Source organism: Actinocorallia longicatena, assembly GCF_039534125.1.
Taxonomy (GTDB): domain Bacteria; phylum Actinomycetota; class Actinomycetes; order Streptosporangiales; family Streptosporangiaceae; genus Actinocorallia; species Actinocorallia longicatena.
The window spans coordinates 414348-470215 of record NZ_BAAAUV010000006.1 but is presented as its reverse complement, the minus strand read 5'-3'; the positions used below and the strand labels follow the sequence as shown (position 1 = coordinate 470215).

Here is a 55868-nt window from a genome sequence, read left to right as displayed (position 1 = left end):
GACGAGCAGATCGAGACCGAACCCGAGGGCGCGGGCACCGGCCCCGTCCCCCTCACCCCGATCATGGCGTGGCTGCGGGAACGCGGCGGCTCCTCCAGGGGCTTCCACCAGTCGGTGCTGCTGCGCGTCCCGGCCGGCCAGGACGTCGCCGCCCTGACCGCCGCCTGGCAGAAGGTCCTCGACCACCACGACGTCCTGCGCCTGCGCCTGGACGGCGGGCAGCCGCTCGTGCGCCCCGCCGGAGAGGTCTCAGCGGACGGCCTGGTCACCCGGGTGGACGTCGCGGGCCTCGACGAGGACGCCCGGCTCGCGGCCGTCCACGCCGAGGTCGCCGAGGCCGCTTCCGCCCTCGACCCCGAGGCGGGCGCCACCGGCCGGATCGTCTGGTTCGACGCCGGGGACGCCCAGGGCCGTCTGCTGTTCGTCCTGCACCACCTGGTCGTGGACGGTGTCTCCTGGCGCATCCTGCTGCCCGACTTCGTCAGCGCCCTCGTCGGCCTCGGTCTGGAGCCTGTCCCGACCTCGTTCCGGCGCTGGGCGCAGCGGCTGACCGCCGAGGCCGCCGACCCCCGCCGCGCCGAGGAGCTGGACACCTGGCTCGACCTGGTCGAGGGCACCAACCCCCGGCTGGCCTCGCGTGCCCTCGACCCGTCGGCCGACACCGCCGCCACGGCCCGCCACCTGACCCTGACGCTCCCCGCCGACGTCACCGAGCCGCTGCTGAGCACCGTCCCCGCCGTCTTCCACGGCCGGGTCAACGACGTCCTGCTCACCGGGCTGACCCTCGCGGTCGCGCAGTGGCGCAAGGAGCGCGGCGGTCGCGGCACCGGAGTCCTGGTCGACCTGGAGGGCCACGGCCGCGAGGAGCTGTTCCCCGGCGTCGACCTCTCCCGCACGGTCGGCTGGTTCACCACGCTCTACCCCGTCAGGCTCGACCCGGGCCCGATCGACTGGGCCGAGGTCGGCGCGGGCGGCGAGGCCGCGGGCCAGGCGATCAAGAAGGTCAAGGAGCAGCTCCGGCAGGTGCCCGACAACGGCATCGGCTTCGGCCTGCTGCGCCATCTCAACGAGGAGACCGGCGAGGAGCTCGAGGACCTGCCCCGGGCCCAGATCGCCTTCAACTACCTCGGCCGGGTCGGCCAGGACGACGGCGACTGGAGTCCCGCTCCCGAGCCGCTGCCCTCGGGCGAGGACCCGGCCATGCCGGTCGCGCACCCGCTGGAGATCAGCGCGATCACCCACGACCGGCCCACGGGGCCGGAACTGGCCGTGACCTGGACGTGGCCCGGGGCGCTGTTCACCGAGGACGACGTGCGCGGGCTCGGTGAGGCCTGGTTCGCGGCGCTGCGCGGCCTGGTCGCCCACGCCCAGGACGACAACGCCGGCGGCTTCACGAGTTCGGACCTTCTGGTCGAACTGGAACAATCCGAGATCGATGCCATTCAGGCCGCCTGGCGGAAGGGGAAGAACGCGTGACGCAGGCGAGGGACCTTGAGGACATCCTTCCGCTCTCGCCTCTCCAGCAGGGCTTCTTCTTCCATGCGAAGTTCGTCTCTGGAACGGCCGCCGACCAGGACGTCTACACCGCCCAGCTCGTCCTCGACCTCGAGGGCCCCCTGGACGTCGCGGCGCTGAGGGGCGCCGCCGGGACGCTCCTGCGCCGCCACTCCAACCTGCGCGCCGCCTTCACCGACCAGGACGTCAGCCGCCCGGTCCAGGTGATCCCGCGCGACGTCGAGCTGCCCTGGTTCGAGGTCGAGCTCACCCGGGAGGAGGCCGCCGAGCGGGTCATCGCCGAGCGCGGGCACGCCTTCGACCTGCTCGAACCGCCGCTGCTGCGCTTCGTCCTGGTCAAGATCGCCGAAGACGAGCACAAGCTGATCTTCACCAACCACCACATCCTGCTGGACGGCTGGTCGACCCCGGTCCTGGCGACCGAGCTGTTCGCCCTCTACCTCGCCGGCGGCACCGACGCCGGGCTGCCCAGGCCCACCCCCTACAAGTCCTACCTGGCCTGGCTGGCCAAGCAGGACCGCAAGGCCGCCGAGGCCGCCTGGCAGGAGGCCCTGGCCGGGCTCGAGGAACCGACGATCGTCGCCCCGCACGCCGCCGAGCTGCCCGCCGTGATCCCGCAGCGCGTCCTGCTCGACCTGGACGAGCGCGACACCAAGAAGCTCACCCGGATCGGCCGCCGCCACGGCGTCACGGTCAACACCCTGCTCCAGGCCGCCTGGGGCCTGGTCATCGGCCGTCTCACCGGCCGCGACGACGTGGTGTTCGGCGCGGCGGTCTCCGGCCGTCCCGCGGATCTGCCGGGCGTCGAGGACATGATCGGCCTGTTCATCAACACGCTGCCGATCAGGGTCCGGGTCCTGCCCGGCGACACCATCGCCGACCTGCTGGAACGCCTCCAGGAGGAGCAGGCCGAGCTGCTCCCGCACCATCACCTCGGGCTCACCGACATCCAGCGCGCGGCCGGACATCCGGCCCTGTTCGACACGATCACGGTTCTGGAGAACTACCCGTTCGACCCGTCCACGATGGACGGCACCCTGAACGGCCTGCGCCTGACCGGCTTCGACTCCTACGACGCCACGCACTTCCCCCTCTCCTTCGTGATCATGCCGGGGGAGCGGCTGTCGCTGCGCGTCCACTACCGTCCCGACGTCGTCACCGAGACCGAGGCGGAGGCGCTGCTGGAGCGCGTCCGGCGGTTCCTCGACGCGGTCCTGGAGGACGCCGAGCAGCCCCTGGCCGTCCTCGATCTGCTGTCGGAGGCCGAACACGACGCCCTGGCCGCCTGGACGGGCCCGGTCGCCGAGCCCTCCGCCGGCTCCGTCGCCGCACTCTGGAACGCCCGGGTCGCCGCGACCCCCGGTGAGACCGCCCTCGTGGCGGGCGACACCGAGCTGACCTACGCCGAGCTCGGGGAGCGCGCCGCGAGGCTCGCACACGAGCTGATCGCCCGGGGCGTGGGCCGTGGGCAGCGGGTGGCGCTGCGGCTGCCCCGTGGCGCCGACATGGTCGTGGCGATCCTCGCGGTCCTCCAGACCGGCGCGGCCTACGTCCCGGTCGACCCCGAGTACCCGGCCGACCGCATCGCCTACATGCTCGCCGACGCGGCCCCCGCGCTGGAGATCACCCCCGGCTGGCTCGCGGAGACCGCCACCGCGGGACGTCCCGCGACGCCTCCCGATGTCACGATCCACCCGGACGACGCCGCCTACGTGATCTACACCTCCGGCTCGACGGGACGGCCGAAGGGCGTCGTCGTCGCCCACCGGGGCCTGGTGAACTACCACGACGGCCATGCCGAGGGCTTCTGGGCGCCGGTCGTGGAACGGGCCGGACGCCGGGTGCGGTTCGCGCACACGGCCTCGTTCTCCTTCGACACCTCCTGGCACGGCCTGCTGCTCATGGTCTTCGGCCAGGAGCTCCACATCATCGACGACACGACCCGGCGCGACTCCGAGGCGCTGGTCGCCTACGCCCGCCGCCGCTCCATCGACCTGGTCAACACCACTCCGTCGCACTTCCAGGCGCTGCGCGACCTCGGGATCCTCGAGGCGGGCGTCTCGGGGGTGCTGCTGGGCGGCGAGGCGCTCGGCGAGGCCCTGTGGGAGGAGCTGGCGGCCCTGCCGGGGCTGCACGCGGCCAACTTCTACGGGCCGACCGAGGCCAGTGTCGACTTCTTCAACGGCCCCGTCCTGGCCGGGGCGCGGCCGAACATCGGCCGGGCGTTCCGCAACAGCCGTCCCTACGTGCTGGACGGCGCGCTCCGCCGTGTCCCGGCGGGCGTGCCGGGCGAGCTGTACGTCGCGGGGCCACTGCTGGCGCGCGGCTACCTGAACCGTCCGGACCTGACCGCGGCGGCCTTCGTCGCCTGCCCGTTCGGGGCGCCGGGCGAGCGCATGTACCGGACCGGCGACCTCGTCCGATGGCTGCCGGACGGCACCCTGGAGTACCTCGGCAGGGCCGACGACCAGGTGAAGATCCGCGGCTTCCGGGTGGAGCTCGGCGAGATCGAGACGGCGCTGGAACGGCACCCGTTCGTCAGCCGCGCCGCCGTGCTCGCCCGCGAGGACAAGCCGGGCGACCGGCGCCTCGTCGCCTACGCCGTGGTCCGGGAGAGCGCGACGCCACAGGAGCTGCGGGCGTTCGTCGCCGAGACCCTGCCGGACTACATGGTCCCGGTCGTCGTCCTGCTGCCCGAACTGCCGCTCACCCCCAACGGCAAGCTCGACCGCAAGGCCCTGCCCGCCCCCGATCTGGGCCTCGGCACGGGCCGTGGCCCGCGCACCCCGCAGGAGGAGATCCTCACCGGGATCTTCGGCGAGGTCCTCGGGCTCGGCAGGGTCGGTGTCGAGGACTCCTTCTTCGACCTCGGCGGTGACTCCCTCACCGCCACCCGGCTGATCAGCAAGGTCCGGTCCGTGCTGGGCGTCGAGCTGCCGATCAGGGCGCTGTTCGAGGCCCCGACCGTGGCGGGCATCGCCGAACGGCTCGACCGGGCGCAGGGCGTCGCGGCCAGGCCGGCGCTGGAGCGGCGCGAGCGCCCCGCGGCGATCCCGCTGTCCTACGCCCAGCAGCGGCTGTGGTTCCTCAACCGCTTCGAGGACGCCTCGGCGACGTTCAACCTGCCGATCCCGCTGCGGCTGTCGGGAGCCCTCGACCTCGACGCGATGAGCGCGGCCCTCGCCGACGTCGTCGCCCGGCACGAGTCCCTGCGGACGATCTTCCCCGACGCCTCGGGCACCCCGCGCCAGCTCGTCCTCGACCCGGCCGTCGCCACCCCGCGCCTCCAGGTCGCCGAGACGGCCGAGGCCATGCTCCCGGTCGCGCTGGCGACTCTCGCCGGCACCGGTTTCGACCTGTCCGTCGAGCCGCCCTTCCGGGTCGGTCTGCTCCGGCTGGCCCCCGACGAGCACGTGCTCGTGCTGGTCCTGCACCACATCGCCGGTGACGGCTGGTCGATGGCCCCGCTGGCCAGGGACGTCGTGACGGCCTACGAGAGCCGCCGCCGCGGCGAGGCCCCGGTGTGGGCGCCGCTGCCCGTCCAGTACGCCGACTACACGCTCTGGCAGCAGGACCTGTTCGACGGGATCCTCGACGACCAGATCGGCTACTGGAAGGAGGCGCTCGCCGGGCTGCCCGAGCAGCTGGAGCTGCCCGCCGACCGGCCGCGCCCCGCGCAGTCCTCCTTCCGCGGGGCGACCCTGGCCTTCACCGTCGGCGCCGAGCTCCACCGGGGCCTGCTGACGATCGCCCGCGAGAGCGGCGCGTCCCTGTTCATGGTCATGCAGGCCGCCTACGCCGCGCTGCTGACCCGCCTCGGCGCCGGCACCGACATCCCGGTCGGCTCGCCGATCGCGGGCCGCACCGACGAGGCCCTGGACGACCTGGTCGGCATGTTCGTGAACATGCTGGTCCTGCGCACCGACACCTCGGGCGACCCGTCGTTCCGGGAGCTCGTCGGCCGCGTCCGCGAGAACGACCTGGCCGCCTACGCCCACCAGGAGGCCCCGTTCGAGCGCCTGGTCGACGCGCTGAACCCGGTCCGGCACCTGGGCCGCCACCCGCTGTTCCAGGTGGCGCTGTCGTTCCAGAACAACCCCGAGGCCCGCGCCGAGCTCGACGGCCTCACCGTCGCCACGGTCGACCTGCCGACCGGCGCGGCCAAGTACGACCTGTCGCTCTACCTGGAGGAGACCCACGCCTCCGACGGAAGCCCCGCAGGGATCGAGGCGGGCCTGGAGTACGCGCTCGACCTGTTCGACCCGGCCACCGCCCGGGACATCGCGGACAGGCTGCTCCGCCTGCTGGCCGCCGTCGTCGCCGACCCCGACGCCCCCGTGGGCGCCGTGGACCTGCTCGCCGCCGACGAGCGCTCCACGATCCTCCAGAGCTGGTCGTCCGGGGGAGCGCGGGCCGTCGAGCCGTCCGCGGCCCCCCGGACGATCCAGGCGCTGTTCGAGGAGCGGGTCGCGAGCGACCCCGCGGCCGTCGCCGTCACCTGCGAGGGCGAGCACCTCAGCTACCGGGAGCTGAACGCCCGCGCCAACCGGCTCGCCGCCCACCTCATCGCGCACGGCGCGGGGCCGGGGAAGTTCGCCGCCATCGCCCTGCCGCGCTCCCTCGACCTCGTCGTCGCGGTCCTCGGCGTGCTCAAGTCGGGCGCCGCCTACGTGCCGGTCGACCCGGACTACCCGGCCGACCGCATCGCCTACATGCTGGAGGACTCCCGGCCCGTCCTCACCGTCACCGCCGAGGTCATCGCCGAGAGCGCGGGACGCCCGGACACCGACCCCGGTGTGGTGATGTCGGCGGAGGACCCGGCCTATGTGATCTACACCTCGGGGTCGACCGGGAAGCCGAAGGGCGTGGTGATCCCGCACTCCAACGTCATCCGGCTGATGACCTCGACGGAGCACTGGTTCTCCTTCGGCTCGGACGACGTGTGGACGCTGTTCCACTCCTACGCCTTCGACTTCTCGGTGTGGGAGCTGTGGGGTCCTCTGCTGTACGGCGGCCGTCTCGTGGTGGTCCCCTACGGGGTCTCGCGTTCGCCTGTGGAGTTCCTGAAGCTGCTCGAGGCCGAGCGGGTGACGGTGCTGAACCAGACGCCGTCGGCGTTCTACCAGCTCATGGCCGCCGACGCCGCCGCCCCCGCCGTCCTCTCCCTCCGCTTCGTGATCTTCGGAGGCGAGGCGCTGGAGCTCGGACGGCTCCAGGACTGGTACTCCCGGCACGCTGACGGCGCGCCCGTGCTCGTCAACATGTACGGGATCACCGAGACGACCGTCCACGTGTCCCACCTCGCCCTCGACAGCGCCTCCTGCGCCGAGGCGTCCGGCTCGGTCATCGGCGTCCCGATCCCCGACCTGCGGATCTACGTGCTCGACGACCGGCTCCAGCCCGTCCCGCCCGGGACGGTGGGCGAGCTGTACGTCGCCGGTCCCGGCCTGGCCCGCGGCTACCTCGGACGTCCGGGCCTGACCGCCGAGCGCTTCGTCGCGAACCCCTTCGGGGCCGGGCGCATGTACCGCACCGGCGACCTGGGCCGCTGGCGGCGCGGCGGCGCCCTGGAGTACCTCGGCCGCGCCGACCAGCAGGTCCAGCTCCGCGGCTTCCGGATCGAGCTCGGCGAGATCGAGGCCGCCCTGGTCCGTCACCCCGAGGTCACCGACGCCGCCGTGATCGTCCGTGAGGACCGGCCCGGGGACCGGCGCCTGGTCGCCTACGTGGTCGGCGGCGAGGTCGAGTCCTCGGAACTGCGCCGGTTCGTCAACGCCGACCTGCCCGACTACATGGTCCCGGCCGCGGTCGTCGCCCTCGACGCCCTCCCGCTGACCGCCAACGGCAAGCTCGACCGCAAGGCGCTGCCCGCCCCCGACTTCTCGGTCAAGGTCACCGGCCGCGGCCCCCGCGACGAGCACGAGGAGATCCTCGCCGCCCTCTTCGCCGAGGTCCTCGGGCTCGACCGGGTCGGCATCGACGACGGCTTCTTCGACCTCGGCGGCGACTCCATCATCGCCATCCAGCTCGTGGCCAGGGCCCGCCAGTCCGGGCTCGTCGTCACCCCGCGCGAGATCTTCCAGCACCAGACCGTCGCCGGGCTCGCCGCCGTCGCCCGCACCGAGGAGGCCTTCGAGGCCGAACCGGAGGGCGCCGGCATCGGGCCCGTCCCGGCGACGCCGATCATGCGCTGGTTCGAGGAGCTCCGGGGGCCGAAGGACTCCTACAGCCAGCGGATGCTGCTGCGCGTCCCGCCGCGTCTGGACCCGGCCGCCCTCGCGGCCGCCCACCAGACGGTCGTGGACCACCACGACATGCTGCGGCTGAAGGCGTCCGACGGGGTCTACGAGGTCCTGCCGAAGGGCTCGAGGACCGCCGGCGCGGAGGTCGTCGGCATCGAGGGCCTGGACGAGACGGCCCTCAGGAACGCGCTCGCGACGGCCGGAGCGGCGGCCCGCGCCTCCCTCGCCCCCGCCGACGGCGTGATGACCGCGCTGCACTGGCTGGACGCCGGCGAGGAGTCCGGCCTGCTGCTGTTCACCGCCCACCACCTGGCCGTGGACGGGGTGTCCTGGCGGATCCTGCTGCCCGACCTCGTGACGGCTCTGGGCGGGGCGGAACTCCAGCCCGTCCCGACCTCGTTCCGGCGGTGGGCGCAGCGGCTGGCCGCCGAGGCCTCCGAGCCGTCCCGCCGCGCCGAGGCGCCGTTCTGGGCCGAGATCGCCGCCACCCCCGATCCGCTGCTCGGGACCCGGCCGCTCGACCCCGCCGCCGACACCTTCGCCACGGCGGGGCACCTGACCGTGACGCTCGGCCCCGACGTCACCGAGCCGCTGCTGTCGAGCGTCCCGGCGGCCTTCCACGGCCGGGTCAACGACGTGCTGCTGACCGGGTTCGCGCTGGCGGTCGCCGCCTGGCGGGAGGGCGGCGGGCCCGCCGTGCTGGTCGATCTCGAGGGCCACGGCCGCGAGGAGATCGTGCCCGGCGTCGACCTGTCACGGACCGCCGGCTGGTTCACCACGATCAATCCCGTCCGCCTCGACCCCGGCCAGGTCGGCTGGGACGAGGTCGTCCAGGGCGGTCCCGCCGTCGGCACCGCGATCAAGCTCGTGAAGGAGCAGCTCCGCCAGATCCCGGACAACGGCATCGGCTTCGGGCTGCTCGGGCTCACCGCCCGCCCGCAGCTCGCCTTCAACTACCTCGGCCGGGTCACCGCGCCGAGCAGCGGCGACTGGTCCCCGGCGGCGGAGGAGCTGGCGGAGGCGCTCGGCGGCGGTCACGACGCCGCCCTCGGCCTGCCGCACACGCTCGAGGTCAACGCGCACACCCGCGACACCGAGACGGGACCGCGGCTCAGCGCCACCTGGTCGTGGGCGGGCGGCGTGCTCGCCGAGCCCGACGTCCGGCGCCTGTCCGCGCTGTGGTTCGAGGCCCTCACCGGTCTCGTCCTGCACGCCGCCGGTGACGGCGCGGGCGGCTTCACCCCGTCCGACATCGACCTCGTGTCGATCAGCCAGGACGAACTCGACGACCTCGCCGCCGAACTCGAAGAGTGGGACGACCTGTGAGCACCCCTCCCGCCTCCCCGGCGGCCAAGAAGTCCTCCAACCTGGAAGACGTCCTGCCGCTCGCCCCCCTCCAGCAGGGCCTGTACTTCCACGCCCTCTACGACGGCGACTCCGACGTCTACTCCGCCCAGCTCGTCCTCGACCTGACCGGCCCGCTCGACGCCGCGGCCCTGCGGGCGGCGGCCGAGGCCGTGCTGCGCCGCCACGCCAACCTGAGGACGTCGTTCCGGACGCGCAAGCAGGGCGACCCCGTCCAGGTGGTGCACAAGGAGGTCCGCCTTCCCTGGGAGGAGATCGACCTCACCGGCCGCCCCGAGGGCCTCGACGAGGTCATCGAGCGGGAGAAGAACGTCCGCTGGGACCTCACCAAGCCACCGCTGATCAGGTTCGCGCTCGTCAGGACGGGGCCGGAGAGCCACAAGCTGATCTGCACCAACCACCACCTGCTGCTGGACGGCTGGTCGACCCCGGTCCTCAACACCGAGCTGTTCGCCCTGTACCTGAGCCGGGGCGACGACGCGGTGCTGCCGCGCGTCACGCCGTACAAGAACTACCTGGCCTGGGTCGCGAAGCAGGACCGCGAGGGGGCCGTCGAGGCCTGGGCGAAGGCGCTGGAGGGCGTCGAGGAGGCGACCTTCATCCGGCCGCAGGCCGAGGGGCCCGCCGTGGCCCCCGCCAAGCTCGACCTCGAGCTCGCGCCCGACCTCACCGAGGCGCTCACCGCGCGGGCCCGAGCCGAGGGGGTCACCCTCAACACCGTCCTCCAGCTCGCCTGGGGCCTGGTCCTGGCCTGCGAGACCGGCCGCACCGACGTGCTGTTCGGCGGGGTCGTCTCCGGCCGCCCGCCCGAGCTGCCGGGCGTCGCGGAGATGGTCGGCCTGTTCATCAACACCCTCCCGGTCCGGGTCGCCGCGAAGCCGGGCGACACCCTCCGGGACGCCCTGCGGCGCCTCCAGGCCGAGCAGACCGATCTGATGCCCCACCACCACCTCGCGATCGCCGACATCCAGCGGCTCACCCCCGCCGGAGCCCTGTTCGACACGCTCACCGTGCTGGAGAACTACCCCTACGACCCGGCCGCCGAGGCCACCGATCTGGACGGCCTCAAGGTCAAGGGCGCGGGCGGCTACGACGCCACCCACTACCCGATCGCGCTCGCCGCGATCCCCGGCCGCGGTCTCCTGATCCGGCTCGACTACCGTCCCGACCTGTTCTCCGCCGAGCAGGCCGGGCGGATCGCCCGGCGGCTGGAGCGCGCGTTCACCGCGATCGCCCACGCGCCGGAGACCCCCGCGGGCCGTCTCGACCTGCTCGACCCCGCCGAACGCGAGCGCCTCGTGAACGGCTGGAACGCCACCGGGCGCCCGCGATCCTCCGGCGCCGAGACGATCACCGCCAGGTTCGCCGAGCGGGTGGCCGCCGGTCCGCGGGCCGTCGCGATCCGGTTCGAGGGCCAGTCGATCACCTACGCCGAGCTCGACGCCCGCGCCAACCGCCTCGCCCACCGGCTGATCTCGCTCGGGGTGGGCCGGGAGAGCGCCGTGGCCATGCTCCAGCGGCGCGGCCCCGACGTGCTCGTGTCCTGCCTGGCCATCCTCAAGGCGGGCGGCTGCTACGTCCCGATCCACCACAGCTACCCGGCCGACCGGATGAGCTGGGTGCTGGCGGAGACCGGGGCGACGGTCCTGCTCACCGACCGGGCCATGGCCGACCGGACGTTCGAGCACGACGCGCACGTCGTGGTCGTCGACGGCGATCCGACCCTGGCCTCGCTGCCCGTCACCGACCCCGGGGTGCCCGTCTACCCGGCGCAGCTCGCCTACCAGGTGTTCACCTCGGGCTCGACCGGGATCCCGAAGGGCGTGGGCGTCGCCCACCGCGAGGTCGTCAGGTTCGTCCACGACAGCAAGGTCGCCGCCGACCCCGAGCGGGTGCTGGTCTACGCCCCGCACGCCTTCGACGCCTCGACCTTCGAGATGTTCACCCCGCTGCTGCACGGCACCACCGCCGTGATCGCTCCGCCGGGCGACCTCGAGGCCGCCGACTTCGCCCAGCTTTTCGCCGAGGAGCACGTCACCACGGCGTTCCTCACCACGATGCTGTTCAACCTGCTCGCCGCGGAGCGTCCGGGCTCGCTGGCGGGCCTGCGCTCGCTGCACACCGGCGGCGAGGCCGCCTCGCCCGCCGCGATGCGCGCCGTCCTCGACGCCTGCCCCGACCTGGACCTGCTCAACGTCTACGGCCCGACCGAGACCACGACGTACGCGACCCTGCACGCGGTGCGCGGCCTCCAGGGCCATCCGCCGATCGGGCGGCCGCTCGACAACCGGCAGGCCCACGTGCTGGACTCCGCGCTGCGCCCGGTCCCCGCGGGCACCGTCGGCGAGCTCTACCTGGCGGGTGACGGGCTGGCCCGCGGCTACGCCGGGCGGGCCGCGCTGACCTCCGAACGCTTCGTGGCCAGCCCGTTCGGGCCGCCCGGCGAGCGCATGTACCGCACCGGCGACCTGGTCCGCCGCGACGAGGACGGCCTGATCGAGTACGTCGGCCGGATCGACTTCCAGGTGAAGGTCCGGGGCTTCCGGATCGAGCTCGGCGAGATCGAGACGGTCCACTCCCGGCATCCGGCCGTCGGGCAGACGACCGTGCTGGCCCGCGAGGACCGTCCGGGGGACAAGCGCCTGGTCGCCTACGTGGTCCCGGCGGGCGGCGGGGAGCCGGGACCGGAGTTCGCGGCGGAACTGCGCCGGTTCGCCGCCGAGCACCTGCCCGAGTACATGGTGCCCGCGGCCGTCGTGTTCCTGCCGAGCTTCCCGCTGACCCCCAACGGCAAGCTCGACCGCAACGCCCTGCCCGCCCCCGACTTCGGCGCCGCCGCCGGCCGGGACCCCGAGGGCCCGGAGGAGGAGCGGCTCGCGAGGCTGTTCGCCCAGGCGCTCGGGCTGCCGAAGGTCGCGGCCGACGTCAGCTTCTTCGACCTCGGCGGCGACTCGATCGTCGCGATGCGGCTGGTCGGGCTCGCCCGGCAGGACGGGATCGAGCTGTCGCCGCGCGAGGTCTTCACCCACCAGACGGTCGAGGCCCTGGTCGGAGCCCGCGGCGGCCCCGAGGACCAGGAGCTGGGCCTCGGCGTCCTCCTGCCGATCCGGGCGTCGGGCAGCGGGGCGCCGCTGTTCTGCGTCCATCCCGCGGGCGGCCTGGCCTGGCCCTACTTCGGGCTGCTCCGCCACCTTCCGCCGGGACGCCCGGTCTACGGGCTCCAGGCCCGCGGCTTCCTCGACCCCGACGAGGCCCTGCACGACTCGGTCGAGACGGCCGCCCGCGACCACGTCGCCCAGATCAGGAGCGTCCAGCCGCACGGCCCCTACCACCTGGCCGGGTACTCCCTCGGCGGGCTGATCGCCTTCGAGACCGCCCGGCGGCTCCAGGCGGAGGGGGAGGAGGTCGGGCTGCTGATGCTGATCGACTCCTTCCACTCCCAGGACCTCGAGATCGCCCGCAGGGAGATCGTCCCCGAGCTCCTGGAGGCCGCGGGGATCTCCGAGGAGATCGCCGGGGACACCTCGGCCCCCGACATCGACGCGGTCATGGCGGCCCTGCGGGCCAAGGGCAGCGCCTTCGCCAGCCTCGACGATCACGGCCTCGTCGCGCTCTACCGCAACTACGAGAACGGGATGAAGATCACCGAGGCCTACCGGCCCGGGCCGTTCCGCGGTGACCTGCAGTTCGTCACGGCGCTGCGCGGCAGGACCGAGGACTCGCCGACGGCCCTGGGCAACTGGGGCGCGCTGGTCTCCGGAACCGTCGAGGACCACCCGATCGACGTCGAGCACCACTTCCTGATGGAGCCGGAGCCCCTCGCGGTGATCGCCCGCCTACTGCTCAGTAAGCTCCCCTAGACTTCCGAAGCCATACGAACTCCTTGAAACCACCCGTAATCGGAGGAACGATGTCGAACCCCTTTGACGACGCGGACGGCCGCTTCCTCGTCCTGACCAACGACGAGGGCCAGCACTCCCTGTGGCCGTCGTTCGCGGACGTCCCCGCGGGCTGGACGGTCGCCAAGACCGAGGACACCCGGGAGGCGTGCCTGGAGTTCGTCGAGCGGAACTGGACCGACCTGCGGCCCAAGTCGCTGATCGAGGCCATGTCCGCCGCCACTGCGACGGGTTCCTGACCCTTGCGGATCACGGTCACTGAATGGGCTATGGAGATGCTGGACCGCCGCTCGCTGCGGACCGGTCCGCTCCCCTCGGGAGAGATGTCCTTCAGCCTGGCCGAACTGCCGTCTCCCGACTTCAACCGCGCGATGTACGCGACGGTCGGCGCCCGGGTCTGCTGGACCGACCGGTTCGGCTGGACCCACGACGACTGGGTGAAGTGGGTGGACCGGCCCCAGCTGGCCACCTGGATCGCGCTGGCCGCGGGAACGGTCGCGGGATACTTCGAGCTGGAGGCCCAGCCGGACGGCGACACCGAGATCCACCTCGTCGGGCTCGTCCCGGCGTTCATCGGCCGGGGCTTCGGCGGCTACCTGGTCGAGCAGTGCGTGCGCCGCGCCTGGCAGCGTGATCAGCTCTGGGCGGGTGGTTTCGGGCCGACCCGCCGCGTCCATCTGCGCACCTCCACCCTCGACCACCCCAACGCCAAGGCCAACTACCTGCGCCGCGGCTTCGAGGTCGCCGAGGAGGAGACGTTCGTCAAAGCCGTCCCCGACCCCCGCGTGGCGCCCTGGCCCCTGCCGGGCGACCCCCGCCTCGACCGCCTCGTCCACGACGAGGACTGACGGAGGAAACCCGATGAGCTGGCTCCGCTGCCCCACCCCCCGGCCGTGGGCGACGACCCGGCTGGTGTGCTTCCCGCACGCCGGCGGCTCGGCCGTCGCCTACCGGAGCTGGTCGGTGAGCCCGGCCGTCGAGGTCCACGCCGTGCAGTACCCCGGACGGGCCGACCGGATGGCCGACCCGCTCCCGACCGGCATCATGCAGACCGCCCGGATGGCCGCCGCCTCCCTCGCCCCCCTCCAGGACCGCCCGATGGCCCTGTTCGGCCACAGCATGGGCGCCCTGGTCGCCTTCGAGACGGCCCGGATCCTCACCGAGAAGGGTTCCCCGCCGGTCCACCTGTTCGTGTCGGCCGGGCTGCCCGCCCACAAGTGGGCCGGCCGCAGGACCGTCCCGATCAACGACGACGCGGCGCTGGTCCAGGAGCTGCTCAGCCTCGGCGGCAGCGACGCCGACGCGATGGCCGACCCCGAGCTGCGCGAGCTGGTCCTGCCCTACATCCGCGCCGACTTCCAGATGCTCCAGGACTACCGGCACACCCCGGGCGCCCCCCTGACGTCCCCGGTCACCGCGATGACGGGCGAGGGCGACCCGCACGTCCCGGTCGAGATCGCCGCCCACTGGGCCGAGCTCACCACCGGGCCGTTCGAGCTCCGCTCCTTCTCCGGCGATCACTTCTACCTCGTCGAGCGCCGCGACGAGGTGCTGGCCGAGATCATGAAGGCGCTGAACGTCCCCCTGTGATTGGGCCCTCTCAAGCCGCTGCTCCCGGCGTACGTTCAGGGCGGTCGCGGGCTTAGGAGATGGGCCATGGGCGTCGAGATCCGGGTGGACGGGCTGAAGAAGACCTTCGGCCGGCAGGTGATCTGGGAGGACGTGTCCTTCACGGTTCCGGCCGGGCAGATCTCGGCCCTGCTGGGGCCGTCGGGGACCGGGAAGTCGGTCTTCCTCAAGAACCTCATCGGGCTGCTGCGGCCCGACCGCGGGCATGTCTGGGTGGACGGCGTCGACGTCCCCGAGCTGCGGGAGAAACACCTCTACGAGCTGCGCCGCAGATTCGGCGTGCTGTTCCAGGACGGCGCCCTGTTCGGGTCGATGAGCGTCTACGACAACGTGGCGTTCCCGCTGCGCGAGCACACCAGATACGGCGAGTCCAAGATCCGCGACATCGTCATGTCGAAGATGGAGATGGTCGGCATGGTCGGCGCCGAGGGCAAGCTGCCCGGCGAGATCTCCGGCGGCATGCGGAAGCGGGCGGGGCTGGCGCGGGCGCTGGTCCTCGACCCGGAGATCATCCTGGCGGACGAGCCGGACTCGGGCCTCGACCCGGTCCGCACCTCCTACCTGAACCAGCTCTTCGCCGACATCAACTACGAGACCGGCGCGACGATCCTCATCGTCACCCACGACATCGGCACCGCCCGGGTGCTGCCCGACAACATGGGGCTGCTGTTCCGGCGCGGCCTGGTCATGTTCGGGCACCGGGAGATGATCCTTTCCAGCACGGACTCGGCGGTGAACCAGTTCTTCAACGCCCGCCGCGAGGGCCCGATCGGGATGTCGGAGGAGAAGGACGACGCGACGCTGCGGTCCGAGGGGAACGGCGGGCGGTCCAGGGCCAGGCCCGCGCCGATCCCGCCGCAGATCATGCCGACGAACGGGCGGCCCAGGCCGTACCAGGCGCGTCCCGGCCAGTGGCTCCAGTCGCACGGCGTGCAGGCGCCGCCCGGCTCCTTCGTCGACGACGAGGGCCGCGACTGGCTCATCGACTGGGACCGGCTGGCGGGCCGGTGGCAGGAGCCGCCGCCCCCGCCTCCGGCGCCGCACAAGGCCTGACGCGGCGCCGACCGCCCGACGTCAGGGCCGCTCCTCGCTCTGGACCAGGGCGCGGACCCCGGCCAGGTCGACGATCCCGGCGTCCGAGCCGAGGCCCTGGGCGACCAGGGAGGCGGCGGCCGTCCCCCAGCGGGCGGCGGTCAGGACGTCCTGGTCGTGCAGGAGGCCGCTGATGAACCCGGCGCAGTAGGCGTCGCCGCAGCCGGTGGTGTCGACGACCTCGACCGGCAGGACCGGCAGGACGGTGGAGCCCTCGGGGGTCGCGACCAGGCTGCCCTCGCCGCCGAGGGTCACCAGGACGGCCTTCAGGCCGTGCTCGGCGAGCAGGGACGCCGCCGCCTCCGCGGGGGTGGCGGCGTCGGTCATGGCGAGGGCCTGCTCCTCGTTGGGCAGGAAGAAGTCGACGTAGGGCAGGAACGCCGCGGCGCCCTTCAGCAGGTCGGGCAGGTTCGACAGCAGGTCCATCGTGACGACGGCGCCGGCGTCGCGGGCCGCCGACAGCTTCGCGAAGAACGCCGGGTCGTTGAGCGCCCAGGTGACGTCGGGACCGCCCAGATGGATCACCTGGGCGGCGGCCAGCGCGTCCCCGTCCACATGCTCGGCGACGACCGACAGGTTCGCTCCCGGGACGTGCAGCGAGGGACGCGTGCCCCTGCTGGTGATCGGGAGGATCGAGGCGCTGGTCTGGTCGGCGAGCCTGGCCAGCCGGGAGACGTCCACCCCGTGCCGGGTCATCAGCATGATCAGGAAATCGCCGAGCTCGTCGTCGCCGACCGCGCCCATCGAGACGACGTCCGCGCCGAGCTTGGCGAGGTCCACCGCGGTGCCCGCGGCGGAGCCGGCGGCGGTGAGGCGGATCTGATCGACGAGGACGGTGTCCTGGCCGGTGGGAAGGGTGTCCACGGGGAGGGTGAGCACATCGACGATGTGCACCCCGAGCGTCACAACAGAGGTCATGCGGCGTAGCGTACGGCCGACTGGTGGAAGCACCGCGAATCGGGGGAGGATCAGATCCGTGACGGAGCCCCCGCTCGATCCCCTGGAGAGCGCCGACCCGCCCGGACTGGGCCGTTACCGGCTGGCCGGACGGCTCGGCAGGGGCGGAATGGGCGTCGTCTACCTGGGGGTCGACGCCGACGGCGGCAAGGCGGCCGTCAAGGTGATCAGCCCGGAGCTGGCGCATGATCCGCGGTTCCGTGAGCGCTTCCGCCGCGAGGTCGGCGCGGCGGGACGGGTCCAGCGGTTCTGCACCGCCGCCGTCCTGGACGCTCAGCTCGACCGGCCGCCGCTCTACGTCGTCACCGAGTTCGTGTCCGGGCCGACCCTGGAGCGGGCCGTCCGGGAGGGCGGGCCGCTGCGCGGCTCCGACCTGGAGGGCCTGGCCGTCGGGATGGCCACCGCCCTGTCGGCGATCCACGCCGCGGGGCTGGTGCACCGCGACCTGAAACCGGCGAACGTGCTGCTGTCGCCGCTCGGCCCCCGCGTGATCGACTTCGGCATCGCCCGCAGCGTCGACGGCGAGGGCCAGGTCACCCGCACCGGGACGGTCTTCGGCACCCCCGCGTTCCTGGCCCCCGAGCTGCTGGACGGCGGGCAGATCACCCCGGCGGCCGACGTGTTCTCCTGGGGCTGCGTCGTCGCCTACGCCGCGACCGGCCGCTCGCCGTTCTCCGGGACCACGCTGCACGACGTCATCTACCGGATCGGCAACGCCGAACCCGCCCTCGACGGCCTCGACGGCCGGCTGCGCGCGCTCGTCGAAGGGGCCCTGCACAAGGACCCCCGCCGCAGGCCGACGGTCCCGCAGCTGCTGTCGCATCTGTTCGGCGAGCCGGGGGTCGTCCCCGAACAGGCCGCCCACCGGGTGGAGGACTCCTGGCGGCGCGGGCACGCGCCCCCGGTCCCGCCGCCGTCGCGCCCGGCGGAGCGGCGCGGGCGCGGCAGGGCCGTGCTGTACGGGACCTTCGCGGGCGCGGGCGTGCTCGCCGTCCTGCTGGTCGCGCTTCTTCTGCTGGTGCCGGGCAGCCCGCTGCGGATCGTCGGCGGCGGGGCGGAGGGACCGCCGGAGGCCGCCGCCCGGCTGCTCGGCCCCGACGGGTTCGACGATCCGAAGTCGGGCTGGAGACCCGACCGGGGCGGCCGGTACGAGAAGGGCGAGTGGCGGCAGACGACCTCGGCGGCGTTCACGACCTACTGGAGCTGGCCGGCCGCCTACGACCCGCTGCCCCTGCTGCTGGCAGCCGAGGTCAGGATCGCCGAGGGCGACCCCGACGGCGAGGCCGGCTTCCTCTGCTTCGGCAACGACGCGATCGGCACGGCCGGGACGGGCGGCTACGAGCTGCTCGTCAGCACCAAGGGCAACGCCCGCGTCCGCAAGGCGGTCCGCAACTCCTACACCGACCTCGCCACCGGCGTCGTCGGCCGGCTGGGCACCGCCCGGCACCGTCTCGAGGCCGTCTGCTCCCCGGCGGGGGCGGGCACCCGGCTGGCCCTCTGGGTGGACGGCCGCAAGGCCTTCGACACCGTTGACGCCAAGGCCCCCTGGACGGGCGGCAGGGTCGGCCTCACCGTCAACCGCAACGACCCCACCTGGCCGAACACCGTCGCGTTCTTCGACGACTGGGAGCTCTCCCGCTTCACTCCATAGAGACGATATTGTCTATTTATGGTCTCGCCACTGCTCTCCTCTGATCCTCGCGGGCTCGGTCCCTACTGGCTGGCCGGACGCCTCGGCGCCGGCGGGCAGGGGGTGGTCTACGAGGGCTACGACGCCGGGGGCGCCCGGGTGGCGGTCAAGGCGCTGCACGCCGACCAGATCACCGACGCCTACCGCGACCAGCTCCGCAGGGAGGTGGCGGCCCTCGGCCGGGTCGCGTCCTTCTGCACCGCCCGCATCATCGAGGCCGATCTCGACCATCTGCCGCCCTACCTGGTCAGCGAGTACGTCCCCGGGCCCGACCTCCAGTCGTGGGTGGAGCGCAACGGCGCCTACGGCCCCGGCGAGCTGTTCCGCCTGGCGATCGGCATCGCCACCGCGCTCACCTCGATCCACCAGGCCGGGGTGGTGCACCGCGACCTCAAGCCCGCCAACGTCCTGCTCGGCCCCGACGGCCCCCGCGTGATCGACTTCGGCATCGCCCGCACCGAGGAGATGTCCCGCAGCGCGACGGGGATGAAGGGGACGCCCCGCTGGATGGCGCCCGAGGTCTTCCAGGGGGAGCGGGCCACGGCCGCCGTCGACGTCTGGGCCTGGGGCGCGGTCGTCCTGTACGCGGCGACGGGAAAGTTCCCGTTCGACGGCGAGAGCCTCCCCTCGCTGATCTACCAGATCGTCAACACCGAACCCGACCTCGACGCGCTGCCCTCCTCCCTGCTGCCGCTGGTCGAACGGGCGCTCTCCCGCGACCCCGCCGCGCGTCCCACGGCCCGCGGCCTCCTGGACGCCCTCATCGGCGACGCCCCGCTCGAGGAGGGCAAGCGCGCCGCCGCGGCCTTGCCCGCCGCGGCCCTGGCGCCGTCGCCCGCCGAGGCCGCGGAGGCCGCCTACACCGGGCTCGACCCCGAGGCGCGCGAGGCCGTGCCTCGGGTCCTGCTCCGCATGGTCGCCACCACCCCCGAGGACTTCCGCACGGTCGTCTTCCCCGAGCTCCTGGACGGCGAGACCACCGAGCCTGCCGTCCGCCGCGTCGTCGCGGCCCTGGCCGGGGCGGGGATCCTGCGCCAGGAGGAGGAGCGCGTCTCCCTCGCTGCCCCCGCCCTGCTGCGCGCCTGGCCCCGCCTGCGCGACTGGGCCGAGACCGACCGCCCGGTCCTCGACGCCCACCGGGCCCTCGCCGACGCCGCCCGCCGCTGGGACGGCCACGGCCGCAAGAACGCCGACCTGCTGCACGGCAGCTCCCTCGACGAGGCCATCACCGGCGCCGTCGCGGGCCGCCGCCACCTCACCCTGAACCTCCTCGAACGCTCCTTCCTCGACGGCTCCGTCCTGGCCTCCCGCCGCCGCACCCGCAACCGCGGCTTCCTGGCGACCGCGCTGGCCGTCCTCCTCGTGGTCGCGAGCGGGACCGCCGCGACCTCCCTCAAACAGGGCAGGACGCTCGCCGCCAAGAACGAGACCGTCACCCGCCAGCGCGACGACGCCATCGGCGCCCAGGTCGCGAACCTCGCGATCAGCCTGCGGCGCATCGACCCCGTCAAGGCCCGGCGGCTCGCGGTCGCGGCGGGGGACATCGCCCCGGGCTCGGCCGACACCCGCAACGCCCTGGTCACCCTGAACGGCCAGTGGGAGGAGGACATCTACCGGCCGCCGGGCGTCGAGGACGCGCTGAGCTGGACCACCGACGGCCCCGCCCGCCTCCTCGCCTACGCCTGGGCCGACCGGGTCAAGATCTTCGACGTCGACACCCGCGCGCAGGTCGGCGAGTTCGCCGTCCCCGGCTCGCCGGTCAAGCGCCCGCTGCTCGGCGGGAGCCTCACCCTCAGCGGCGACGGCAAGCGCCTCGGCGTCTACCACGAGGACGGGACGGTCACCTTCCACGACGTCGCGACCGGCACTCCCGCCCCGGTCACGATCCGCCTGCCCGAGCCCTACCTCCAGCTCGACCAGGACGGCACCCGCCTGCTCACCATCGAGGCGAAGCACACCAGGGTCCACGACGTCGCGACCGGAGCCGTCCTGCTCGACGTGCCCTACGCCTTCGACGTCGTCGACCTCAGCCGCCGCGGCTACCTCGTGGGGACGCGGGGCCCGTCACTGGAGGTCTGGGAGGTGAAGAGCCGCTCCCGCGTCAAGCTGCCGAAGTTCGAGATCCCCAAGAAGAAGATCGACAATCTGGCGATCAGCCCGGCGGGCAACGCCCTGGCGCTCGTCCAGGGCGACCAGGTGCGTCACCTCCGGCTCGACAAGGGGCTCACCACCGTCCGCACGGTCCCGAAGACGCCGTTCACCAGCGCCCCCGTCTACAGCTCGGACGGCCGCTACCTGCTGCTCAACGGCATGATCTGGGACATCGAGCACTACCAGCAGCACCCGGTCTTCCGGTACGGCATCGGGCAGTGCACCCGCCAGACCTTCGGCCCCGGCGACCGCTCCGTGCGCTGCGTCGACGGAGAGCGCAGGATCAACGTGATCTCCCTGGCAACGATCCAGGACACCGTCCGGCTCGACGACACGGCCTTCTCCAGCAGCACCGTCACGCTGCTCAGCGCCGACGGCTCCACCCTGGTCACCCAGTCCCGCCACACTCTCGACGTCTTCGACCCGCTGACCAGGAAGAAGCGCGGCTCGCTCCCCTTCGACCTGCTCCGGGAGGGCGGCGGGAACCTCGTGCTCTCGCCCGACGGCGCGACCCTCGCCGAGACCCACCAGGACGGCCGGATCGACCTGTGGGATGTCCGGTCGGCGGCGAAGAGGTCCACCCTGGCGACCGGCAGGACGCTGGTGAAGGAGACGCCGATGGCCTTCTCGCCCGACGCCCGCACCCTGGCCTTCCTGACCGGGGACACCGACCAGACCTCGCTCCTGGACCTGTGGGATGTGCCCTCGGGCAGGCTGCGCGCCACCTCGAAGGGCGAGCCGCCGGCCGGAGGCTCACGGCCGATCGCGGGCAACCTCTACGACCACCCGAAGGTGCTGTTCAGCCCCGACGGACGCACGGTGGTCTCGGCCCAGGACCAGGGGGTCGTCGAGGTCGCCACCGGAAAGCGGCTCGTGCCCGCCGCGCACGGGCTGGAGTCGGCCCAGGCGCTCAGCGCCCAGGGAGTGGTCGCCGAGCCGAACACCGAGAACGTCCGCTTCTGGGACGCCGCCACCCTGAGGCAGCGGTCGGAGATCCGGCCCGGCGGCACGCCCGGTCCCTCGATGGCCTTCTCCCGGGACGGCTCCCTGCTGGCGATCTCCGACACGACCGCCCAGATCCGGCTGTGGGACATGAAGGGCAACCGGCTCCTCGGCCTCCCCCTGACCGGACGCCACGTCCCCAAGAGCACGACCCCCAACGACACGGCGTCCTCCATCGCCTTCGCCCCCGACGGCTCGGCGGTCTTCAGCATCGACCGCGAGGGCCTGCTGCGCACCCACCTCATCGACCCCGTGAAGATCAGCGCGTCCTTCTGCGCCCGGCTGGGCCCGCTGTCCCGCGAGGACTGGAAGACCTACGTGCCCGCCTCGATCGGCTACCGCTCCACCTGCTGAGACGGGCCTCAGGCGTCGGCGGCGCAGCGGAAACCGGTGTTGCCGGTGCTGGAGTCGGGGGTGTTGGCGGTGCGGGCGGCGACGCGGTAGCGGTTGCAGTAGGAGTCGTGGCAGAGGTAGGAGCCGCCGCGCATGGGGCGGGATCCGGGATCGCCGGCGAAGGTGCCGGCGGTCCACTCCCAGACGTTGCCGACCGTGTTGTAGAGGCCGTAGGCGTTGGGGCGGTAGGAGTCCGCGGCGACCGGTCCGGGACGGCCGGTGTGGTGGCCGGGGAAGGAGCCCTGCCAGATGTTGCAGCGCCGCTGCCCGCGCGGGCTCAGCTCGTCGCCCCACGGGTAGGTGGCCTGCTCCAGGCCGCCGCGCGCCGCGTACTCCCACTCGGCCTCGGTCGGCAGGCGCTTGCCCGCCCAGGCGGCGTAGGCGGCGGCGTCGTTCCAGGAGACATGGACCACGGGATGCTTCTGGCGCCTGCGGACGTCGCTCCCCGGCCCCTCGGGGCGGTTCCAGGCCGCTCCCTCGATCGCCCGCCACCACGGGGTGCCCTGGGGGGCCTGGGCGGCGTCGGCGACCTCGGGCGCGAGCAGGCCGTAGAAGACGAACGACCAGCCGAACCGCTCGGCCTCGGTCGCGTAGCCCGTCTCCTTGGCGAAGCGAGCGAACTGCGCGTTGGTGACCGTCATCGGGTCGATCCGGAACGGCTCGACCGTCACCTCGCGGACGGGGCCCTCCCCGTCGTGCGGGTTGGCCAGCGCGTCCTCGTTGCCCATCAGGAAGGTCCCGCCGGGCAGCGTGATCATCCCCTTCGGCGCGGCCGCGGCCACCGGCGTGATCCGGTGGACGGGCCCGGCGGCGGCCGTCCCGGCGGGCCGGGAGGCGGCGCAGCAGGCCGGAACGTCGTGCGAGCTCATCCGCCCAGGCTATCCACGCCCGCCGCCTCCCCGGTCCGGCCTGGATCACGCGGCGGCGGGCGGGCTAGTTTGGCCGGGTGGAGTACGTCATCGCCGGAATCGTCGCGGTCGTCGCGGTCGTGGTGCTGGTCAGGCTGCGGCGGCGTGATCTCGGCGGGCCGGTCGAGCGGGCGGCGTTCGAGACCCTGCACAAGGCCGCTCTCGCCGCACCCGCCCTGCGCGGGGGGCTGACCAGGACGGGGGCGGAGAAGGCGGGCCGGCATCTGCGCGAGCTGCTCGGCACGGACGAACTGGCGATCACCAGCCGCGAGGAGGTCCTCTGCGGCGCCCGCAAGGACGCCCTGGAGCTGGCCGCCGAGACCCTCTCCACCGGCAGGACCCGGGTCGCCGACACCCTCGACGGGATGGCCGTCGTGGTCCCGCTGACCACCGACGGACGGGTGGTGGGCGCCCTCATCGCCTACGGCGCCCAGGCGTCGGCGGCGCTGGTGCGGGCCACGGAGGAGGTCGCCCGGTGGGTCGACACCCAGCTCGAACTGGCCGACCTCGACCGCTCCCGGAACCTGCTGGTCGAGGCGGAGGTGCGGGCGCTGCGCGCGCAGATCTCGCCGCACTTCGTCTACAACGCCCTCACCACCATCGCCTCGTTCGTCCGCACCGACCCCGAGCGGGCCCGGGAGCTGCTGCTGGAGTTCGCCGACTTCACCCGCTACTCCTTCCGGCGGCACGGGGAGTTCACCACCCTCGCCGAGGAGCTCCACAACATCGACAGGTTCCTGCTGCTGGCCCGCGCCCGCTTCGGTGAGGACCGGCTGCGGGTCACGCTCCGGATCGCGCCCGAGGTGCTGCCCGTCGCGGTGCCGTTCCTGTGCCTCCAGCCGCTGGTGGAGAACGCCGTCAGGCACGGCCTGGAGGGCAAGCCCGGCCCCGGCCGGATCACCCTGCTCGCCCAGGACGCGGGGGCCGACTGCCTGATCAGCGTCGAGGACGACGGGGTCGGCATGGACCCCGAGGCCATGCGCGGCGTCCTGGCGGGGGAGGGGCACCAGGACAGCGGGATAGGGCTCGCGAACGTCGACTCGCGGCTGCGGCAGGTCTACGGCGACGCCAGCGGCCTCGTCGTCGAGACGGCCGTCGACGCGGGGATGAAGGTCAGCTTCCGGGTTCCGAAGTACCGGCCGGGAGTATCGGTTGATTGACACGGTTTGTGGTGGCCATCACTCTTTGGTGATGCGTGTACTGGCCGTCGACGACGAGGGACCGGCCCTCGACGACCTCGTGTTCCTGCTGCGGGCGGACTCCCGGGTCGGCGAGGTGAACGGAGCCCGCGACGGAGCCGCCGCCCTGCGCGCCCTCGACCGGGCCCTGGCCGAGGACCGGCCGTTCGACGCGGTCTTCCTCGACGTCCGGATGCCCGGCATCGACGGGATCGTCCTCGGCCGGCTGCTGGCCCAGTTCGCCACCCCGCCCCGGCTGGTCTACGTGACGGCCCACGAGGAGCACGCCGTCCACGCCTTCGAGGTCCACGCGGCCGACTACCTGCTGAAGCCCGTCCGGCCCGAACGGCTGTCCCAGGCGCTCGGCCGGATCGCCTCACCCGGTGAGCCGCCCCCCGCCCAGGAGGCGGAGGCCGTCGCGGTCGAGCTGTCGGGCGTCACCCGGTTCGTGCAGCCGGGCGAGGTCCACTACATCGAGGCCCAGGGCGACTACGCCCGCCTGCACACCCCGGGCGGCAGCCATCTCGTCCGGATCCCTCTGGCCGTGCTGGAGGAGCGCTGGCGCGGTGCCGGGCTGGTCCGCATCCACCGCAGCCATCTCGTGGCCGTCCCGCACATCACCGAGCTTCGCCTGGACTCCGGGCGCTGCACGGTGCTCGTGGCGGGCGTCGAGCTGCCCGTCAGCCGCAGGCACGTCAGGGAGCTGCGCGACCTGCTGCTCAGGCGGCGGCCGTGACCGACCGCAGGCCGTCGCGGGTGACGGTGACCAGCCCGAAGACCCGGGCCGTCGCCCGGTGGGGCGGCCGGGGGACGCGCGAGATCGACGAGCAGACCGCGCTCGGCGAGGTCTACATGCGGTCCCTGATCCGCGCCCAGCTCAGGCTGTCGCTGTTCGTCTGCACCCTGCTCGTCCTCGTGGTCGGCGGGCTGCCGCTGCTGTTCTGGCTGTCGGGCTCGGTCCGCCAGGGCAGGCTGGCCGGGCTGCCCGTCCCGTGGCTGCTGCTCGCCGTGCTGCTGTACCCGCTGTTCGCGCTCTGCGGCTGGTGGTACGTGCGCCAGGCCGAGGCCAACGAGCGGGACTTCGCCGACCTCGTGGACCGCCGGTGAACCTGGCCGCCATCGTCGCGGTGTCGGCGGCGACGCTGCTGGCCGGGTTCTACGGGCTGCGCCTCGCCAGGACCACCTCGGACTTCTACGTGGCGTCCCGGGCGGTCTCCCCGGTCGCCAACGCCTCGGCCATCGGCGGGGAGTACCTGTCGGCCGCGTCCTTCCTCGGTGTCGCCGGGCTGGTGCTCACCAACGGCGCGGACATGCTGTGGCTGCCCGTCGGCTGGACCGGCGGCTACCTGGTGCTGCTGGTGCTGGTCTCGGCGCCGCTGCGCCGCTCGGGCGCCTACACGCTGCCCGACTTCGCCGAGGCCAGGCTGGAGTCGATGGCCGTGCGGCGGGCCTCCGCGCTCCTCGTGGTCCTCATCGGCTGGCTCTACCTGCTGCCCCAGCTCCAGACCGCTGGACGGGTGCTGGCGGCCGTCACGGGAGGCCCCCGCTGGACGGGCGGCGCCCTCGTCGCCGCGATCGTCATCATCGGCGTGTGGTCGGGCGGGATGCGCAGCATCACCCTGGTGCAGGCGTTCCAGTACTGGCTGAAGCTGACGGCGCTGGCCGTCCCGCTGGTCTTCCTGCTGATCGCCTGGCGCGGTGACGGATCGCCCGGGGTCTCGGACCCGACCTGGCTGCTGCCGCTCCAGCAGGAGCACCAGCTCTACGCCACCTACTCCCTGATCCTCGCGACCTTCCTCGGCACCATGGGCCTGCCGCACGTGCTCGTGCGCTTCTACACCAACCCCGAGGGCAGGGCCGCGCGCAGGACCACGGCCGTCGTGCTGGGCCTGCTCGGGCTGTTCTACCTGCTGCCGGCCGCCTACGGCGCGCTCGGCAGGGTCTACGCCTCCGACCTCGCCGACCCCGACTTCGTGGTCCTCGAACTGCCGCACCGCCTGGTCGGCGGGCTCGGCGGCGACCTGCTCGGCGCGCTGCTCACCGCCGGGGCGTTCGCGGCGTTCCTGTCGACCTCCTCGGGCCTGACGGTCTCGGTCGCGGGGGTGATCGGCCAGGACCTGTTCCACGGCGGCGTGCGCTCCTTCCGGGCGGCGACGCTGCTGGCGATCGGGGTGCCCCTGTCGGTCGCGCTGGCCGTCCCCTCGTCCCTGCCGGTCGCGACCATGGTCGGTCTGGCGTTCGCGCTCGCCGCCTCGACCTTCTGCCCGCTGCTGGTGCTCGGGATCTGGTGGCGCGGGCTCACGGCGGCGGGCGCGCTGGCCGGGCTGGTGGCCGGGGGAGTACTGGCCGGGGGAGCGGTCGTGTTCACCGTGGCCCTCGGCGCGGGCAGGGGCTGGGGCGCGACACTTCTCGCGCAACCCGGCGCTTGGACCGTCCCGGTCACTTTTCTGGTTATGATCTTGGTGTCGCGGCGTACCGCCGCACCGGCCGGAGTGGCCAGGACGATGGTCCGGCTGCACACTCCCGAGGCCCTCGCCCTGGATCGGGGCGACTGGCGCCCGCGCCGCGTTTGACGGATTCCTCCGACCGTTCGTCGTGCCAGAACGACCGCTCGTCGCACGTGGCGTGTCGTCGCCGACCCGGCCCCGCACCTCGCCGATAAACATCTCCACTTGGCCGGGACCCGGCCTTACGTTGTGGGCCAACCCGCCCCGTGATCCCCATCACAAACCCCTTCGAGGAGGTCCACTTGAGCGCTGCTCCTGAGGACGTCGACATGTACGAGAGGGTCCGGCAGAGTCCGGATTTTCTCGAGCTGAGGCGTAAGTTCCGCTCGTTCGTCTTCCCGCTGACCGCCGGCTTCCTGTTCTGGTACCTGCTGTACGTCGTCATGTCCGCGTGGGCGCGCGGCTTCATGGGCCACGTGCTGTTCGGCAAGGTCAACGTCGCCCTGGTCTTCGGCCTGCTCCAGTTCGTCTCGACCTTCGTCATCGCCTGGTGGTACGAGCGCTACTCCAGCAGCAAGCTCGACCCCCTGTCGGAGAAGGTGCGCGAGGAGGCGACCGGACTGTGAGCCACGAGACCCTAGCGATCACGCTGTTCGTCATCTTCGTCGGGTTCACCCTCTTCCTGACGCTGCGCGCCTCGCGTCAGACCAAGGACGCCACCGACTACTACGCCGGCGGCCGCAACTTCTCTCCCATCCAGAACGGCCTGGCGATCGGCGGCGACTACATGTCGGCCGCCTCCTTCCTCGGGATCGCCGGGATCATCGCCCTGTCGGGCTACGACGGGTTCCTGTACTCGATCGGCTTCCTCGTCGCCTGGCTGGTGGCGCTGCTGCTGGTCGCCGAGCTGCTGCGCAACTCGGGCCGCTTCACCATGGCCGACGTGCTCGCCTTCCGGATGAGCCCGCGGCCGGTCCGCACGGCCGCCGGTGTGTCGACGATCGTCGTCTCGGTCTTCTACCTGCTGGCCCAGATGGTCGGCGCCGGTGCGCTCGTCGCCCTGCTGTTCGGCCTCACCAGTGACGCCGCCAAGGCCCTGACGATCGTCGCCGTGGGCGCGCTGATGATCATCTACGTCGTGGTCGGCGGCATGAAGGGCACGACCTGGGTGCAGATCGTCAAGGCCGTCCTGCTGATGACCGGCGCGGCCCTGATCACCCTGCTGGTGCTCGGCCACTACGGGTTCAACTTCTCCGAGATGCTGGGCAAGGCCGCCGAGCAGTCCGGCAAGGGCGACAAGTTCCTCGAGCCCGGCCTCAAGTACGGCACGGACGCCCAGGGCCTCGAGGGCAAGCTCGACCTGATCAGCCTCGGCCTCGCGCTGGTGCTGGGCACGGCCGGCCTGCCGCACATCCTCATCCGCTTCTACACCGTTCCCACCGCCAAGGACGCCCGCAAGTCCGTCCTGTGGGGCATCGGCATCATCGGCGTGTTCTACCTGCTGACCCTGGTGCTGGGCTTCGGCGCGGCGGCCCTGGTCGGGTCGAAGGAGATCGCGAAGTCCAACGCCGCGGGCAACACGGCGGCGCCACTGCTGGCGGAGAAGATCGGCGACATCGTCTTCGGGAGCACCGGCGGGACGATCCTGCTGGCGTTCATCGCGGCCGTCGCCTTCGCCACGATCCTCGCGGTCGTCGCGGGCCTGACGCTCGCGTCGTCCTCGTCGGTGGCGCACGACCTGTACGCCCACGTGATCCGCAAGGGTCAGGCGACGGAGAAGGAGGAGGTCAGGGTCGCGAAGATCTCCGCGTTCGTCATCGGCGCGATCGCGATCGTCCTGGGCATCTTCGCGCAGAAGCTCAACGTGGCGTTCCTGGTGGCGCTGGCCTTCGCGGTGGCCGCCTCCGGCAACCTCCCGGCCATCCTCTACAGCCTGTTCTGGAAGAGGTTCAACACCCAGGGCGCCGTCTCCGCGATCTACGGCGGTCTCGGTTCGGCGATGCTGCTGGTCTTCTTCTCGCCGGTCGTGTCGGGCAAGGGCGCCGGCGCCGACGGCAAGAGCCTCAGCCTCTTCCCGGCCGACGTCGACTTCCACTGGTTCCCGCTGGACAACCCGGGTCTGGTCTCGATCCCGATCGGCTTCCTCTGCGGCTATCTCGGCACCATCCTGAGCAAGGAGTACAACGCTCAGAAGTACGCCGAGATGGAGGTCAGATCCCTGACCGGCATCGGCGCCGAGAAGGCGACCCCGCACTAGCCCGTAAGGCCCCGGCGTCCTCCAGGAGGACACCGGGGCCCCCTTTTCCCTTTATTTCCTACTTGTTTGGTTGATATTGTGGAGTTGTGGAACGCGAAGGTGGACCCAGCCGCAGACATGTCCTCGGAACGGCGGTGCTCGGCGCCGCGGGAGCGGTGCTCGGCGCACCGTCCGCGAACGCCCGCGCGGCGGGCCCGAGGCCGAACCTCGTGGTCGTCCTCGCCGACGACCTCGGGTACGGGGAACTCGGCTGCTACGGCCAGAAGCTCATCAGGACGCCCGTCGTCGACGAGCTGGCCCGCCAGGGGCTGCGGTTCACCCAGGCCTACGCCGCGGCGGCCGTGTGCGCGCCGTCGCGCTGCTCACTGCTGACCGGGCTGGACTCCGGGCACGCACGGGTCAGGCAGAACCCGCGGGCGGGGCTGCCCGGCGGCCTGCGCGCGGCCGACACCACCGTCGCCGAGGTGCTCAGATGGGCGGGCTACCGGACCGGGCTGTTCGGCAAGTGGGGCTTCGGGCCCGACCGTCCCGACCAGGCCAGCCATCCCAACGCCCACGGGTTCCAGGAGTTCTACGGCTACCTCACCCACCATGCCGCCCACGACTACCGGCCCGACCATCTCTGGCACGACGACCGGCGGGTCGCCCTGCACGGCGCGTACGCCCCCGATCTGCTGCGCGACCAGGCCGTGCGGTTCGCCCGGCGCAAGAGCGACGACCCGTTCCTGCTCTTCTTCAGCCCGAACCTGCCGCACGCGCCCAGCACCGTGCCGTCCCAGGGGCGCTACGCGCACCGGAACTGGCCGAAGGCCGACCGCGGGCACGCCGCCCAGGTGACCCGGCTGGACTCCCACATCGGCGACCTCGTCGCCGCCGTCAAGGACGCGGATCGTCCGACGGTGGTGCTGGTGACCAGCGACAACGGACCGCACGAGGAGGGCGGAGTGAACCCCGACCGCTTCAACGCCAACGGCCCGCTGCGCGGCTACAAGCGCAACATCTACGAGGGCGGCATCAGGGTCCCGTTCGTCGCCTGGTCGCCGGGGTTGGTCAGGCGTGGCACGAGCGGGCGGCTCACCCAGCACACCGACCTGCTGCCCACGCTCGCCGAACTCGGCGGGGCGGCCGTTCCCGGCGGGCTGGACGGCGCCTCGCTGGCGGGCGTCCTGACCGGCAGAGGAGGGGCACCGGCGCCCGGGCACCGCTACTGGTACCGCAGCGAGACCCACGAGACCCGCAGGGCCAACGCCACCGAGCACGGGAGCGTCACCCGGCTGGCCGAGGCCGTCCGCAGGGGCCGCTGGAAGCTGGTCCGCTTCGCCCCCGGCGAGCGGCGTCCGGCCCGCAGGTCGGGCTGGCGCAACGAGCTCTACGACCTGACCGCCGACCCGGGGGAGAAGCGCGACGTCGCCTCCCGCCACCCGCGCCTGGTCGCCGAGCTCGCCGACCTGGCCGACGCGTCCTGGTCGTAGTGCTGGCGCACGCCAGGTCAAGCCGTCGCACGGTCCGGGACGGTCTCCTCCCCGGGCTCGGTGAGGAACAGCCCGAGCGCGAGCGCCGTGAGGGGCAGGAAGCACAGCACGGTGAGGACGCCCTGCGGCCCTCGGGCGTCGGCGACGAGCCCGAGGACGGGTGACAGCAGACCGCCGACGCTCACGGCCAGCCCCAGCGTCACGCCCGCCGCCGTGCCCGGACGGCCCGGCAGATAGTCCTGGCCGAGCTTGACCAGGACCGCGAACGGCAGGTTGAGCGCGACGCCCGCGGCCACCGCGAACAGCAGCGGAGCGTAGGCTCCGGGCGCGGCCCGCAGCGCGATCAGCGCGGGAACGGCCAGCAGCCCGCCGAGCTGGACGGTCCTGACCATCCCGATCCGGTCGGCGAGCCGGCCGCCGAGCAGGGTTCCGGCGACCCCGCCGACGAGGAACCCGGCCAGCGCGACCCCGGCGACGGCCCGCCCGGCGTGCAGGTGCCGGATCCAGTACAGCTCGACGAAGGTCAGCACCCCGAAGAAGATCACCGATCGGACGATCTCGACGGCCGTCAGGACCAGGAACGGACGCCACCGGTCGGCCCCGGCGCGGACCGCGGTCCGGACCGAGGAGGGACCCGGGCGGTTGCGGTGGAGGACGAAGGCCATCAGCACGGCCGGCGGGATGAACAGCGCGGTCGCGCCGACCCCCAGGGCCATGAGCGCCGGGGTCGCGAGCACCGGGGCGAGGAAGAAGCCGACGCTGCCGCCCGCGGCGAAGACGCTCATCGCCGCGGCGCTGTCGCCCGCCGCCTCCCGCGCCGCCCGGCCCGCCGCCGGATGGAACATCGCCACGCCGAGGCCCGACAGGAGGATCAGCGACCAGACGGCGGCGTAGGAGGAGAACAGGCCCGACAGGCCGAGGCCGATCCCGGCGGTGGCGACCCCGGCGGCGGCGAGCCATCCCAGCCGCCACCGGTCGACGGCCAGGCCGATGAACGGCTGGGGGATCGAACTGCCGAGGGTCGCGGCGAGGGTGAGGCCGGAGGCCGCGACGTAGCCGTAGTGCCGGTCGAGCACGAAGTAGGGGACGGCCGCGGGGACCAGCCCCTGGTACAGGTCGTCGACGGCGTGGGCCGTGCCCCACATCCGCATCCGCCGCAGCGGCGAACGCGTCTCCTTGCGTTCGAGTGTTTCGGTCATGGCACGAGCATTCACGGCGGCGCCCGGCGCGGGCTAGCGATACTCTGCCGACTCATGTCGATGAACCGCCATCCTCGGTCGCGCGTCCCGCTGGCCCACCGCGAGCGCGTCGACTGGCACCACCACGCCGACCACCAGCTGATCTATCCGCGCCGGGGCGTCCTGCGGGTCTCCACCGCCGAGGCCGTCTGGGCCGTCCCGCCGCAGCGGGCCGTCTGGCTGCCCGCCCTGGTCCCGCACGCCCACGAGGCCCACGGGCCGACCGACCTGCGCTGCGTGATCTTCGCCGAGAATCCGCTGGCCCTCCGCCGTCCCACGGTCATGGCCGTCAGCCCGCTGCTCGCCGAGGTCGTCGCCGCGCTGACGGCGGAGGACGCTCCCGGTCCCGAGCGGCGGCGCAACCTCCAGCGGGTGGCCCTGGACGAGCTGCGGCCCGTCGAGGGGCTGACGGTCCGGCTGCCCACCCCCGCCGACGCCCGGCTGCGCGACGTCGCGGCCCTGCTGGAGGCCGACCCGGCCACGCCGCGCACCCTCGCCGAGCTCGGCGCGGAGGTCGGTGCCTCCGAACGGACCCTGAGCCGGCTGTTCCGCGCCGAGACCGGCATGTCCTTCCCGCAGTGGCGCACCCAGCTGCGCCTGCACCACTCACTGACCCTCCTGGCCAGGGGATCGTCGGTGACGGCCGTCGCCGCGGACTGCGGCTACAACGGCCCCAGCGCCTTCATCCACGCCTTCCGGACGGCCTTCGGCACCACCCCGGGAGCCCATCTCGTCAACGACTAGCCGACCGGAGGAAACGCGGCGTGGCGTTTTCCGTCACCCACCGTGGTTACGTTGGGGAGTATGAGCGATGCGCGCAGTGTGGAACTGCCGGGGGACGCGGAACTCGCCTACACGGGCGCCTGGACGGGCGGCCTGCGCGGGGAGCGGGCCTTCCGGGAACTCGACCTGACCGGGGTCACCGACGAGATCCTGGGGGAGGTCGGCGCGATGCCCTGGCTGAAGGTGCTCAACGTCGAGGGCCCCTTCACCGACCGTGGGGCCGCCGCGTTGACCGGCCTCGGCGGCCTGGCAGAGCTGGGGCTGGCCTCGGACCTGATGACCGACGATGCGTTCCGCGGTCTCGACCGGCTCACCGGCCTCGAGGTCGTCCGGCTGAAGGGGGCCGCCGCCACGGGGCACGGCTTCGGCGGGCTGCCGGAGTCCGTCCGGGTGCTGTGCCTGCGGCTGCCCCGGCTCGACCTGGCCGCGCTCGCCGGGCTGCGGCGGCTCCCGCTCCTCGGCACCCTCGTCTTCGCCGGGGTCGAGCCGGGCCGGGACCTCGCGCACGCGGTCGCCGCGCTCGGCGGCCCGCTCACCCGCGTCGAGTTCCTCGGCGTGAACCCGCCGGACCCCGAGATCCTGCGCCCCTTCGCCGCCGCGGGCATCCGTGTGAACGCCGCCGAACCCGTTTAGGTCGGAGCCCGTCTAGACAGGCTGGGGCCGGGCGGCCGCCATGCGGACGGCGGCGATGCCGACCGGGACCGGGGCCCAGAACGTGACGGCGCGGAAGATCAGCACCGCCTGGAGGGCGGGGACGGCGGCGATGCCCACGGCGACCAGGGCGCCGGTGAAGGCGGCCTCGGCCGTCCCGATCCCGCCGGGGACGGGCACCGCGGACCCCGCCGCGCTCCCGACGATGTAGGCGCCGAACAGGACGCCGAGATGGTCGGGCGAGACCTGGGTCCCGGGCACGGCCAGCACGCTCAGCCCGAACGCCAGCCCCAGCACCGCGGCGACGGCCAGCGACGAGGCCATCAGCACGCACAGGTCGCGCGGACGGTGGGCCAGATCGCGCAGCGCGTCGAACCAGGCGAGGACCGCGCGCTTGCCGGTGCGCCTGGCCATCAGCACGAGCGCCGTGACGATCAGGACCACGGCCGCCGCGAAGCAGACGGCCACGCCCGGATGGGTGATGCCCTGCCAGAGCGCCGCGGCCTGGTCGGTGACCAGGCGGAAGGCCTGCACGTCATGGGTGAAGGCGATCGCGATCAGCAGGACCAGTACCTCGGCCGCCCAGAGCGCGGCGTGCTGGGCGGAGACCGCCATGACCGCCGTCGGCAGCGAGCAGCCGTGGACGTTCAGGTACCTGATGTTGACCGCGGTCCCGCCGAGCCCGCCCGGGGTGAACCGGCTCGCGGCGGCGGCGGTGAACTGGGTCAGCATGGTTCTGCGCAGGGGCAGGGTCGTTCCCGCGGCGGCCCTCAGGGCGATCGCCGCGAACAGGTAGTGCAGTACCGCCAGACCCCCCAGCACCGGCAGCAGCCTCCAGTGCATGGCGCTCAGCGCACCGATTACCGCCTCCACGAGGGGAGTATTCCCGCAGGCGGATGGCCGGATTCCCGGCACAGGGCAACAAAAGGACGAACAGCACCCCAAAGATCGTCGTCGCGGGCCCGCTCGCCGCGGAACGCCCCGCCGGGCGGTGCTCTGTCGGGGAACGTCCTGTGCCGCCCGGCCCGCCCCGCTAGGCTGCCGTGCATGCGCCGAGCCATGTGGGGCGGTACGTTGCTCGGTTCCGTGGCCGGAGCCGCCGTCGCCCTTCTCGCCGTCGCCGCCTTCACCAGACCCACCCCTGCCTGCGCCCTGTCTCCGTCGTTGGAGCTTGTTCCCGTAAAGGGGCGATCCATCCCCTCCCCCTCCACGGGCTGGGCCACCCACTACGCGGCCAGCGGCGGGAACTGCACCTATCCGGCCCTGCCCGCCGACCGGTACGTCGCCGCGCTCAGCCCCGCCGAGTACCGGGGCGCCGCCGCCTGCGGCACCTATCTCGACCTTCGCGGCCCGCACGGGACCGTCCGGGTCGAGGTCGTCGACCAGTGCGTCAAGTGCAAGCCGGGAGAGCTGGACCTGAGCGACGAGGCCTTCGCCCGGCTCGCCCCGATGAAGTCCGGCCGGGTCCCGATCACCTACACGCCCGTCACCGACCCGGCCGTGCCGCCGCTCGCGGTGCGGGTGCGCGGCGGCTCCAACCCCTACTGGCTCTCGCTGCTGGTGATGAACCACGGCAACGCGCTGGCCGGGGTCCGGGCCCGAGCCAAGGGCCGTCCCTGGACGTCCCTGCGGCTGAGTACCTACAACGCCTGGCAGGCGCCCGAGGGGCTCGGCCCCGGCCCGTTCACCGTCGAGGTCACCGACGTCCGCGGCCACAAGGCGACCGTCCGGGGCATCCGGCTGGTCATCGATCTGGTCCAGAAGACCGAGGTCAGCCTCTACCGCAGGGGCGGGACGCCCCCGGCGGCCCCGACCCCGCAGAGCGGCCCGGCGGAGACCGTCCTCCCGCGGGCGGCCGGGGGCACGCCCTGTGAGTAGCCACTTCGAGCTCGTGCCGGCCTGCGCGCTGCGCCGCGACACCCCCGCCGACCGGCTCAACCTCCTGCGCTGGTACCTGGGGCTCGTTCCCGGACCTCCCGCGGGTGCCCTGGACGGCGAGCGGCTGCTGATGCCGCAGCGGGACACCTACCTGCCCGGCGGGGAGTTCGCCGCGCTCACCGACAACGGCGGCTCCTGGGGCCTGTTCTACCGCGGGTTCTGGACCGCCCCCGCCCGCCACCGGGTTCCGGATCCGCACCGCGGGCGAGCTGGACGACCCGGCCCGCGTCTCCGCCCTGCTGCGCCATCTCGCCCCGGACGCCGGGCCGCCGGGCCCCGCCCGGCTCGCCGAGATCTGGCTGCAGATCATCTCGGCCCCGGGCCGTTCCCTCCTGCTCGCCGTGGGCGATGACGACCCGATCGGCACGGTCGACCTCGTGCTCGTCCCGAACCTCACCCACGGCGCCCGTCCCCGCCTGCTGGCCGGGAACCTGGTCGTGGCGCCCGAGCACCGCCGCCGCGGCGTCGCCACGGCTCTGCTGGCCGCCGCCGTCTCCCACGCCGAGGCGAACGCCTGCTACGAGATCCAGCTCCTCTCGGACGGCCGCCGCACCACCGCCCACCCCCTCTTCGAGGCGGCCGGCTTCACCGCGAACGCGACGGGCCACACCCGCCGTCTTTAGTGGTCGGCGACCGAGCCGCAGGTGATGTTGAGGGCGGCGGCGGTGATGGAGGAGGCGAGGTCGGAGGCGGCGAACGCGGCGACGTTGCCGACGTCGGCGAGGGTCGCGGCGCGGCCCAGCAGGGTCGCCCCGTCGATCGCCTCGGTGACGGCGGCGGCGTGCTCGAAGTCCGCCGGGAGGGTCTCGGTGATCCCGCCGGTCTGGAGGGTGACGACCCGGATGCCGTGCGGGCCGAGCTCGGCCGCGAGGACGCTCCGGAGGCTGTCCTGGGTCTGGAAGGCGACCTGGAGGCCGCCGAGGCCCGCGGTCGGCGGGCCGTAGCCGCCGAAGGTGAGGATGACGCCCGACCCCTGCCCGATCATGAGCCGGGCCGCCGCGGTCGCCGTGACGAAGGTGGAGCGCAGGGCGTTGACGACGGGAGCGGAGAAGTCCTCCCACGCCATCTCCGTCAGCGGGGTGCCCTGGACGTCGTCGATCCCGACGACGCTCATGGAGATGTCGAGCCGCCCGTCGGCCTCGAAGACGCTCCGGGCGTGCTCTCCGACCCGCGCCGGGTCCATCGCGTCGACCAGCGCGGTCTCGGCCGCCCCGCCCGCCTCGCGGATCTCCGCCGCGAGCCGGTCGAGCGGTTCCCGGGTGCGCCCGGTGAGATGGACCTTCGCACCCTCGCGGGCGAAGGCCCTGGCGACGGCCCCGCCGATCGAACCGCCCGCACCGTAGATGATCGCGTTCTTGCCGGTGAGCATCATGTCCCCTCCCCTTCCCCGTCAGCCCGGCGGAATGCCTCCGGTCGCCCCCGGCACGGGATTGAAACGTGTTCTAGCTCACCCCTACAGTGGGCGGATGATCCTGGATCGATTCAAGGTGACCGGACAGGTCGCCGTGGTGACCGGAGCGGGCCGGGGCATCGGCGCCGCGAGCGCCGTGGCACTCGCCCAGGCGGGCGCCGACGTCGTCATCTCGGCCCGCACCGAAGACCAGCTGCACAAGGTGGCCGCGGAGATCGAGGCCGCGGGCCGCAGGGCCCTCATCGTTCCCGCGAACCTCAACGACCTCGACGCCGCCGCCGCGCTCGCGGCCGCCGCGGCGGAGGAGTTCGGGCGGCTCGACATCGTCGTCAACAACGTCGGCGGCGCCATGCCCGACGCCTACCTCAACACCGACGCGCGGACTCTCAAGAACGCGTTCCACTTCAATGTGGCCGTCGCGCACGCCCTCACCCAGGCGGCCCTCCCGCATCTGCTGGAGACCCGCGGCTCCATCGTCAACATCTCCTCGGTGATGGGCCGGGTCGCCGGTCGCGGCTACCTCGCCTACGGCACCGCCAAGGCCGCCTTCGCCCACTACACCCGGCTGGCCGCCCTCGACCTCGCCCCCAGGGTCCGGATGAACGCGATCGCGGTCGGCTCGACCGCGACCTCCGCCCTCGACATCGTCATGTCCAGCGACGAGCTGCGCACCACGATGGAGAAGAACACGCCCCTCGGGCGGATCGGCGACCCCGAGGACATCGCGGCCGCCGTCCTCTACCTGGCCTCCCCGGCCGGTTCCTACCTCACCGGCAAGATCCTCGAGGTCGACGGAGGCATCGACGCCCCCAACCTCGAGCTCGGGCTCCCCGACCTTTAGGAGTTTCTCGTGGTGTACAGAGTCGTGCAGTGGAGCACGGGCAACGTCGGACGGCACACCCTGGCCGGTATCGACGCCCGTCCCGACCTGGAGCTGGTCGGGGTCTGGGTCTCCAATCCCGCCAAGGCGGGCAGGGACGCGGGAGAGCTGGCGGGCCTCGGCCGCGACCTCGGCGTCATCGCCACCGACGACGCGCAGGCCGTCCTGGCGCTGGAACCCGACGTGGTCGTCTACACCGCGATGGCCGACAACCGCCTGTTCGAGGCCCTGGAAGAACTCCAGATGATCCTGCGGTCGGGCACCAACGTGGTCTCGAGCAGCCCGGTCTTCCTCCAGTTCCCCGAGGGCGTCGTCCCGGACGAGATGGCCGACCCGGTCCGGAACGCCGCCCTGGACGCCGGAAAGTCGATCTTCGTGAACGGGGTGGACCCGGGCTTCGCCAACGACGCCCTCCCGCTCACCCTGACGGGCATCAGCGAGCGGATCGAGGAGGTCCGCTGCATGGAGCTCCTCAACTACGCCACCTACGACAACCACCTGGTGATGTTCGACATCATGGGGTTCGGGCGTCCCGTCGACGAACTCCCGTTCCTGCTCAACCCCGGCGTCCTCACCATGGCCTGGGGGAGCGTGGTCCGGCAGCTGGCGGCCGGGCTCGGCGTCGAGCTCGACGCGGTGGAGGAGGAGCACACCCGCCTGCCCGCGCCGGAGACCTTCGAGATCGCCTCCGGCACCATCGAGAAGGGGACGACCGCCGCCCTCCGCTTCGAGGTCAGGGGCGTCAAGGACGGCCGTTCCGTCGTCGTCCTCGAGCACGTCACCCGGCTGCGCGACGACCTCGCCCCCGACTGGCCGCAGCCCGCCGGCCAGGGCTGCTACCGCGTGATCGTCACCGGCGAGCCGAACTACACCCTCGACCTCCAGCTCCTGGGCACCGACGGCGACCACAACACCGCGGGCCTCAAGGCCACCGCGATGCGCCTGGTCAACGCCATTCCCGCCGTGGTGGAGGCGGCCCCCGGCCTGGTCACCGCCCTGGACCTCCCCCTCATCACCGGCAAGGGCCTGGTCCGCTAGGTCTGCTAGGTCCGCTGGCCCAGCGCGACGGCCAGCGTCTGGCCGGCGATCTCCAGCTCCTCGTTCGTGGGGACGACCATGACGCGCACGGCCGAGCCCGGGGTGGAGATCGTCCTGGGCTCGGCGGAGCGGACGGCGTTGGCGGCCGGGTCGAGTTCGATGCCGAGGGGGTGGAGCCCGGCCAGGGAAAGGGCTCGGGTGCGGTGGTCGTTCTCGCCCACCCCCGCGGTGAAGGCGATGCAGTCGAGACGGCCGAGCAGCGCGTAGTAGGCGCCGACGTACTTCTTGACGCGCTGCGTCGCGACCTCGACGGCCTCGGCCGCGTCGGCGTCGCCCGCGTCCACGCGCCGCCAGACCTCGCGCATGTCGTTGGCGCCGCACAGGCCGAGCAGCCCCGACCTCGTGTTGAGCGCGTCGTCGATCTCGTCGACGCTCATCTTCCTGGTGCGCACCAGGTACGGGATCAGCGCCGGGTCGAGGTCGCCCGAGCGGGTGCCCATGACCAGGCCCTCCAGCGGGGTGAGCCCCATCGAGGTGTCGACGCACACCCCGCCCCTGACCGCCGACGCCGAGGCGCCGTTCCCCAGGTGCAGGACGATCGTGTTGGTCTCGGCCAGGGACCTGCCCGCGAGACCGGCCGCCGCCCGGGAGACGTAGGCGTGCGAGGTGCCGTGGAAGCCGTAGCGGCGCACGCCCTCGTCCGTCCACTCCCTCGGAACCGCGTACAGGTAGGAGGCGGGCGGCATCGTCTGGTGGAAGGCGGTGTCGAACACCGCGACGTGCGGCGGCCCGGGGAAGGCCTCGCGGGCGACCCGGATCCCGGTGAGGTTGGCCGGGTTGTGCAGCGGAGCGAGCGGGGACAGCTCCTCGATGGCCTGCTCCACGCCGTCGTCGATGAGCACGGGCGTGGAGTACCGCGACCCGCCGTGGACGACCCGGTGCCCGACCGCCGTGATGCCCTCGAGGGAGGGGCCCGCCTCGGCGAAGGCGTCCAGGACGGCCCGCATCCCCTCGGCGTGCGTGGCGCACGAGCCCGGCCGCTCGATCCGGGACGTCCCCCGGTGGACCAGGAGGGAGGACTCCTCGCCGATCCGCTCGACCAGCCCGGAGGCCAGGACCTCGCCGTCGCCCATGTCCAGCAGCCGGTACTTGATCGACGACGAACCGCAGTTCAGCACGAGGACCCGCGCGGTCATGCTCTCTCTCCCTGTGCCTGGATGGCGGTGATGGCGACGGTGTTGACGATGTCCTGCACGGTCGCTCCGCGGGACAGATCGTTGACCGGCTTGCGGAGCCCCTGGAGGACGGGGCCGACGGCCACGGCCCCCGCACTGCGCTGGACGGCCTTGTAGAGGTTGTTGCCGGTGTTGAGGTCGGGGACGATGAACACCGTGGCCCGTCCGGCGACGGGGCTCTCGGGCATCTTGGCCCTGGCGACGGTCGGGTCGGCGGCGGCGTCATACTGGATCGGCCCCTCGACCGGCAGGTCGGGGCGCAGGCGCCGGACCAGCTCGGTCGCGGCCCGCACCTTGTCGACCTCGGCGCCCGTCCCCGAGGTGCCGGTCGAGTAGGACAGCATCGCGATCCGCGGCTCCACCCCGAAAGCGGCGGCGGTCGTGGCGGACTGAATCGCGATGTCGGCGAGCTGCTCGGCGGTCGGGTCGGGGTTGACCGCGCAGTCGCCGTAGACCAGCACCCGGTCCTCCAGGCACATGAAGAACACCGAGGAGACGACCTTGGCGCCCGGCGCGGTCCTGATGACCTCGAAGGACGGCCGGATGGTGTGGGCGGTGGTGTGGTTCGCGCCGGACACCATGCCGTCGGCCAGGCCGAGCCGGACCATGAGCGTCCCGAAGTAGGACACGTCGGTCACGGTGTCGCGGGCCAGGGCCACCGAGACCCCCTTGTGCGCCCGCTGCTCGGCGTACTCGGCGGCGAACCGCTCCCGCAGCTCGGGGTCGAACGGGCTGAGGATCCGCGCGGCCGACAGGTCGAGCCCCAGGGACGCGGCCTGGGCGGTGACGGCGTCCCGCTCGCCGAGCAGCGTCAGATCGGCGACGCCGCGGCGCAGCAGGATGTCGGCGGCCCGCAGGATCCGCGGGTCGTCGCCCTCGGGCAGCACGATGGTGCGCCGGTCGGATCGCGCCCGCTCGATGAGGTCGTACTCGAACATCAGCGGGGTGACCGCCGCCGACTTGGTGACGTGCAGCCGGTCGAGGAGCTCCTCGCCCCTGACGTGCTCGGCGAACAGCCGCAGCGCGGTGTCGATCTTGCCGGTGGCCTCGGGGGAGAAGCGGCCCTCGATGGCGGCCAGCTCGGTCGCGACCTCGAAGGTGTCGTCCCCGGTGAGGATCACCGGGAGGGTGGGCTCCATCCCGTCGACCAGCCGGACGACGGGTTCGGGCAGATCCATCCCGCCCGTCATGATGATCGCCGACAGGGCGGGGAAGGTCGCCGCGGTGTGCGCGGCCAGCAGGGCCGGCAGCAGGCCCGCGGCCCGGTCGGAAGGGATGATCACCGCGACGCCCTCGGTGAGGCGTTCGAGGATGTGGGGGAGCGACATGGCGCCGACCATGAGCCCGCTGACCTCCCGGCCGAGCTGGGCCCCGTCACCGAGGAACAGGGTGCCCGAGCAGCCGGTCATCAGGTCGCTGACGGTCGGCGCGGACAGCCGTGCCAGCTCCGGCAGCACCGCGATGCCGGTGTCGCCGAGCCGGGCGCGGACCGCGTCTGCCCGGTCGGGGGCGACCCGGGTGACCAGGGTGCCGAGCAGCGTGGCGTGCTCGTTCGCCAGCTCCTTGTGGGCGACCGCGATGGCCGCCGCGATCTCCCCGGGGGAGCGGTTCTGCCCGTTGGCCAGCAGCAGCACCGGAGCGCCCAGATGGGAGGCCAGGACGGCGTTGAACTCGAACTCGGTGGCCGCCCCGACGTCGGTGTAGTCGGTGCCGACGATGATCACCGCGTCGCAGCGCGCCGCGAGCTGCCGGTAGGCCGCGACGATGTCGTTCGTGGCCCGTACGGGGTCGGCGTGCACGTCGTCGTAGGTGACGCCGGTCGCCCCCACCGCGTTGAAGCGGGCGGACAGCGTGGAGATGGTCGAGTCGGTGCGGCCCTCGATGACGACCGGGCGGAAGACCCCGATCGTGCCGACCCGGCGCGAGAGCAGCTCGGCGATGCCGAGCGCGATCGTCACCTTGCGGGTGGCGGCGTCGGTGGCCGCGATGTAGACGGCGCGCGTCAAAGTCGCTCCTAGGCGGCGGTAAGGAAAGGTATATGGCTTATTTCCGTGACTATCTTCTGAAGAGTGATCGAGATACGCCAGCTCCGCGTCTTCAGGGCCGTCGCCAGCACCGGCTCGTTCTCCGGCGCCGCCAGGGAGCTCGGTATCACGCAACCGGCCATCAGCCAGCAGATCAAGGCGCTGGAGAAGACGGTCGGCACCCCTCTCATTCTCCGTTCCGGACGCCAGATGCGGCTCACCGAGGCCGGTGAGGCGCTCTGCCGCCACGCCGCGACCGTCCTCGGCGCCGTGAACGCAGCCGAGGAGGAGATCGCCGCTCTCGCGGATCTGCGGACGGGCCGCGTCAGGGTGGCCTCCTTCCCGGCCGGCTGCTCGGCTCTGGTACCCAGGGCGCTGGCCGCGATGCGCGAACTGCACCCCGACGTCGGCACCGAACTGGTCGAGGCCGACCCGGACGAGGTCGTGACCATGCTACGGGCCGGTGAGTGCGAGGTCGCGGTGACCTACGCCTACGAGGACGCCCCCGCCCCGCACTGGACGGACCTGGTCAGCCGGGTCCTGATGACCGATCCGATGGTCGGGCTGCTGCCGGCCGGGCATCCGCTGGCGTCCGCGGGCAGGCCCGTGGAGATCACCGAGCTGACGGACGATCCGTGGATCGCGGGCTGCGCCCGGTGCCGCGCCCATCTCGTCGACGTCTGCCGCCGGATGGGCTTCCATCCCTCCGTCGCCTACGCCACCGACGATCCCCGCGGCGTGGTGGGCCTGGTCGGCGCCGGGCTCGGGGTCTCCCTGCTGTCGGAGCTGGCCCTGCGCGGGCTGGCCGAAGGCGGGGTCACGAGGGTTCCGGTCGTCCCGGACGCTCCGCGCAGGATCGTCGCGATGACCCTTCCGGACCTCGTCAAGGTCGCCTCCGTCAACGCCATGGTCGACCGGCTGGAGGAGGCGGCCGAGTCCCTGGCCGCCCCGCCGCTGACCACGGTCTGAGTCCTAGACCGAGCCGACGAGCCAGTTCTCGTCGGCGCCCAGCCAGGTGCCCGGCAGCTCCCTGATGGTCCAGGAGCGTCCGTCGAAGGAGGCGGCCTCGCCCGCTCCCGCCGCGGTGAGGCCGCCGGCGGTCGTGGTGAGGGCGTTGACGGGGAACGGGGCGTCCGAGGGGGACCAGCGGCGGCCGGTCCAGCGCAGGAGGGTGGCGCCGCTCGCGCCCCACAGCCCGGCGGCGGAGGCGGTCAGCACGGTGACGGCGCCCGTCCCGGTCCTGAACTCCTTCCAGGAACGGCCGTCGAACCGCACGATGAGGCCGTCGCGGTCGCGGGCCCCGGAGATCCACAGATCGGTGCCGTGCACGGCGACGGCGAGGGGCCGCAGCGGGCGTCCCGGCACCGGGACGCGGCGCCAGTGCGGCCCGTCGCGCCGCAGCAGGACGGTCGCGGGGAAGCCGTGGCCCACCGCCCAGCCCGCGCGGACGGCGGTGAGGACGTAGCCGAAGCCGAGGTCGGGCGGTCCGGCGTCGATCCAGCCGGTGTCCGTCCGGTGCAGGAGCAGCGGTTCCTCCGAGCCGCCGGCCGGGTCGAACCAGCCGCCGACCGCGACCCCGTCGGGGCCGACGCCGGTCAGGGTGGCCCCCCTGCCGCCCGGCGGCAGCACCGGGACGGTCTCGTTCCGCCATTCGATGCCGGTCCAGCGCTGGACCAGCGGCCCGTCGGACGTCGCGCCGACGGCATAGGGCGCGGCCACGGCCGACAGCAGGAACGCCGCGCCCGGATCGGGCAGCGGGGTGCGTTCCCAGCCGTCGGCGGAGGCCAGCACCGCCGCGCCGCGGACGGCACGGGCGTGCTCCGCCTGGAGCGATCCCCCGACGTTCATGTCTCACCGTCCAGAAACAAGGACCCGACCTTCTTCTTACCCCTGCACGGCGGCGGGAACGCCGGAGGAGTCCTTTTCGGCATCGCGCCGCGCCCGCACGAGCCGCTCCCGGGAGCGTCCGGCCCCGAGATGGCCCAGCGCGGCGGCCACGCCGATCATCCCGCAGATGATCCAGTTCCCGTTTCCGAGGTGTTCGAGACCGAACCCGCCGAGCGCGGGGGAGATGAAGGCCGCCAACGGGAAGACGATATAGAAGACCGCCTGGTAGCGGGCGCGCAACGCGGCCGGGGACAGCTCGGCGATCACCTCGGCGTTGGGCGGGGCCGCCAGCATCGAGCCGATCGTCCAGACGAACGCGGCCACCAGGTAGACCGCCAGGCCGTCGGCGAGGGCGATGATCGAGAAGCCGAGGCCGAGGAAGGCGGCGGCGCAGGCCAGGACCCGGCCCTTCTCCCGCCCGCCGATCAGCGCGGGCACGAACAGCTGCCCGACGACGATCAGGGCGCCCGCGAAGGCCGTGACGACGCCGTAGGCGGATCCGCTCAGCCCGTCGTCCTTCATGGCCAGCGGCAGGATCGTCGAGGCCTGGGTGAAGACGGTCGCGACCAGCAGGGTCAGGCCCACGAACGTCATGAAGGAGCGGTCGCGCAGGGCCGTTCCGAGGCCGCTCCGGTCCGCGGGCGCAGGCCCGTCGCGGTGGGTGAGGGTCTCAGGGACCTTGATCGCCAGGACCAGGAAGGCGAGGAGGGTCGCGACGGCGTCCAGGGAGAACAGGAGGGCGAAGCCGATCTCGGCGAGCAGCCCCGCGAGCAGGGAGGCTGCGGCCATGCCGAGGTTGAAGGCCCAGAACTGGAGATTGAAGGCGCGCTGCCGGTCGGCGACGGGGACCACGTCGATGATCGCCGCGACCATCGCGGGCCCGGCCATGCTCTGGAAGACGCCGATCAGGCAGGTCAGCACCGCGATCGCGGGCAGCCAGGGGGTGAAGGCCAGCGCCGCCATGGAGGCCGCGAGCAGCAGATGGCCCGTGAGCAGCGTCCTGCGGCGGCCCCACCGGTCGGCGAGGACCCCACCGGCCAGCGATCCCGCCGCTCCGCCGATGCCGGCGAGACCGACGATCAGCCCGGCGCCCGAGGCGCCGAGCCCCCGCTCGTTCACCAGGTACAGGGAGAGGAACAGGACGCCGAACCCGCCGACCCTGTTGATCAACATCCCGGACCACAGATACCAGTACGTGCCCGGCAACCCGCCGACGTTCGCGCGCCACCAGCCCCGCACCGTGCACCCCCGAAAACTGTAAGGAAACCTCACAGATCCTAGGGGTGCCGTCCCGAAGGGACAAAGTCGAAGAGATCAGGCGGCGGGGAGGGGGAAGGAGGCCCAGACGGCCTTGCCGCCGGTCGCCAGCGGGGCCCACCCCCAGGCCTCGGAGACGGCGGCCACGACCTGGAGGCCGCGTCCGTTCTCGGCGAAGTCGTCGGGCTCGCCGGGCGAGGGGGCCTCGCCGCTGGGGTCGGTGACGATCGCCAGCACCCTCTTCTCCTGCTGCATGAGGATGAGCTGGATCGGGGCGCGGGCGAGCCGGTGACGGCCGGGCAGACCGTAACGCAGCGCGTTGGTGACCAGTTCGGAGACGACGACCGAGGCCTCGCAGTAGACGTCGGGCACCGACCATTCGTCGAGCGTGCCGCGGGTGAAGTCGCGGGCGACCCGGGGCGAGCCGAGATCGCTGTTGAGGGGGCATCGGGCGAGCCTGGTGGTCCCCGTCGCGGGCGGGGTGGGCCAGTGGCTCGACTCCAGGGTGGGAAGCAGTGCGGGCCACCGGGTCTCCTCAGGGCAGGAGGCGGCCTGGCGGTGGTGCACGCGTGGAGCCCGCTGAAGAGTCATGGGAGTCCTGTCGCGGTCCAGTGTTACGGCGGGTGGGTGTCCGCTATCTTTCCCCTCAAAGGCGTGCAGGTGCAAGGGCTCCTGCACGTGCATCGGTCCTTGCAGCAAAGAAAATCACGCTTGGAACGGAGCAACAGGTGGGGGATCACCGAAAGGGGGCGCTCGTGTACGGAGCGCGGCAGATGTGGATGAAGGCGGCTCGGAGCAACCCGAGCGGCAACTGTGTCGAACTCAGCGAGCTGCCCAGTGGGGACATCGCCATGCGGAACTCGCGGCACCCGGAAGGTCCGGTGCTCGTGTACACCCGGGCGGAGATCGAGGCTTTCATCGGAGGCGCGAAGGACGGTGACTTCGATCATCTGGTGGCGTAGTCAGGAACGGCTCCCCGTGGGATACTGATCCGTCCGTCGGACCCCAGGCCCCACAGGGAGCCCTTGATGGCCAACACGGAACCAGCGTCCGTGCTCGACTTCTCCGCCCACCCGGGCGGAGGTCCCACCGTGCTGCGCATCCTTCTGGGCGCGCAGCTGCGGCGGCTGCGCGAAGCCAGGAACATCACCCGCGAACGCGCGGGATATGAGATCCGCGCGTCCGATTCCAAGATCTCTCGGATGGAACTCGGACGGGTCTCCTTCAAGGAGCGCGACATCTCCGATCTCCTGACGCTCTACGGCGTCACGACGGCGGAGGAGCGCGAGAAGGCCCTCGGGCTGGCCCGGCGGGCCAGCGCCAACGGCTGGTGGCACAACTACAGCGACGTGCTGCCCAAGTGGTTCGAGGACTACATCGGGCTGGAGGAGGCGGCGAGCCGCATCCGTGCCTATGAGGTGCAGTTCGTGCCGGGCCTGCTGCAGAACGAGCAGTACGCCCGCGCGGTGACCCTTCTCGGCCACGCGGCCGCGCCCGAACCCGAGATCGAGCGCCGGGTGGAGATGCGGATGACGCGGCAGGACCTGCTCAACGCCGACCACGCGCCGCATCTGTGGGCGGTGGTGGACGAGGCCGTCGTGCGCCGGCCCATCGGCTCGCGGGAGGTCATGCGCTCCCAGCTGGAGTTCCTGATCGAGGCGTGCTCCCGGCCGAACGTCACGCTGCAGGTCGTCCCGTTCTCCCGGGGCGGGCACGCCGCAGCGGGCGGGCCGTTCAGCATCCTGCGGTTCGCCGAGCCGGATCTGCCGGACGTCGTCTACCTGGAGCAGCTCACGAGCGCGCTGTACCTGGACAAGCGGGACGACATCGAGCGCTACCTCGCGGTGATGGAGCAGCTCTGTGTGGAGGCGGACCCCGCCGCCGACACCCCCAAGATCCTGAAACGCATCCTCGCGGAAATGTGAGTTCTGCTCGCGTCCGGTCGCGGGTCCTTGACCTGCGGCCGGACGTTTTTTGTGCCCGGAATCGGCCACAATTCGCTGCGCAACCTCTTATTCACGGCAGTCCGGATTGTGGTCGAAATTACAGTCGGCGCCCTCATTGCCGCTCCGTGCGCCCCGGCGGGGCAAGTGCTGCCGAGTCGGCTGTGACCTGCGGCACTCGTCCGCAGACGCGCCTGTTAATGGTGCGTGAACGGTTTGTACCGGCCGTGTGTTGATTTGACAATCAAAGATCGATTCGTCTTCGATGGCCCATACTCCAGTGACAAAAGGGATGGCTCCGTGGGCGGATCTCGGCAGGGTGAACCATGACGGCCTTGGCGGAACTCAAGCGGACTCTGTTCGCGGTCGACGGCTACTTCAGGGACGGCTGGGACGACCTCCTCGAGGCCGTCGCGGAACCGGCCGGGATCCTGCACCGGCACGCGACCCTGCTCCTCAAGCCCGAGGCCGTCACCGGGCGGCGGCTGGACGAGGCCATGGACTGGCTCCTCGAGCAGGACGCGGTGATCGTCGCTGCTGAGCCCGTCGCCCTCGACCGGCACGGCGCCCGCGCCCTGTGGGGGTATCGGTGGAACGCCGCGACCCGCGAGCGCAGATGCCTGGCCGAGGCCCTGGCCACGGCGGGGGAGAGCCTCCTGGTGGTGGTGCGGATGCCCGCCGGGCCCGTCCCGGCGACCGCACGGCTCAGCGACCTCACGGGCCCGGCCGACCCGTCGTGCCGCGAGCCGTGGCAGCTGCGCCACCGGCTCGGTGACGTCCTCCCCGGCGAGGACCTCCTGATCGACTTCGTGCACACCGCGGACGAGCCCGACGACCTCGTCCGCGAGTTCGGCATCCTCCTGGACGGCGGCGACCGGCGCCGCGTCTACGCCGAGATGGCCGACGGCCTCGACCGCGAGGGACGGGCCAGGGAGCTGGCCGAGGAGCTGTACCGCCGCCGGCCCGCGCACGACCTGACCTACGAGGCGGCGCTGGCCCGCCGGGACGCTCCGGCCGAGCCCTGGGACACGGTGATCCTCGGCACGGCCGCGGAGAGGCCCCCGGCCCCCGGCGGGGCGGCCCCGCCCACCGGGGTCCCCACCGGCCGGTGGGAGCACCGGCCGCTGCGCTACGAACGGACCCTCCCGCACCCCCTGGTCCACAAGTCGGGCAACGGCGAGGTCTTCCTCACCGACCACGCCCCCGGTCCCGGCGGCGGGATCCTGCTGGCCGGGGAGCTCCCGGTGGCGCACCGCTACTTCAACGACCTGCCCGTGCCGCGCCTCGACCTGATGCCGCTGCTGGAGCTCTGCCGCCAGGGCTGCTACGTCGTCGCCCACGCCTATCACGGCGTCCCAGGGGACCATCGGTTCCTGCTGCGGAACCTGTCGGCCCGGCTGGCCGGTCCCGGGCCCGCCGTCCGCAGGGCCGTGATCGAGGTGACGGTCGCGGGCGCCTTCACCCGGGGGCTGGCCCTGGACTACATCGTCCGCGCCGAGGACGGCACCGAGCTGGCCACCGCCTCCTCCTCCTTCTCGTGGATGGACGGACCGGCCTGGGAGCGGCTGCGCGCCGCCGGACGGGCCAGGCACGGTCTCGGCCCCGAGATCGGGGCGCCGCCCCGGGCGGGCACCTTTCCCGCGGCACGCGGCGTCGGCAGGACCGGCGACGCCAACGTGATCGTCGCCGATCTGGCCTGGCGGCGGGGCTCGGCGGACGCCCGGCTGGCGCTCGATCCCGCCAACCCGGCGATGTTCGAGCAGGCGCAGGGCCATATTCCCGGCATGACCCTGGCCGAGGCGGCCCGGCAGAGCGCCCTGTGGACGCTGTCACGGCATCTCGCGGTGCCCGCCGGCCAGCTCACGGTGGTCGCGCTGGAGACCGGGTTCTCCGCGGTCGGCGAGCTCGACGCCGCCGTGGACTGCGCGGCGAAGGTCGTCTGCGACCGCGGCGGCCGGTACGCCGTCGGTGTCGGATTCACCCAGACCGGCCTCGACCTGGCCGGAGCCACCGTGGAGGCGGTCCGCTCATGATCCTCGGAGGCAACATGATCCTCGGAGGCAAGGGGACCAACCTGCGGCGGCTCTCGGAGGCGGGCCTGGTGGTCCCCCGCTGGTCGGCCGTCGGCCTGGACGCCCTGAGCGGATTCCGCGCCCGCACCGGCCTGGACGGTGAGATCGCGGACCTGCTGGCGGGCCTGTCGCCGGAGACCGCGGACGACATCGCCGAGAGGATCGCGAAGGCCTTCGCCGCGACCCCGCTGGACGCCCCCGCGCTGGAGGCGGTCGGGGCGGCCTACGCCGAGGTCGGCGGCCTCGTCGCCGTCCGCTCCTCCGGGGCGGGCGAGGACCTGCCCAACCTGTCGTTCGCCGGCCGGTACTCCTCCTACCTGGGGATCGAGGGCGTGGAGGAGGTCGCTGAGCACGTGAAGCTGTGCTGGGCGTCGGCCTATTCGGCGCGTTCCCTGGTGTACCGGCGGCTGCACGACCTGCCCGTGGACCGGATCGAGATGGCCGTGGTGCTCCAGCGGATCGTCCCGGCCGAGGTCAGCGGGGTGCTGTTCACGGTGAACCCCGTCTCGGGCGACCGGAACCAGGCGCTGATCAGCTGCGTGTACGGGCTCGGCGAGACGCTCGTCTCGGGCGCGGTCGACGCCGACACCCTCTCCCTCGACCGGGTTACCGGCATCGTCGGGGACGCGGTCATCGGCGAGAAGGCCGAGCGGCTGGACTGCGGCAGCGGGCTGACCGAGGTGCCGCCGCACGACCGGGAGCGGTTCGCGCTCACCAACGACCAGGTCGTGGAACTCGGCGCGCTGGCGGCGGCCGTCGAGGCGCTGTTCGGCTGCCCGCAGGACGTCGAGTGGGCGCTGCACAAGGGCGTCTTCCACGTGCTGCAGAGCCGCCCGGTCACCACGCTGACGGAGACGCCCGCGGATCCCCCCGCCTGGGACGACCCCGCCGTCATCGAGCCCGCCGTCATCGAGCCGTTCGAGACCGTCCTCGGCACCGGCGGACGCGTCTGCCCGACCTTCCTCGACTGGTCCAGGGTCCTGTGGACGTCCTGCCCGGTCCGCGGGATCGCCGACGACCTCCACGAGGCCTACGCCGAGTTCGACGCGGTCGACTACGAGGACATGCCGGGCGAGGAGGTGAACCGGGAGCTGTACCGGCTGGAGGAGCGGCTGCGGTCGAAGCGGGCCGGTGCCGCCGTCCTCGACAACGTGGTCATGCTCTCCTGCGGGATCCTCTACGGCCTCACCTCCCGATGGCTGCCCGGCGCCCCCGAGGGGTTCCTGTTCCAGGCCGTCGGGGAGGGCGACGACGCCGAGCCCGGCCGCCATGACGCCGACGCCTACCTGGAGGAGCACCTCGGCGGGCTGAAGCTGTTCGTCTACGACCGGGTCAGGGGCAAGGTCGGGCAGGTCCTGCGCGAGCGCGAACGGGTCGGGTCCGCCCGCACCAGGGTGTCCGGGACGGCCCGCCGCATGCTGACGGCGATCGGCGGCGACCTCGAGCGGGCCGGTGCGCTCGGCGACCGCGGCGACGTGTTCCTCCTCGAGCTGGAGGAGATCCGCGCGGCCTACGCCGGCACGCTCGACCACCGCGAGCTGCGTCCGCTGTCGGACCTCCGCAGGCGGCAGCGGACCGGGCGGAGGCTGCGCCCCGCTCCCCGGGCGGGCGCGCACCGGCGTCCGCCCGCCTACGGCCCGCCCCAGGCGGCCCCCGGCGGGGAGGAGGTGCTGCGCGGCACCCCCTGCGGTTCCGGCGTCGTCACCGCGCCCGCCCGGATCGTGGACACCCCGCACGAGGCGTCCGGCGGGGTGCTCGTCGCCTATCGCACCGATCCCGGCTGGGCCGGCGCCCTGCCCTCCGCCGCGGCGCTGCTCGTCGAGCGCGGCAGCCCGCTCACGCATGTCGCGATCGTCGCGCGGGAGCTGGGCGTGCCCGCGGTCGTGCAGATCCCCTGCCTGACCGCCCGGGTCCGCGACGGCATGAGCCTCACCGTCGACGGCGGCACCGGGACCGTCACGATCGGAGCCTCCCGCTGACGGTCGCGTGGACCCACGCCGAGATCCGGGCGATCAGGTCCTCCGAGGCGGCGATCTCAGCATGGCCGAAACCGGGTTCGATCCAGAGCTCCCGGGGCTCGCCCGCGGCCTCGTAGAGGGTCAGGCCGTGATCGACGGGGAAGAAGCCGTCGGCATCGCCGTGGACGACCAGGACCGGGCAGGAGATCCGGCCGATGACCTCGTTCGGAGCCTCGGGCACCGGATCCCATCCCGAGGCCGCGATGCGGGTGCGCCGGCCGATCCGGACCGCCGCCCGGCCCAGCCTGCTCTCCACGGCCCAGTGGACGCGCCGCATCGGCACCGTGTCCCGGTAGTACCAGCGGGCGGGGGAGCTGACCGACACCACCGCGTCCACCCCGCCCATGAGGGCCGCGTGGCGGATCGCGGCCGAGGCGCCCATGGAGAAGCCGACGACGGCGACGCCCCGGTAGCGGGAGCCGGCCCACTCCACCGCGGCCTGGAGATCGTGGATCTCGAGGTCGCCGACCGTGGACAGGCCGCCGGATCCGCCGTGGCCCCGGAAGTCGAGCGCGAGCACGGCCGCGTCCCGGCCGAGGATCCCGGCGATGTGCCGCAGCTCCTTCATCCGCTGGCTGCACGTGAAGCCGTGCCCGACGATCACGCACGGGCCGTCGGCGGGGCCGGGATGGTGGCGGGCGGCCAGGCGGACGCCGTCTGATGTGAGCAAGGACACGGGTTCTTCGGGCATGGCATACATGATCGCAGGCGTTTTGGCTACGTCCGAAATATGTACGTAACATGGAAGAGCTGACCGCAAGGCGGCCGCCGTTCCCCGGCGGTATCTACCCCGGTCCGACGCCAATCCCTGACGGGCGTCCCGGGAACTGTTCACTCCGGGCCCTGTCACGAGCCGACGACGGAGCCCCGGAACACCGTGAAGTCCTATTTTTCCGTGCTGAGCGCCCCCGGCGCCTGGCGCTTCCTGCTGCCCGCCCTGGCGGCCCGCCTTCCCTTCGCGATGCTGCAGATCGGCATCCTGATGCTCGTCCAGTGGGCGACCGGCTCCTACGGCTGGGGCGGTATCGCCTCGGCCGCCGCCGCGGTCGCCCAGGCGGTCACCGGGCCCCGGATGGGCCGCCTCGCCGACCGGTACGGCCAGGCCAGGGTCCTGGTGCCCCAGGTCGCCGCGCACGCGGTCCTGCTCGGCGGGCTCCTCGTCCTCGCGCGGGCGGAGGCCGCACCTCTCGCGCTGATCGTGATGGCCGGTCTCGCCGGTGCGACGATGCCGCTGGTCGGCTCCATGGTCAGGGCCCGTTGGGCGCACATGCTGCCCGCCGAGAAGGTCGGGACGGCCTTCGCCGTCGAGTCCATCACCGACGAGCTGACGTTCACCGTCGCGCCGATCATCCTCATCGCCGTCGCCACCGGCTTCAGCCCCGTGTGGGCGCTGCTCGTCGCTCTGGTGCTCGTGGTCGCCGGAACCCTGGCCTTCGCCGCCGTCCGCACCGGGGCCCCGACCCCGACCGGGGCCACGGCCAAGGGCGGCGGGGGAGTGCTCCGCAGGCGGGGCGTGGGCGTCCTCGCCGGGGCGCTGCTGTCGATCGGCACGGTCTTCGGCTCCCTCCAGGTCGGCATCACCTCCCTGACCGAGGAGCTCGGCAGGGCCGGAGCCGCGGGACCGATCTACGGCACCTTCTCCGCGGGCAGCATGGCCGGCGGTCTCGCCTACGGCGCCCTGCGCTGGCGGACCGCGCTCACCCGCCGCATGGCGGTCCTGCTCGTGCTGCTGTCCGGCGCGCTGGTCGTGCCCGCGCTCGCCCACGGCATCGGGCTCATGTACGCCGCCGCGGCCCTGGCCGGGATCGTCATCGCCCCCTGCGTGATCACCGGCTACACCCTCCTCGACGGCCTGGTGCCCGCCGGGGTCAGGACCGAGGCCTACGCCTGGCTGAACGGGGCCATCGGCCTGGGCATCGCGACGGGAGCGGCGGTGGCGGGCCAGCTCGTGGACGCCTTCGGGCCTTCGGCCGCCTTCCTCTTCCCTCCGCTCACGACCGCGTTCGCCGCCGTCCTCGTGATCGTGAGAAGGCACAACCTGGAGCCCGTTCCTGTCGTCGTACCTGAGCGGGAACTGGTCGCCGCCTGAGCTGTCGTCTAGACCATGGTCTAGACCACTCTGGGAAGTTCCCGGTGAACAGTCAGTGATGACTGCCTGCAGAAATACCAGTACCAGTCAGTAACTACCTAGGGTGTCATTCGTGAGTCGTCGCGCGAAAATCGTCAGCACCATCGGACCGGCCTGCTCGAGCCGGGAGCAGATCCTCGCTCTCGTCGAGGCCGGGATCGATGTGGCCCGTCTGAACATGAGCCATGGATCCTATGAGCAGCACGAGGCGGTCTATCGCCACCTCCGTGAGGCGGCGGACGCCACCGGCAGGGGAGTCGGCATCCTCGCCGACCTGCAGGGGCCGAAGATCCGGCTCGGCCGCTTCCCGGAGGGCCCCGTCCGCCTGAACGTGGGCGACGAGTTCACGATCACGATCGACGACATCCCCGGCAACCGCCGCGAGGTCTCCACGACCTACAAGGGCCTGCCCGGCGACGTCGCCGCCGGCGACAGCGTCCTCATCGACGACGGCAAGGTCTCCCTCAAGGTCCTCGCCGTCGACGGGCCCCGGGTGCGCACCGAGGTCGTCGTCGGCGGCATGGTCTCCGACAACAAGGGGCTGAACCTGCCCGGCGTCGCGGTGAGCGTCCCGGCCCTGACCGAGAAGGACGAGGCCGACCTCCGCTGGGCCCTGCGCATCGGCGTCGACATGGTCGCCCTGTCGTTCGTCCGCAACGCCGCCGACGCCCAAGAGTGCTACCGGATCATGGACGAGGAGGGCGTCCGCGTCCCCCTCATCGCCAAGATCGAGAAGCCGCAGGCCGTCGCCGCGCTGCCCGAGATCGTCGACGCCTTCGACAGCATCATGGTCGCCCGCGGCGACCTCGGCGTCGAGCTCCCGCTCGAGCAGGTCCCGATCGTGCAGAAGCGCGCCATCGAGCTGGCCCGCGACAAGGCCCACCCGGTCATCGTCGCCACCCAGATGCTCGAGAGCATGATCAGCGCGCCCCGCCCGACCCGCGCGGAGGCCTCGGACGTCGCCAACGCGATCTTCGACGGAGCCGACGCCGTCATGCTCTCCGGCGAGACCGCCGTCGGCCAGTATCCGATCGAGGCCGTCCAGACCATGGGCCGCATCGCCCAGGCCGCCGAGGGCAGCTCGCTCACCCTCGACACGTCCGTGGACCGCGTCCCCGAGACGGTCGGCGGCGCCATCGCCCGCGCGGCCGCCGAGGTCGGCGCGATCGTGGGCGCCAAGGCGCTGGTCGCCTTCACGATGTCGGGCGAGACCGCCCGCCGCCTGTCGCGCTACCGCAGCCCGATCCCCCTGCTGGCCTTCACGAGCGTCCAGCGCACGCGCAGCCAGCTCGCCCTCACCTGGGGCGTCGAGACCTTCATCGTCGACCACGTCAACCACACCGACGAGATGGTCCGCCAGGTCGAGCAGGCCCTGCTCGAGATCGGCCGCTGCCAGAAGGGCGACCGCGTCGTCATCGTCGCCGGCTCCCCTCCCGGCACCGTCGGCTCCACCAACGCCCTCCGCGTCCACCGCATCGGCGACGCCATCGCCCACCTGAACGCCTGACGAACTCCCCCGGAACGCCCCCTTCAACCAAGGGGGCGTTTCGCGCATGATGGACCCATGGACGCCCCAGAGCCCCGCTGGACCTCTCTTCCGGCCCCGATCCGCCTGGCCGACACCGTGGCCACCCACCCGACCCTGGAGCACTCCGAGGGCCTCCCGGACCCCCAAGACCTCGACAAGGAATGGGCGGTCCGCTGGTACGGCTAGGGCCTGTCTCGAAGTCAGCTGCCCTGCGGCACGCGAAAATGCTCTTCACCGGCCGGTGAAGAGCATTTTTCATGGGCCCGGGCGCACGGACCGGGAGGCCGCTCTAGCAGGGGCCGCCGTTGAAGTAGCACGTTCCGAGGTAGGACCCGTTGGTGCAGTCCTCGCAGTACCAGAGCTCGTCCCAGTGGCTGAAGGCCCCTCCCGAGCACGTCCTGCGAATGAACTTCCGCCGGCAGACGCCGATGGCCGACGCCTCGACGCCGGGGACGAACATCGACAGCATCCTCTGGCCCAGGTCCTCGATGACCCGCATTCGAATCCTCCCTGTTTTCCGGTGGTCCTGACCGTTCGAAGAAATCACAAAGAACAAGGGCGATCAAGGTCTGAACGGTCTCCGGGGCGTCTTTCTTTTTCTTACAGGGAGATCCCGGATTTTTTTTGTGTTCTACATCACAAGCGAAATCACTTTAATGGCGCGGCGCGGTTCAACTAACTTCCTGGCGAGTCGATGAATGGGCCATATGCCCACTGCCTCAGGGGAGTCGCATGGAGTTTCTTGTTGCCGCCGTCGTGCTCGTGGGCGCGATTTCCGTGGTGAACATCCTGCTCACGGTGGGTGTGGTCGCACGGCTCAAGGAGCACACGGCTCTGCTGGCGCGGTCCGGTCATGGGGCCGCGGCCGTTCTGGGCGTCGGGGAAATGGTGCCCGAATTCACCACCACGACCGTGCGGGGCGAGACGCTCACGACCGGCTCACTGGGCGAGGAGACCCTGGTCGGATTCTTCTCCCCCTCCTGTGATCCCTGTAAGGAACTGGTGCCGGAATTCCTTGTGCACGCCCAGGTCGCGGGCGATCGTCAGGGCCGTCCCGTGGCCGTGGTCGTCGGAAAGGACGAGGGCGCGGCGGAATTCGCCGCCCGGCTGTCCGAAGTGGCCACGGTGGTCGTCGAGGACCTCAGGGGCCCGGTCAGCGGGGCGTTCGGCGTCAGCGCCTTCCCCTCCCTCGTGCTGGTGGCGCCCGAGGGCGGCGGCGTCGCCGTCAGGGAGCTCGAGCCGAAGCTGCTGACGCCGCAGGGAAGCTGATCCCCGCCCATGCCGAAGCGCCTGATCCGGCAGACGGCCGACGCGTTCTCCTACCCGGCCGAGGCGGCCCCGGCCGGTCTCGTCCTGTACGTGGTCCTCACGGTTGTCGGTTCCGCCGCCCCCGTGGTGATCGCGTGGTTCACCAAGGCCGTCATCGACGGCCTGACCGAGGGAGGGGACGCCGGCTCGCTCCTCGGATACGCCCTCGGCCTCGGCGTCGCGGGCCTGGTCGCGGCGGCACTGCCGCTCGGAACCGAGTACCTCGCCGTCCATCTGGAGCGTGAGGTCGGGGTCCTCACCCAGGACCGTCTCTTCACCGCCGTGGGGGAGTTCGTCGGGCTCGGCCGGTTCGAGGACCCGAGCTTCCTCGA

At 72.6% G+C, this 55868-nt stretch carries 45 protein-coding genes (1 of these 45 only partly in view); 33 read left to right on the top strand and 12 right to left on the bottom strand.

Translation table 11 applies throughout. The features are described from left to right. The 7 genes from ABD785_RS15630 to ABD785_RS15600 all read left to right on the top strand — a co-directional run. A partial coding sequence (locus tag ABD785_RS15630; RefSeq protein WP_344828506.1) for a condensation domain-containing protein occupies positions 1-1476 on the top strand: 1476 nt, incomplete at its 5' end. Continuing rightward, positions 1473-9083 carry an amino acid adenylation domain-containing protein gene (locus ABD785_RS15625; RefSeq protein WP_344828503.1) on the top strand — a complete coding sequence of 2537 codons (7611 nt, stop codon included), beginning with the start codon at positions 1473-1475 and terminating at the stop codon, positions 9081-9083. The genes ABD785_RS15630 and ABD785_RS15625, both read left to right, overlap by 4 nt. Continuing rightward, positions 9080-12982, top strand: a complete 3903-nt coding sequence (locus ABD785_RS15620) for an amino acid adenylation domain-containing protein (RefSeq protein WP_344828500.1) — start codon at positions 9080-9082, stop codon at positions 12980-12982. Before ABD785_RS15625 ends, ABD785_RS15620 begins: the two co-directional genes overlap by 4 nt. A gap of 50 nt (positions 12983-13032) precedes the next feature. Beyond that, positions 13033-13260 (top strand): MbtH family protein, encoded by a 228-nt coding sequence (locus tag ABD785_RS15615; protein ID WP_344828497.1) that lies wholly within the window; start codon positions 13033-13035, stop codon positions 13258-13260. 30 nt (positions 13261-13290) lie between these two features. Continuing rightward, positions 13291-13869, top strand: coding sequence for a GNAT family N-acetyltransferase (locus ABD785_RS15610; protein WP_344828494.1), 579 nt, complete (start codon positions 13291-13293; stop codon positions 13867-13869). A 13-nt stretch (positions 13870-13882) separates the two neighbouring features. Continuing rightward, positions 13883-14611, top strand: coding sequence for a thioesterase II family protein (locus tag ABD785_RS15605; protein WP_344828491.1), 729 nt, complete (start codon positions 13883-13885; stop codon positions 14609-14611). Between the two features lie 66 nt (positions 14612-14677). Beyond that, entirely contained in the window at positions 14678-15703 is a 1026-nt protein-coding gene (locus tag ABD785_RS15600; protein ID WP_344828488.1) for an ABC transporter ATP-binding protein, read from the top strand. A gap of 21 nt (positions 15704-15724) precedes the next feature. On the opposite strand, the gene ABD785_RS15595 is transcribed toward ABD785_RS15600, so the two are convergent. After that, on the bottom strand, positions 15725-16660 hold the full coding sequence (locus ABD785_RS15595) for a carbohydrate kinase family protein (protein ID WP_344828486.1): 936 nt from the start codon (positions 16658-16660) through the stop codon (positions 15725-15727). Positions 16661-16718: 58 nt separating this feature from the next. Here ABD785_RS15595 and ABD785_RS15590 point away from each other — a divergent pair, with 58 nt between their 5' ends. Further along, positions 16719-18350, top strand: coding sequence for a serine/threonine-protein kinase (locus ABD785_RS15590; protein ID WP_344828483.1), 1632 nt, complete (start codon positions 16719-16721; stop codon positions 18348-18350). Between the two features lie 18 nt (positions 18351-18368). Further along, positions 18369-21896 (top strand): protein kinase domain-containing protein, encoded by a 3528-nt coding sequence (locus ABD785_RS15585; RefSeq protein ID WP_344828480.1) that lies wholly within the window; start codon positions 18369-18371, stop codon positions 21894-21896. A gap of 8 nt (positions 21897-21904) precedes the next feature. Here ABD785_RS15585 and ABD785_RS15580 read toward each other — a convergent pair whose 3' ends face one another. Further along, complete coding sequence (locus tag ABD785_RS15580) at positions 21905-22804, bottom strand: formylglycine-generating enzyme family protein (protein WP_344828477.1); 900 nt, start codon at positions 22802-22804, stop codon at positions 21905-21907. Between the two features lie 77 nt (positions 22805-22881). On the opposite strand from ABD785_RS15580, the gene ABD785_RS15575 reads away from it, so the two are divergent. The 7 genes from ABD785_RS15575 to ABD785_RS15545 all read left to right on the top strand — a co-directional run bounded on the left by ABD785_RS15575 (position 22882) and on the right by ABD785_RS15545 (position 30197). Next, positions 22882-24003: a sensor histidine kinase gene (locus tag ABD785_RS15575; RefSeq protein WP_344828474.1), complete on the top strand. Its 1122-nt coding sequence runs from the start codon at positions 22882-22884 to the stop codon at positions 24001-24003. Positions 24004-24034: 31 nt separating this feature from the next. Next, entirely contained in the window at positions 24035-24757 is a 723-nt protein-coding gene (locus tag ABD785_RS15570) for a LytR/AlgR family response regulator transcription factor (protein ID WP_344828471.1), read from the top strand. After that, positions 24754-25128: a hypothetical protein gene (locus ABD785_RS15565; RefSeq protein WP_344828468.1), complete on the top strand. Its 375-nt coding sequence runs from the start codon at positions 24754-24756 to the stop codon at positions 25126-25128. The genes ABD785_RS15570 and ABD785_RS15565 overlap by 4 nt, the downstream gene beginning before the upstream one ends. Continuing rightward, entirely contained in the window at positions 25125-26594 is a 1470-nt protein-coding gene (locus tag ABD785_RS15560; RefSeq protein ID WP_344828465.1) for a sodium/solute symporter, read from the top strand. Before ABD785_RS15565 ends, ABD785_RS15560 begins: the two co-directional genes overlap by 4 nt. Before the next feature lie 176 nt (positions 26595-26770). After that, on the top strand, positions 26771-27094 hold the full coding sequence (locus ABD785_RS15555; protein ID WP_344828462.1) for a DUF485 domain-containing protein: 324 nt from the start codon (positions 26771-26773) through the stop codon (positions 27092-27094). Beyond that, a complete protein-coding gene (locus tag ABD785_RS15550; protein WP_344828459.1) occupies positions 27091-28725 on the top strand; it encodes a solute symporter family protein in 1635 nt (544 codons plus the stop codon). Before ABD785_RS15555 ends, ABD785_RS15550 begins: the two co-directional genes overlap by 4 nt. Before the next feature lie 86 nt (positions 28726-28811). Next, the gene (locus ABD785_RS15545; RefSeq protein ID WP_344828455.1) at positions 28812-30197 is read left to right on the top strand and encodes a sulfatase-like hydrolase/transferase; all 1386 of its coding nucleotides are present in this window, start codon (positions 28812-28814) and stop codon (positions 30195-30197) included. A 17-nt stretch (positions 30198-30214) separates the two neighbouring features. Here ABD785_RS15545 and ABD785_RS15540 read toward each other — a convergent pair whose 3' ends face one another. Then, the gene (locus ABD785_RS15540; protein ID WP_344828452.1) at positions 30215-31396 is read right to left on the bottom strand and encodes an MFS transporter; all 1182 of its coding nucleotides are present in this window, start codon (positions 31394-31396) and stop codon (positions 30215-30217) included. A 60-nt stretch (positions 31397-31456) separates the two neighbouring features. Here ABD785_RS15540 and ABD785_RS15535 point away from each other — a divergent pair, with 60 nt between their 5' ends. Then, positions 31457-32179 carry a helix-turn-helix transcriptional regulator gene (locus ABD785_RS15535; RefSeq protein WP_344828449.1) on the top strand — a complete coding sequence of 241 codons (723 nt, stop codon included), beginning with the start codon at positions 31457-31459 and terminating at the stop codon, positions 32177-32179. Positions 32180-32239: 60 nt separating this feature from the next. Next, positions 32240-32851 (top strand): hypothetical protein, encoded by a 612-nt coding sequence (locus ABD785_RS15530; protein WP_344828446.1) that lies wholly within the window; start codon positions 32240-32242, stop codon positions 32849-32851. A gap of 12 nt (positions 32852-32863) precedes the next feature. Here the strand turns inward: ABD785_RS15530 and ABD785_RS15525 are convergent, their stop codons facing one another. Continuing rightward, positions 32864-33742, bottom strand: a complete 879-nt coding sequence (locus tag ABD785_RS15525; protein WP_344828443.1) for a lysylphosphatidylglycerol synthase transmembrane domain-containing protein — start codon at positions 33740-33742, stop codon at positions 32864-32866. A 174-nt stretch (positions 33743-33916) separates the two neighbouring features. On the opposite strand from ABD785_RS15525, the gene ABD785_RS15520 reads away from it, so the two are divergent. Genes ABD785_RS15520 through ABD785_RS15510 form a run of 3 tightly spaced genes read left to right on the top strand, consistent with a single transcriptional unit; the run spans position 33917 to position 35430 of the window. Continuing rightward, complete coding sequence (locus ABD785_RS15520; protein WP_344828440.1) at positions 33917-34747, top strand: expansin EXLX1 family cellulose-binding protein; 831 nt, start codon at positions 33917-33919, stop codon at positions 34745-34747. Beyond that, complete coding sequence (locus ABD785_RS15515; protein WP_344828437.1) at positions 34740-35159, top strand: hypothetical protein; 420 nt, start codon at positions 34740-34742, stop codon at positions 35157-35159. The genes ABD785_RS15520 and ABD785_RS15515 overlap by 8 nt, the downstream gene beginning before the upstream one ends. After that, positions 35044-35430 carry a GNAT family N-acetyltransferase gene (locus ABD785_RS15510; protein WP_344828548.1) on the top strand — a complete coding sequence of 129 codons (387 nt, stop codon included), beginning with the start codon at positions 35044-35046 and terminating at the stop codon, positions 35428-35430. The genes ABD785_RS15515 and ABD785_RS15510 overlap by 116 nt, the downstream gene beginning before the upstream one ends. Here ABD785_RS15510 and ABD785_RS15505 read toward each other — a convergent pair. Next, entirely contained in the window at positions 35427-36179 is a 753-nt protein-coding gene (locus ABD785_RS15505; RefSeq protein ID WP_344828434.1) for an SDR family NAD(P)-dependent oxidoreductase, read from the bottom strand. The two genes, ABD785_RS15510 and ABD785_RS15505, sit on opposite strands and share 4 nt — an antisense overlap. 94 nt (positions 36180-36273) lie before the next feature. Between ABD785_RS15505 and ABD785_RS15500 the strand changes: the two genes are divergently transcribed. Both ABD785_RS15500 and ABD785_RS15495 read left to right on the top strand, forming a co-directional pair. Continuing rightward, the gene (locus tag ABD785_RS15500) at positions 36274-37059 is read left to right on the top strand and encodes an SDR family oxidoreductase (protein ID WP_344828431.1); all 786 of its coding nucleotides are present in this window, start codon (positions 36274-36276) and stop codon (positions 37057-37059) included. Between the two features lie 9 nt (positions 37060-37068). Then, positions 37069-38136 carry an NAD(P)H-dependent amine dehydrogenase family protein gene (locus ABD785_RS15495; RefSeq protein ID WP_344828428.1) on the top strand — a complete coding sequence of 356 codons (1068 nt, stop codon included), beginning with the start codon at positions 37069-37071 and terminating at the stop codon, positions 38134-38136. A gap of 5 nt (positions 38137-38141) precedes the next feature. Here ABD785_RS15495 and ABD785_RS15490 read toward each other — a convergent pair whose 3' ends face one another. Beyond that, positions 38142-39332, bottom strand: a complete 1191-nt coding sequence (locus ABD785_RS15490) for an acetate/propionate family kinase (RefSeq protein ID WP_344828425.1) — start codon at positions 39330-39332, stop codon at positions 38142-38144. Then, the gene (gene pta / locus ABD785_RS15485) at positions 39329-41377 is read right to left on the bottom strand and encodes a phosphate acetyltransferase (protein ID WP_344828422.1); all 2049 of its coding nucleotides are present in this window, start codon (positions 41375-41377) and stop codon (positions 39329-39331) included. The genes ABD785_RS15490 and pta overlap by 4 nt, the downstream gene beginning before the upstream one ends. Before the next feature lie 63 nt (positions 41378-41440). Here pta and ABD785_RS15480 point away from each other — a divergent pair, with 63 nt between their 5' ends. Beyond that, a complete protein-coding gene (locus tag ABD785_RS15480) occupies positions 41441-42364 on the top strand; it encodes a LysR family transcriptional regulator (protein WP_344828419.1) in 924 nt (307 codons plus the stop codon). 3 nt (positions 42365-42367) lie between these two features. Here the strand turns inward: ABD785_RS15480 and ABD785_RS15475 are convergent, their stop codons facing one another. The 3 genes from ABD785_RS15475 to ABD785_RS15465 all read right to left on the bottom strand — a co-directional run bounded on the left by ABD785_RS15475 (position 42368) and on the right by ABD785_RS15465 (position 45130). Further along, positions 42368-43243, bottom strand: a complete 876-nt coding sequence (locus ABD785_RS15475) for a hypothetical protein (RefSeq protein ID WP_344828416.1) — start codon at positions 43241-43243, stop codon at positions 42368-42370. Positions 43244-43279: 36 nt separating this feature from the next. Next, the gene (locus ABD785_RS15470) at positions 43280-44455 is read right to left on the bottom strand and encodes an MFS transporter (protein ID WP_344828414.1); all 1176 of its coding nucleotides are present in this window, start codon (positions 44453-44455) and stop codon (positions 43280-43282) included. Between the two features lie 141 nt (positions 44456-44596). Continuing rightward, positions 44597-45130 carry an ATP-binding protein gene (locus ABD785_RS15465; protein ID WP_344828411.1) on the bottom strand — a complete coding sequence of 178 codons (534 nt, stop codon included), beginning with the start codon at positions 45128-45130 and terminating at the stop codon, positions 44597-44599. Positions 45131-45312: 182 nt separating this feature from the next. Here ABD785_RS15465 and ABD785_RS15460 point away from each other — a divergent pair, with 182 nt between their 5' ends. The 4 genes from ABD785_RS15460 to ABD785_RS15445 all read left to right on the top strand — a co-directional run bounded on the left by ABD785_RS15460 (position 45313) and on the right by ABD785_RS15445 (position 50533). Beyond that, entirely contained in the window at positions 45313-45501 is a 189-nt protein-coding gene (locus ABD785_RS15460) for a DUF397 domain-containing protein (RefSeq protein WP_344828545.1), read from the top strand. Positions 45502-45567: 66 nt separating this feature from the next. Then, a complete protein-coding gene (locus ABD785_RS15455) occupies positions 45568-46464 on the top strand; it encodes a helix-turn-helix domain-containing protein (protein WP_344828410.1) in 897 nt (298 codons plus the stop codon). 344 nt (positions 46465-46808) lie between these two features. Continuing rightward, the gene (locus ABD785_RS15450) at positions 46809-48515 is read left to right on the top strand and encodes an AfsA-related hotdog domain-containing protein (RefSeq protein ID WP_344828407.1); all 1707 of its coding nucleotides are present in this window, start codon (positions 46809-46811) and stop codon (positions 48513-48515) included. Beyond that, positions 48512-50533, top strand: coding sequence for a PEP/pyruvate-binding domain-containing protein (locus tag ABD785_RS15445; RefSeq protein WP_344828404.1), 2022 nt, complete (start codon positions 48512-48514; stop codon positions 50531-50533). Before ABD785_RS15450 ends, ABD785_RS15445 begins: the two co-directional genes overlap by 4 nt. Here ABD785_RS15445 and ABD785_RS15440 read toward each other — a convergent pair. Beyond that, a complete protein-coding gene (locus tag ABD785_RS15440) occupies positions 50511-51263 on the bottom strand; it encodes an alpha/beta hydrolase (RefSeq protein WP_344828401.1) in 753 nt (250 codons plus the stop codon). The genes ABD785_RS15445 and ABD785_RS15440 overlap by 23 nt on opposite strands. 186 nt (positions 51264-51449) lie before the next feature. Here ABD785_RS15440 and ABD785_RS15435 point away from each other — a divergent pair, with 186 nt between their 5' ends. The 3 genes from ABD785_RS15435 (at position 51450) to ABD785_RS15425 (ending at position 54414) form a co-directional block, all read left to right on the top strand. Further along, on the top strand, positions 51450-52661 hold the full coding sequence (locus tag ABD785_RS15435; protein ID WP_344828399.1) for an MFS transporter: 1212 nt from the start codon (positions 51450-51452) through the stop codon (positions 52659-52661). A gap of 112 nt (positions 52662-52773) precedes the next feature. Beyond that, a complete protein-coding gene (gene pyk, locus ABD785_RS15430; RefSeq protein ID WP_344828396.1) occupies positions 52774-54207 on the top strand; it encodes a pyruvate kinase in 1434 nt (477 codons plus the stop codon). Between the two features lie 57 nt (positions 54208-54264). Then, positions 54265-54414, top strand: coding sequence for a hypothetical protein (locus tag ABD785_RS15425; protein ID WP_344828393.1), 150 nt, complete (start codon positions 54265-54267; stop codon positions 54412-54414). Positions 54415-54517: 103 nt separating this feature from the next. Here ABD785_RS15425 and ABD785_RS15420 read toward each other — a convergent pair whose 3' ends face one another. Continuing rightward, on the bottom strand, positions 54518-54727 hold the full coding sequence (locus ABD785_RS15420; protein WP_344828390.1) for a hypothetical protein: 210 nt from the start codon (positions 54725-54727) through the stop codon (positions 54518-54520). Positions 54728-54960: 233 nt separating this feature from the next. On the opposite strand from ABD785_RS15420, the gene ABD785_RS15415 reads away from it, so the two are divergent. Further along, positions 54961-55497, top strand: a complete 537-nt coding sequence (locus tag ABD785_RS15415; protein ID WP_344828387.1) for a TlpA family protein disulfide reductase — start codon at positions 54961-54963, stop codon at positions 55495-55497. Between the two features lie 9 nt (positions 55498-55506). Further along, on the top strand, positions 55507-55868 hold the 5' end (the start) of the coding sequence (locus ABD785_RS15410) for an ABC transporter ATP-binding protein (protein ID WP_344828384.1). Its footprint extends 1456 nt past the window's final position; 362 of the gene's 1818 nt are visible here — the first part of the coding sequence; its start codon is at positions 55507-55509; its stop codon lies off the right edge, out of view.

What these genes read in the sequence shown, in the direction of transcription:
- ABD785_RS15500 (WP_344828431.1), top strand. Translation starts at nt 36,274, where the DNA reads ATGATCCTGGATCGATTCAAGGTGACCGGACAGGTCGCCGTGGTGACC.
- ABD785_RS15600 (WP_344828488.1), top strand. Translation starts at nt 14,678, where the DNA reads ATGGGCGTCGAGATCCGGGTGGACGGGCTGAAGAAGACCTTCGGCCGG.
- ABD785_RS15420 (WP_344828390.1), bottom strand. Translation starts at nt 54,727, where the DNA reads ATGCGGGTCATCGAGGACCTGGGCCAGAGGATGCTGTCGATGTTCGTC.
- ABD785_RS15450 (WP_344828407.1), top strand. Translation starts at nt 46,809, where the DNA reads ATGACGGCCTTGGCGGAACTCAAGCGGACTCTGTTCGCGGTCGACGGC.
- ABD785_RS15520 (WP_344828440.1), top strand. Translation starts at nt 33,917, where the DNA reads ATGCGCCGAGCCATGTGGGGCGGTACGTTGCTCGGTTCCGTGGCCGGA.
- ABD785_RS15415 (WP_344828387.1), top strand. Translation starts at nt 54,961, where the DNA reads ATGGAGTTTCTTGTTGCCGCCGTCGTGCTCGTGGGCGCGATTTCCGTG.
- ABD785_RS15530 (WP_344828446.1), top strand. Translation starts at nt 32,240, where the DNA reads ATGAGCGATGCGCGCAGTGTGGAACTGCCGGGGGACGCGGAACTCGCC.
- ABD785_RS15470 (WP_344828414.1), bottom strand. Translation starts at nt 44,455, where the DNA reads ATGTTGATCAACAGGGTCGGCGGGTTCGGCGTCCTGTTCCTCTCCCTG.
- ABD785_RS15540 (WP_344828452.1), bottom strand. Translation starts at nt 31,396, where the DNA reads ATGACCGAAACACTCGAACGCAAGGAGACGCGTTCGCCGCTGCGGCGG.
- ABD785_RS15490 (WP_344828425.1), bottom strand. Translation starts at nt 39,332, where the DNA reads ATGACCGCGCGGGTCCTCGTGCTGAACTGCGGTTCGTCGTCGATCAAG.
- ABD785_RS15475 (WP_344828416.1), bottom strand. Translation starts at nt 43,243, where the DNA reads ATGAACGTCGGGGGATCGCTCCAGGCGGAGCACGCCCGTGCCGTCCGC.
- ABD785_RS15455 (WP_344828410.1), top strand. Translation starts at nt 45,568, where the DNA reads ATGGCCAACACGGAACCAGCGTCCGTGCTCGACTTCTCCGCCCACCCG.
- ABD785_RS15580 (WP_344828477.1), bottom strand. Translation starts at nt 22,804, where the DNA reads ATGAGCTCGCACGACGTTCCGGCCTGCTGCGCCGCCTCCCGGCCCGCC.
- ABD785_RS15570 (WP_344828471.1), top strand. Translation starts at nt 24,035, where the DNA reads ATGCGTGTACTGGCCGTCGACGACGAGGGACCGGCCCTCGACGACCTC.
- ABD785_RS15465 (WP_344828411.1), bottom strand. Translation starts at nt 45,130, where the DNA reads ATGACTCTTCAGCGGGCTCCACGCGTGCACCACCGCCAGGCCGCCTCC.
- ABD785_RS15440 (WP_344828401.1), bottom strand. Translation starts at nt 51,263, where the DNA reads ATGCCCGAAGAACCCGTGTCCTTGCTCACATCAGACGGCGTCCGCCTG.
- ABD785_RS15460 (WP_344828545.1), top strand. Translation starts at nt 45,313, where the DNA reads ATGTGGATGAAGGCGGCTCGGAGCAACCCGAGCGGCAACTGTGTCGAA.
- ABD785_RS15610 (WP_344828494.1), top strand. Translation starts at nt 13,291, where the DNA reads ATGGAGATGCTGGACCGCCGCTCGCTGCGGACCGGTCCGCTCCCCTCG.
- ABD785_RS15535 (WP_344828449.1), top strand. Translation starts at nt 31,457, where the DNA reads ATGAACCGCCATCCTCGGTCGCGCGTCCCGCTGGCCCACCGCGAGCGC.
- ABD785_RS15445 (WP_344828404.1), top strand. Translation starts at nt 48,512, where the DNA reads ATGATCCTCGGAGGCAACATGATCCTCGGAGGCAAGGGGACCAACCTG.
- ABD785_RS15605 (WP_344828491.1), top strand. Translation starts at nt 13,883, where the DNA reads ATGAGCTGGCTCCGCTGCCCCACCCCCCGGCCGTGGGCGACGACCCGG.
- ABD785_RS15425 (WP_344828393.1), top strand. Translation starts at nt 54,265, where the DNA reads ATGGACGCCCCAGAGCCCCGCTGGACCTCTCTTCCGGCCCCGATCCGC.
- ABD785_RS15585 (WP_344828480.1), top strand. Translation starts at nt 18,369, where the DNA reads ATGGTCTCGCCACTGCTCTCCTCTGATCCTCGCGGGCTCGGTCCCTAC.
- ABD785_RS15505 (WP_344828434.1), bottom strand. Translation starts at nt 36,179, where the DNA reads ATGATGCTCACCGGCAAGAACGCGATCATCTACGGTGCGGGCGGTTCG.
- ABD785_RS15615 (WP_344828497.1), top strand. Translation starts at nt 13,033, where the DNA reads ATGTCGAACCCCTTTGACGACGCGGACGGCCGCTTCCTCGTCCTGACC.
- ABD785_RS15595 (WP_344828486.1), bottom strand. Translation starts at nt 16,660, where the DNA reads ATGACCTCTGTTGTGACGCTCGGGGTGCACATCGTCGATGTGCTCACC.